Below are 57,671 nucleotides of genomic sequence, written 5' to 3'. Positions count from 1 at the left end.
CTGCCCTTTCGGAAATGAGCGGCAAGGTCTGGGAAAAGTCGGTCGCCAAAGCCGAACTGGACCGCTACAAAGCAGAGCATCAGGTCATCTCCTCCAAGCTCGTAGCCGGGCAGCCCCTCATCCACGTGTACAGCGAGGCGGCCCCGGGCGATGGCTTTGAGGCGGCTGACCCCAGCCTGGAAGACGTCTTTTTTGGAAAAATCTTTGGTGTCAACTAAAACCCCAACCCTATGCTTACCAATATGCTACAATTTGAGCTTCGCTATTGGCTGAAGCGGCCAATGGTTTGGGTGTTTTTGCTGCTGAATACCCTGCTCGTCTTCTTCGCGGTCACGAGCGACAATGTCACCATCGGGCAGTCCTACGGCAGCGTGCATAAAAATGCGCCCTTTGTGCTGCAAGGCATGTACGGCAATATGTCGATCATCATGCTGCTCATGTCTACCGCCTTTATGCAGGGCGCGGCACTGCGGGACTTCAACAACAATACGCATCAGATCATCTTTTCCACGCCTTTGCGCAAGTTCCCTTACCTGATGGGGCGCTATCTTGGCGCTTGTATCATTGCACTGATCCCATTATTGGGCGTGACCCTGGCTGGCATCCTGGGTAGCTTTGCCCCCTGGGTAGCCCCCGAACAGCTCGGCCCCCTAAACCTGAGCGGCGACCTCTGGGGCATGCTGCTTTTCGGCATCCCCAACACCTTGCTCATCGGAGCGATTATCTTTGGTATTGCCACGCTGACCCGGAGCACTATCGGCTCTTTCATTGGAGCTTTGGGTGTGCTGGTGGGGTATGGCGTCGCCGTCTCTCAAACTTCCGATCTGGATAGCGAGTACATTGCCATGCTTGTAGACCCCTTCGGCCTGAGCACTTTTCAAATCATAACAAAATACTGGACCGTAGCCGAAAAGAACACCATGACCCTGGGCGCTCACCCCATGATGCTGCTCAACCGGGCGATATGGCTGGGCGCAGGCGCCCTAATCTGGTTCCTGACTTACACCCGTTTCTCTTTCACGCTGCGCAATAAGAAAAAGAAAAAGCAGGCGGATACTGCGGAGGAAGTAGCCTCTACCACATCGGTAGCGCTTCCAAAAGTGGCCTTGCAGCAGGGCTTTGGGGTATACTTCCGTCAAATGCTGAGCCAGGCCCGCCTCGACTTTATGGGTGTGATCAAAGGAGCGCCTTTTCTGGTGATCCTGCTGTTCGGTATTCTGAATATGGCGCCTGGCATCGCCTCGGTCAATGGTAGTTACGGACTAGACCTATATCCCGTTACCTACCGAATCATCGACAATATCCGGGGCTCCATGTATTTGTCGGTTATTGCCATCCTGATTTTCTACTCCGGCGCACTGATCTGGAAGGAGCGGGACGCCAAGGCAGATGAAATCTACGGTAGCCTGCCTTACCCGAACTGGGTGCCGGTGATTTCCAAAATACTGGCCATGACGGGCATTATTGCCGCCCTGCAGCTGATTTCTATCCTTACCGGAGTAGTCGCACAGACCATCAAGGGCTATACCAACTTCGAATTGGGGGTCTACTTCAAAGAGCTGATGGTGCTGGACCTGCTGGGCTTCTTTTTTGTAGCCGTGTTGTCCATGCTTTTCCATACGCTGATCAACAATAAGTACCTGGCGTACTTTGCCGTGGTGGCTTTTCTGATTGTGAATGCCTTCATCTGGCTGCCGCTGGATGTTTTCAGCAATATGCTCAGCTTTGGGGCTACACCCAACTACACGTACTCCGACATGAATGGCTTTGGGCCTTTTATCCCCGGGCTTGTCTGGTTCAACCTGTACTGGTTCCTGTTCAGCCTGCTGCTGATCGGTGGGACGGTCTTCTTCTGGGTGCGCGGAAAGGATACCGTTTGGAAAAATCGCCGGCAGGCTGCTGCTGCAGGCTTCCGCCAAAGCCGGTGGCCAATGATTGGCTTACTCGGGCTTTGGGTCCTAACTGCGGGCTTTGTTTTCTACAATACCCAAATGCTGAACGATTACGATACGCCGAAGGCTTCCAGAAAGCTAAGTGCGGCATACGAAAAGACTTTTTCCTACCTGGAAAAACAGCCGCAGCCGCACATCGTGGATGCGAAGTACGAAATCGACCTCTACCCTGAAGCGCGCGACCTGGACGTGAAAGCCCAACTGCACCTTACCAACAACTCCAGCCAGCCGATTGACACAATGGTCGTGAACCTCATTGATGACTTTGAAACCGAAATTACCATTGAAGGAGCCCGGCTCGTGCGGGAAGAAGCCGACTTCCAAATGCAGTTCTATGCTTTTGAGCCTGCCCTGCAACCCGGCGACACCATCAGCATGCAGTACACCGGCAAGATCGACCACCGGGGCTTTGAGAATGAAGTCAGCAATACCTCCATCGTACCGAACGGTTCCTTTTTCAACAATACCGAAATCACTCCCAGCTTTGGCTATCAGAAGAGCCGGGAAATTTCGGAAAAGCGGTACCGCAAAAAGTACGATCTGCCGGAGCAGGAAGCCATGCCATCCCTACAGCGCGAGTGTGCCGATGCCTACGTCTGCCGCCATCACTACCTCGGGCTTCATGCCGACTGGGTAACCGCGGAAACCACGATCAGCACTGCCAAAGGGCAGACGGCAGTCGCACCGGGCTCCCTGGTGCGCAAGTGGGAAGAAGGCGACCGGGCTTACTTCCAATACAAGCTTGACCACCCGTCTATGAATTTTTATTCCTTCATTTCTGCCGACTATGAAGTGGAACGGGAAAAGTGGCAGGACGTGGATGTGGAAGTCTACTATCAGGAAGGGCACGAGTACAATGTGGAAAACATGGCCAGCAGTATCCGCAATTCTCTGGCATACTATTCCAAAAACTTCTCGCCCTACCGCCACAAGCAGGCCCGGATCATTGAGTTCCCGCGCTATGCCAGTTTTGCGCAGGCTTTCCCGGGCACGATGCCTTACTCTGAAGGCATTGGCTTTATCGCGGAAATCGAAGAAGACCAAAAAGATGTGGACATGGTCTATTACGTCGTAGCGCACGAGATGGCGCACCAATGGTGGGCGCATCAGGTTATCGGTTCGGGCATGCAGGGTGCTACTCTGCTTTCTGAAACCCTCGCGCAGTACTCCGCCCTGATGGTGATGGAGGAAACCTACGGGCAGGAGCGTATCCACAAATTCCTAAAGTACGAGGTGGACAGCTACCTGCGGGGGCGTGGCCGGGAAACGGAACGGGAAAAGCCCCTCCTCGAAGTCTACGCCAATCAGGGCTACATCCACTACCGGAAAGGCAGTGCGGTGATGTACTACCTCAAGGAGATGATTGGGGAAGACCGGGTGAATGCAGCGTTGCGCAGCGTCATCGACTCCTTTGCCTACCGGCAGCCGCCCTACCCCAATGCCCATCACTTGGTGGATGCCTTCAGGGCGCAAACACCAGACTCCCTGCAATACCTGATCACCGATATGTTTGAGACCATCACCTTGTTTGACAACCGGGTGCAGGAACCTGCCTACCGGAAGCTGGACAATGGAAAGTACGAGGTTAACTTCACGGCCTACGCCACCAAGTTCCGGGCAGACTCTCTGGGCACAGAAACGGAAATCCCAATCCGCGACTACATAGATGTGGCTGTATTTGCGGAGCCCGAAGAGGACGAAGAGCGTGGCAGGGTGCTGCATCAGGAGCGCCTGCTGATACAGAAAAAGGAAACACCAGTCAAAATTGTGGTGGATGAACGGCCCTACGAGGTGGGCTTCGACCCCAACTATTACCTCATTGACCGGATGCCGGATGATAATGTACAGCGGGTGAAATCGGAATAAACAGCCCGTTATGAATAAACAAGGGGCAGAGGGGTAGCCCAGGTGGGCATACCCCTCTTGCTGTTTCATAGCTGACCAAAAATACGTTCAATTGTATTTTCTTTTTTTGTACTTTTGTAATGGCTGATACCCTTACTCCATTCATTCTCCCTATCCATAACCCTGATGAGCCCCTGCTTGTAGCTCAATGAACTGCGTTGCGGTAATCATCCCGCATCCCCTGTTAAGAAATAGCAAATACTGCAATGAGAACACTTTTACTGCCTTCCTTTCTACTGATGGCACTTGCAATTTATGGACAGATCCCCTGCAATGGAGAATTCCTGCTTTCGGGCACTGCTGTACAGCAGGGCGACTGCATTCAGCTGACAGCAAGTACCACCGCCCAACAAGGCTGTGCATGGCTCAATACGCCCGTAGACTTCAGCCAACCATTCACCCACAATATGTCTGCCAATTTCGGAGTCGTGGACGGCAGCGGGGCAGATGGCATTTGCCTGATCTACCAAACAGGTGGCCCGACCATTTGCGGAATATCAGGAGGTGGCATGGGGGCACAGGGCATCGCCAACTCATTTATCGTAGAGTTTGACACCTGGGACAATGGTTCACTTCAATCAGATATTGCGCCCGACCACTCTGCCATTTCCATCAATGGTGATCTCAACAATCAGCAGAACGGGCCGGTAGCCTTGCCCAACATAGAAGACGGGCAAAATCATACTATTACCTTTTCGTGGAACCCGGTTGGCAATCAGTATACGGTAGTCTTCGACGGGAATACCATCATGTCAGGCTCTTTTGACATCATCAATCAGTGTTTTGGCGGCAACACCCTGGCTTACTGGGGTTATACGGCCTCTACCGGAGCGGCTTTCAACACTCAGTCGGTTTGCCCAATCCTCCCTCCCCCTATTCCCACTGATGCAGGAGCGGATGTCATCGTGCCCTGTGCCTCTGCGCAAATCACACTGGATGGCACCGGCACCGCTGTAGGGCCCTACACCTACTCCTGGTCTTCGCCAAACGGCGGCACCATTATTTCCGGGGGCAATACACTCACCCCAACGGTGATGGGCGCGGGCACTTACATCCTCACCCTCACCGACCCCAACGGCGGCTGCCAGGAAACAGACGAGGTCGTGGTCAATATCGACCCTTTGGAGGTAAATATCAATGCACCGGCTTTCGCTCCCTGCGCCGGGGGTGAAGTTTTGCTGGATGGGAGTGCCTCCTCTTCCGGCGGATTCATCACCTATCAGTGGTCTACGCCGAACGGGCTTTTGCTTTCTGCTCCCAATCAGCCCACCGTACTGGCAGGCGCACCGGGCACCTACACACTTACAATTACCTACAATGACGGGCAGGTTGTTTGTACCGAACAGGAAAGTGTAACCCTGCAGCCTAACATCGATATCCCGGTTGCCACAGCCACAGGCGGTGATATTACCTGTAACAACCCGGTCGTTGCGCTCAATGGCTTAGGTCCTTATATCGGGCCTCAGTTTTCCTACCAATGGATCACTAGCGACGGCCTCATCGTTAGCGGTGCCCAAACCCTGACCCCGGTCGTAAGCCAACCTGGGCTGTACACGCTCACAGTCGTCAATACCAACACCAACTGCATGTCTCAGGTCACCGTAGAAGTAGAGGATGAAACCGACCCGCCGGTAGCAGCCGCCAGTGCAATTGGGGAGCTGGGTTGCAATACCAGCCAGGTCACCCTGACCGGCGCTGGCTCAGCTACCGGACAGCAAATCGAGTACAGCTGGCAAACCAATGACGGAAATATCGTCTCCGGGGCTAATACCCTGACGCCCACAGTGGATGCCCCCGGGAACTATGTGCTTCTCGTTACGAATGAGGAGACAGGTTGCTTTAGCATAGCTGATGTTACCGTTGCAGCCAGCGCGCCCGGCCCTGCGGTTGATATCATTGTCACGGATACCCTAAACTGCGCCATCGAATCCGTCACGCTGGATGCCAGCGGTTCTGAGCAATCAACTGACTTCATCTATGACTGGACGACTACTGATGGGCTGCTACTGTCCGGAGCGGATACGCTAGTGGCTACCGCCGGAGCGCCTGGCACCTATTATTTTTCGGTTTCAGATACGCTTACCAATTGCATCACCACCGACTCTGTAGTGGTCATTCAGCAACTGAGCATGCCGGTAGCCGATGCTGGCCCTGATCAAAGCCTGGATTGCGGTACCACCTCCGTTAGCCTGGATGGATCGGGCACCGGCCTCCCGGCGGGTTATGTCCCTATATGGTCCACTCCAAACGGCAGCCTGCTGAACGGTGGGCAAACCCTGACACCAACGGCCGGAGGTCCCGGCCTATACATACTGACAGTGCTTGATACCATCACCCAATGTTCAGGTACAGATACCGTCCTGATTGTCAATGATGGGAATGTACCCTCCGTAAGCATCGCCATGCCAGATACCCTTGACTGTGCAACCTCAAGCATTGACCTTATTGGGAACGGGGCGACAGCAGGAGGTAATGGCTTTACTGTCGCCTGGAGCAGCACTGATGGGCACCCAATCACCAATGCCAGCCAGCTGACCGCTACGGTTACGGAGCCGGGCACCTATACGCTGGAAATTCTGGATACCCTCAACGACTGCTCGGCAATTGCCTCCGTCCTTGTTTTACAGGACACACTCCTCCCCATCGCTTCAATTGAGGACACCGATACGCTTACCTGCACAAACACCATGCTGGCGCTGGACGGTACGGGAAGCAGCTCAGGCCAGATTTTTGACCTGCAATGGAACACCAGCGACGGCCATATCATTACCGGTTCAGAAACCTATACTCCTGTCGTAAATGAGCCGGGCACCTACGTACTTGAAGTGCTAAATTTACAGAACCAGTGCTCCTCCACCGCCAGCATTACCGTGGCGCAGGATACTACCGCGCCTGTGGCCAATATCATTCCGCCCTCAACGATCACCTGTGCTTTGCCTGCCGTGATGCTTTCTGCCCAGGGCACCAGCACAGGCCCAAATATAGCATACAACTGGTCCACCACGGATGGAGTGATCCTAAGTGGCACACAATCCTTAAGCCCGGAGGTCAATGCAAGCGGCACCTACACCTTACAGGTTGCTAACAGCCTAAATGGTTGCAGCAGCACCGCCACGGTCTTTGTGCCGGCCGACACCCTGCCTCCTGTCGCTGCTGCAGGCCCGGATGACACCCTCAACTGTTATCAGCCTGCTCTGCAACTGGGCAGCAGCAACACCTCAGCCGGCAGCCGCTTCACCTATGACTGGTCCGGCAGCAGCCCAATTACCGGGGACACTACCACGCCTATGCCGTTAGTAGAAACAGGTGGCACCTTCCAGCTCGTTGTTACAGATACTGTGAATGGCTGCCAGGCTTCCGACAGCGTGACGCTTACCGAAGACTTCGAGGCTCCTGTGGCCACACTTGCTATGCCTGACACGCTCAACTGCGTAGACAGCCTCGTCACCTTAAATGGCAGTGGCTCTAGTACCAACGGCAACTTCAGGTACGAGTGGACGGCTCTCAACAGTGGCGTCATGTTTGTTTCTAACAACCCCACCGCAGAAGTTACGGCAGCAGGCCCCTACGTGCTGGAAGTCGGGAATCTGGACAACGGCTGTACGGCAACTGATACCGTCGAGGTGTTCCAGGATACCAACCTGCCCGTTGCGGCGATTGAGCTGGCCGATACCCTGACCTGCGCTCAGTCACAGGTTACCCTGAATGCTGCTCTGAGCAATTCCAATAACAACCTTAGCCTGCAATGGTCCACAATGAACGGGAATATCCTGTCCGGACAAAACGGATTACAGCCTGTCGTCGATGCACCTGGCGTGTACGACCTTGTGGTTACCGACCTCAACAACGACTGTACCGTAAATGCCAGCGTTGCAGTAGCCATAGACACCGTATCACCGGCTTTAGCGCTAAGTCCGACCGGGGTACTCAACTGCCGGGATACCATACTGACCCTAAATGGCAGCACTCCGGCTCCTGCTGCTCAGTGGACCTGGAGTACCACAGACGGCAACCTCCTTAGTGGTGCGGACACCCCCACGCCGGCGATTGATGCGCCCGGTACCTATCAGGCCACAGTGGTTAATCCGGCCAATGGCTGTACCAACTCTATCTTCCGTACCGTACTGCAAGACATCGCCTTGCCCAACATCACCATTGCGCCAGCTGCCGTGCTCACCTGTACCCGAACCTCCGTCCTGCTTAACGGCTCCGCCTCTGACCAGGCTCCCGGATGGGAAATCACCTGGCAGGCACCCGATGGCAATAGCATCAATGACACCTTGCTCGCTGAAGTGGACATGCCAGGGACCTACACGCTCGAAATTCTAAACACGGACAACTTCTGCCGGAACATGGCCGCCATATCGGTTGTCCAGGACACCCTGCAGCCCACAGTGGCCCTGCTACCTGCGGACACCCTGGATTGCGCCACCCCAACCATTGCCCTCAGCAGTAATGTCAGCACCACCGCCGCCCCAGCCTACCAGTGGACTTCTGTCGATGGGCAAATCCTTTCCGGTGCCAACAGCCTGAACGCCACGGCAGGAACTCCGGGCTGGTACTACTTCACCGCAACCAATGAGAATAACGGCTGTCAGACCGTCGACAGCCTGCTCGTATTGCAAGACACGATTGCCCCTGCCCTCGCCACCCTTGCACCTGCGCCACTGACCTGCACAGCCCCTCAAACCTGGCTGAATGCAGCAACCGGCAGCAACCCTACCTGGACTTACAGCTGGACTGCTGCCAACGGGGGGCTCCTCAACAGCCCGGCAGACAGCAATGCCGTTGAAGTGACGGCCGCCGGTACCTACCAGGTGTTGGTCAACAACCCGGAAAATGCCTGCACGGCCACCCAGAGCTATACCGTAACGATGGATACCCTATCGCCCATAGTCAGCATAGCCCAGCCGGATACTCTGAACTGCGCAGTCAGTAGCGTCCCCCTGGCCGGCAATGGGTCAGATTCAGGGAACGGCTTTAGTTTGAGCTGGAACACAGATGATGGCCAATTGAGCGGACAAACCAATCAGCCTGATGCTACGGCAAATGCGCCCGGTACCTACACCCTGTTCATTGAGAACCTGATCAATGGCTGCACCGCCAACCAAAGCGTTGTCGTTCCTCAGGATACGCTTGCACCCATCGCCCAGATTGCTGTAGCCGACACCCTTAACTGCAATAGCAGCAGCATCCTTCTTGACGCTACCGGAAGCAGCACTGGCAATACCTTTGCCTACGCCTGGACCACGGGCACCGGACTGCTGCTGAGCGGCGCAGATGGACTACAGCCGGAAGCCGGAGCCGCCGGGGAATACACATTGGAAGTCACGAACCTGCAGAACTTTTGCAGCACCACCAGCAGCGTTACCGTACCCATAGATACCCTTTCGCCAACCGTTTCCCTGGCACCGCCCGCTGTACTGAACTGTGATCAGAACAGCGTCCCGCTCAGCGGGGATGTCAGCAACGCCGGCACCGGGTATGACCTGATTTGGAATGGGCCTGCAGGCGGGTTTTTATCCGGGCAGGATGGGCTCGAACCGGTGGTAGCTCAACCTGGTACTTACAGCCTGACTATTACCAACCCGAATAACGGGTGTTCTTCAGCTGCCAGCGTAGCAGTTACGCAGGATATAACGCCACCAACAGCCGCCGCAGGCACCGACTTTATCATCCCCTGCTTCCCGGAGCTCCGCCAACTGGATGGCAGCAATTCCTCTACCGGGCCCACATTCAGCTATAGCTGGAGCAGTACCGATGGGGCAATTCTGGATGATAGCACTACGCTCAATCCTGCCATCGATGCACCGGGCACCTACACCTTGCTGGTTACGAATACAGAAAACGGGTGCACGGCCACCGATGCCGTAGAAGTCAGTCAGGATATACCGGAAGCGACCTCTACTACCATTCAACCATTGTGTTTTGGAGATTCCGGCCAAATCAGCTTTGAAAATATATCCGGTGGAGCGCCGCCCTATGTGTACTCTATCAATGGCGGAGACACTTATGAAAATACACCAAGCTTCCAGGTACAGGCGCCCGGCACCTACACCCTCATCGTTCAGGATGTCAACGGGTGCGAAGCGGTACTTACCACGTCAATCGTACAGCCGGATTCCCTGGTGGTATTGATGGCTCCGGAAACTGCAGAAATCAATTACGGCGAAAGCCAGACGATCCAACTTCAGTCCAACTACCCGCTGGGTGAGCTGACGAACATCACCTGGTCCCCTAATCCCGGGCTAGACTGTTACGACTGCCTAAGCCCGGTAGCAAGCCCGAGGCTTTCCACGGTGTATCAGGTAACCGCCACCAACGCTAATGGCTGCCGGGATCAGGCAAGTATCCGTATTATCGTCAAAAAAGACATCCCGGTTTATATCCCGACGGCCTTTTCCCCAAATGGCGATGGCAACAACGACTGGTTTACGGTTTATGCCGGGCAGGGCACCATCACCAATATCCGCTCCATGCAGATTTTTAACCGGTGGGGCGAGCAGGTCTTCCAAAACCATAACTTCCAGCCCAATGTACCAGCAGAAGGCTGGGACGGGCTCTTCCGCAATCAATACCTAAATCCAGGCGTGTTTGCCTATGTGGTAGAGGTGGAATACTTTGATGGCACCACTGATTTGCTAAAAGGGGACGTCACCCTGGCCCGGTAAGGGAAAACAGGTCTCCTGGCAGGCATTTTGGCAGAATACGTGCGGTTATTGGCTGCCCGGTGCTACATTTGATTTTAATTTTTCAACTCATAAACCTCAGCTTCATGAAGTAATTTTTTACCCTTTTTACCCTTTGCCTCAGCTTTCAGCTGGCTTTTGCCCAGGTGTCCATCACGGAAGCGCCTGATTTCACCCTCACGGATATCCACGGAGAGGAACACCATTTATACGATTTGCTGGACGATGGCAAATATGTCATGATCAAGCTTTACGCCTACTGGTGCGGCCCTTGCTGTTCTACTGCTCCGGCAGTGAAAGAGGTCTACGAAAACTTTGGCTGCAACTCCGGCAACCTCGTTGTCATAGGGCTGGAAGCCGATGGTACCCTGGCACAGACTGAAGCCTTTGAGAATGACTGCGGCGCTGCCGGCGGTTTCCCGGTGGTCAGTGGGCTGGACGGAGGCGCCAGCGCTGTTGTTGACCAATTCAATCCTTTGGCTTTCCCTACCGTCATCCTCATTGCCCCTGACCGTACGATCGTGGAGCAAGACATCTGGCCTTTCGAAGTCGACGGTGCTACAGCCCTTGTGGAAGGCTACGGCCCCGCACAACAGGAATGCGCACCGGTCAGCACGGCTGACGCAGCACTGATTGCGGGTTTCGAAGCCAAAGCGCAGCCCAATCCATTTGCAGAGATGCTAAGCATTACCGGCCATACCGATACCCCGGCGCGTATACAGGTTGAAGTCCTGAACGCACTTGGGCAGATTGTACTACAGCATGATGCCGGGCAGTGGACAGCCGGTGAACACACCACTAGCATCCCTGCACAACAGCTTCCTAAAGGACAGTATTTCGTGCATCTCCGTGCGGATGGTGTGCCTGCTGCAACGCTTAATGTGCAGAAACAATAACTAATATGATACCCTGCGCCAGGCTTTGAACTGGCGCAGGATAATCTCACTCCCCCCGATACCCTGCGTGTATTTACAATTCCTGCCTCGTTTCCACAGTGTTCCGACAACTACCGCTTTTTACAATTTATTTTTCCTTACATTTGAAAAGCGAAGCTTCACCCTGAGGCTTCCCAAAGCGGCACCATACAAACACTAAAACCCTGCATGCGGTACAGCCCTGAAGAAATCGAAGGTTTCGAGGGCCAGCTGGATTTGCTGGTCCGGAAGCTCAACTTCATGAAAAGTGAGCTGGGGCGTACTATTGACCCAAACGCAAAGTTTGCCATAACGGAAGAAATTGCCCAGATGGAAGGGCAAATCTCTGATCTCAAGGGCAAACTCAGCGCTGCTCATGGCCTGCCCGTTGCAAATCAAAAGGAACGGCTTGCCGAGGCTATCCGGCAGCTCAATATGGATGAGGAAGAGGAAATCGGGCTGCTCCACCTCGTGAATTGCGACCGCCACCAGATGGTAGACAAATTCTGGAACGCCTTTGATGAGAAGGAAGAAGAGCACTTTCAGTTTTACTTCATTACCGGCTGCCCCACGCAGATGCCGCCCAGTTTTGCAGAGCGTATGGTGTACGAGCTTTTAGTCGAAGAGCTGGATGGGGAAAGCGATGCCCTCCACATTCTCACTCAGGAAGACAATGGCCGCCTTCGCATTCAGGACCTTCCACTGGGTAGAAATACCCGCAAAAGCCAGCAACGCTTCAAAGCTTACGTACAGGAACGCTTTCGCTTTGCAGACACCCAGTCGTTTGATACTTTCATTGAGACTGGCGTGCCCAATCTGCCCTACGACTACGTGGCCGTCGTTTTCGAACTGCACGAACGCAAATGGAGCAGTTTCCTGCCCGAATACCTGGAGTGGATGATTGAGACCTTCAAAAATCCGAATAAACAGGTCCCTAAATTCTTATTCTTCTTCGTGTTTTATGTCGATGGGCAGCATCTGGGCGGACTTAAAAGTGAACAGAAGTCCATACTCACCGCCCTGAGCGAGCTGACCGTCCGCCATGAGACGACCCTGCTCACGCCTCTGCTACCCGTAGAAGACGGTGACCTGAGAGCCTGGCTGATGGACCTGGGGGAGCGCAACCCGAATCAGGTACAATCGGTGATCGATGCGATGGTGACCGGGCTGCGGGAAGAAGACCAGCTGCTGTTTCGTGACAAGCAGCAGTTCAACATGAAAGATATCGAAGAGCTTCAGGCTCTGATTTATAACATTGCAAATGAATAGGCTATGAGTTTCCATCTTTACGGTGCGGAAGGGCAACAGGCATTGCCGCCCATCACCCTGAACGAACGGATCAACGACCCGGCATTATACCTGCCTGCACCCGGCCTGGTGAGTGCAGTCAATGTGGCGCTCAACCTCGGGCTGCCGCTCTTGCTCACGGGAGAGCCCGGCACTGGTAAGACCCAGCTGGCTTATCATATCGCACATTATTTTTCATTGAGTGATGTGCTGGTGTTCAATGCACAGACCACCTCATCGGCCAAAGATTTGTTCTACCGGTACGATGCACTGGGCCACTTCCAGCACAGCCAAACCCAGCCGGATGCGCTAAGTACCGAAGAGATCGAGCGCCGATACATCCGTTACCAGGCGCTGGGCGAAGCCATCCGGAGCGAACAACGCCGCCTCGTGCTGATCGACGAAGTGGACAAAGCGCCCCGCGACCTGCCCAACGACATCCTCGCGGCCCTGGAACGCCTGGAGTTCGATGTGCCGGAGATCGATAAAAGCTATGCCACAAGCAAAGACAACCGCCCTATCATCATCATGACCTCCAACTCGGAGAAAAACCTGCCGGAACCCTTCCTGCGCCGGGTTGCCTTTTACCATATTGACTTTCCTACAGCCCAGGATCTCCTCCACATTCTACAGCGAAAAGTCGAAGGGTATCAGGGCACGGAGGGTGAAGTCAAGCTACAGGCCATCATCGACCACTTTGAGCATATCCGCTCCCGGACCTCCGTCAAGTTACGGAAAGACCCCGCTACAGCAGAACTCATACAATGGGCCGCCCTACTGCATAAGCTCGGCTTTGGGGTCCGGCAGCTCAGCGATCCGGGAAGCCTGTCAGAAAAAGCCCGTGCCGATCTGAAGCTTTCTTACTGTGTGCTGGCCAAAAACAAGGATGACCTTGACCAATTGTACCGCATGATTGACCAAGCTTAAGGATGGAAAGGGGATTCACATATCGCCTCGTAGCCGACCTGATACAGACCCTGGAAACAGAAGGGTACCAAATCGGGACCGGACAATACCTTCGGGTGCAGGAATTGCTGCGTCAGTTGCCCGATGGTATGCCCGCTGAGGAGTTGATGTACGCCCTCGGCCCACTCTTTGTGCAAACCCCACAGCAACAAGATCAATTTTACCGGCTGTTCCAACAGGCCCGGGACCGGACGGAGGCTTATTTCCGTGCGATTGACCAAGCTCAGAATACAACGGAGGAGATCCCCCTACTCCAACGCCGCCCCCGGAAGCTGCAGTGGCTTCTTGTGGCATTGGCCCTACTGTTAGTTGTGCCCCCTGTTATCGTTATCGGACTTTACTACCTGAAGGAGAGCACGCGCCCGTATGAGCGTATTTTTACCGTCAATGCAGGGGCATCTGCCAGCAGCTGTATACCGGACTCTGTTCTTCAGGAACACATAGGCAGCATTGACACCTTTGAGGTCGTCTACGCAGGCCGGAAGGGGCAGGCACTGGGCAGCTTCATGCTCGACCGCAACTGCCTGGAATATATCGCCCGCGACTCAGTGAGCGGACAAGACTCTATTCTTATCCGCTACCTAAACGGTGACCGCGAACTACTGGTCAATTTCCGGCCGGTCATCGAAGGCTATGCCGTTTCGCCACCAACTCCTGATAATAAAGAGCCTAAAAAACCTACTAATCCCAAATCAGGGCCCGCTACTACTGTCGCCCGCTCGGGGTGGAGCACCATCAGCCCTCCTTTTGACCATGACCTGTTTGCCTACAGCATAGAAGCCCCAAGCAAGCTACAGCAGTTGCTGGCACGCTACGAAGACCTTATTCGACTGGGGGGTTATATCCTGGCTTATGCCTTTCTGATAGCACTCTTGCTCTACCGGTTCAGACGACGGCAAAGCGAGCAAATAGCACTGGACAGTGACAAGCCGCCCTATGTATGGCATATTCGCATCCCTGAAGTAGAACACCTCCAATTTGGGCCAGCATTTCAGCGGCTCCTGAACCGCCTGCGGCAGCGGACACGGGGCGGTGTCTATCAGCTCGATGTGCCCGGTACGATTCGGGCGACCATTCAGAAAGCCGGCATGGCAGACTTTCAATACCGGCAGCAAACCCGGCAGCCAGAGTATTTACTGCTTATTGACCAGCAGTCTGCCCGCAATCACAGAGCCCGGTTATTCGACTATATCTTCCGCACCTTCCGGGCAAACGAGGTTCTGGCCGAACGATTCTTCTACGATGGTGACCCCAGGATATGCTACAACAAGCAATACCCCGATGGGATCACGCTCACCGACCTGCAACAGCAATTTGGATATGCGCGGCTCTTCATCATTGGGCAGGGGCAGTCGATGCTCAACAAAATGACGGGTAAGCTTGCTGCCTGGACGACGGTACTGGAAGGATGGAAAAGCCGCGCCTTGTTTACTCCAAAACCCTACGATAACTGGGGCAGAAAGGAACGTCGCCTGAGTCAGCGCTTCATCGTACTCCCACTGGAACTGGAAAGCCTGGAGATTTTACTCGAAGCTTCAGAAAACGACGAAGCCCCCACAGCTGAGGCTTGGCAAAACCGGCTGGCAGGGCAGCTGCGCCCTCCGGTTCAAATGGAAGGGCCCCTGCTGGATACGCTAAAGCGCCATTATCCTCAGCCGATGCTCGAATGGATTGCTGCCTGTGCCCTCTTCCCAACTTTACACTGGCATCTGACGCTTTACCTTGGCCGCTACCTGTCTACTGCAGAAGCCCCATTGCTTACCTACACCAACATACAGGAACTCTGCCGGCTACCCTGGTTCGTAGAAGGGAGCATCCCGGACAACGCCCGGCTGCAACTCACGCAGTGGCTGCAAACGGAGCACCCTGCCCTGCTACGCGCACTAAGGACCGAACTCAATGATGTACTCCGCCGCTATGCGCCACCGGCCGGCAGTGCAGCATTTGAAGAACATCAGTTGCACACTGCACTCAACGAATACCTTTCCCTGGGGCGCTCCGCCCGCAGGGACCAGCTTAGCCAGGAAATCGCTACCCTGATGGAAGCCGGCAACCCACTGGACGAAGTGGCTGCAGCACAGCTTAAGGCCCGACAGCCCAAATGGTCTGCCAAACTTTCAGATAAATGGAAAGAACGGCTGTATTGGCAGGGGTTGCCAGCATTGGGACTGAAGCACCTTTGGCGGGAAATGCGCTGGTTTATACCTGCCTTGTTTTTTGTGGCCGGCTTATCCCAAATGCCCTGGAATTTAAGCCTCAGCCCCTGCGAGGGTGCACTTGTTGCACTAAAATCTAAAGAGGCCAGTGACTTCGTATGTCTGAATGAGCGTACCGCCTGGCAGCTTTTCCTGGAAACACGTGCCCGGCAGCAGATTCAGACCACCCAGGATCCCATTTCCGCTATTTCCGCTGTTAGCCGTTCCCTGAGTTGCAGCCGCGGCCTTTCGGTGCTTGAGGTAGCCCGGGAAGACCAAACCAGTACCGCCCATAGTTGGGAATGGTACTTCCCAGAGCCCGGTGCTTCCCTTAACAGCAGCTGGGGCAGAGTCTCGACTTTCAGAGACTCCTTAATGATCACCCTTGATGCAGCCCCTGGTATTGACACACTGGACCAGGAACTTCGCGCCAACCTAGCCGTTTTGCTCTATAATAAAGGTGCTGAAATAGCCCGGCAAATGCCTGACAGCCTTTCGGGAGATGGCTCAGCCTGTACCTATTTTGCCGCAGCGCTGGCTATAGATAGCGTCCACTTACCCAGGGAGATCATGCAACAGTGGTGCGAAGGACAAGCTGGGTTTAGCCCGGAATGCCGAATCCTGGGCAAAAACATCGCTTTCCGCTCCCGCCCTGTCAGTGATGCCAAGCTGGAGGAAATCATGAGGCGGTTTCAAAACAATCAGGGAGATACGGAGCTCAATACCGATTGGGCACTCTTTCAGGTACCGGCTGGCACAAGGGCTACCCTACTGGAAGAGCGGGCACTGGGTTACTGGGCTGTCATTCGGGGCATTCCCGGCTATCTGCCGAAGTTTCCGGAAGAGGACAGCCTCCTGATCCCCTGTGAGACCCGCTACCGGTACGTTCAGGGGCAGGTCCTCGACGGCACAAAACAGAGCGCAGCTCCACTTAGTGGTGTAATGGTACTTACAGATCAGTATACTGCCATTACCGATGGGGAGGGCAATTTTACACTGGAAATCCCTAACAGGCTGGCAAAGCCCGGCCAGCTGGTCTTCTACCAGAAGGTTGGATACCAGCCCGACACCATCACTTCTGATCTTTCTCTGGAGCGCATCCCCAGTGTGCAACTTTATCCCGATGCTGATTATCTGGATACCAGTGCAGTGTACTCTGTTTCCTTTGTACTTCAAAATCTTTCAGATGGCAGCCCATTGAGTGATGTTGCCGTGCGGCTTATACAGCCAGACACCTTGGTGGGGCTGACTGGCCCAAACGGCAGATTAGACCTCTATGTGCCGAGGCCCGCCCTGGCCCGGAATGAGCGTGTAGCTTTTCAGTTTCAAAAAGAGGGCTTCCAGAGCAATCAGACCACCCTTAGCTTCCAGGAACTGGAAAAGGAAGCGGTGTTCCAAAAAATCGTAGTCCTAAAGCCCGAAGGGAATATTCCTGTGCAGCAGGATATTCCTCAGCAAACCGTAGAAGCCAGCACAGGCTCAAGATACCTGTGGTGCCTCAACCGAATCAGCCAGGACTACTACTCTCCCACCTTTGATGATGGCCGCACCCGTTTGGACGGACAGGAGATCATCACGGACCTGCTCAACCGGATCAAAGCTGGCCTCGAACAAAACAACATTTCTTATTTTGAGGTCAATCCTATCGGCAAACGACCTACGGAAGGCGAGCAGGTACAGCGGATCAATGCCCAGCCAGGGAATAAACTGGTGTTGACCTTTAGCTTTGGTTTCACCGGATCAGTCAGCAACCCAGCCTCGGCTACTCAGGACTTTGACTTCACTGGTGCAGGCTCTGGACTGGGCTTCGTCCTCAACCCAGCCTGGGCTACTCAGGACAAGGGCGGCATCAGTGCCCGTATCAACAGCAGCGAAAGCAGTGCTCGTCTGGCGGCCATTTTCATGGAGGCTATCATGCGGCAAACCAGCCTGCGCAATGCCAACCTGGCCACCGCCCCGGAGTCGCCTTCCCCGCTTTTGAATGGGCTGCAGGTACCTGTAGCGATCTTTCAAAATGGCTTTCTGACTAACCGGGAAAATGCCACTTTGCTGGTTCAGCCGGCTTTCAGGCAGGAACTGGCCAATGCCTATCTCAGTGCTATATACGCTATCGAGAGCAGCGGTTTGGCCAAAACCCCTGCCCCCTATATCGAAAACCGGGATGCAGACGACGATGGCATTGAAAACCGGCTTGACCGTTGCCCCTTCGAGCCTGGCGAAGGTACAAGCGATGGCTGCCCGGTAGAAAAAACAGACCAGGAAGCACTCGAAGCCGCACTGAGAAAGGCAACAGGTGTCTGGGAGGAACGGAAAAATACACCACAGAATTTCAACACTACCGGTACTATTTTCCCTGAGATTGGGGTACGGGGGCGATACGGCATTCTCAAAACACTCATTAACCCCGCTGCACTTGAGACGCTTATCGGCGAGCCTGTTTACCTGAGCGGCCCACATAACGGAGCCGATATTAACTTCAACGCTGAAGATGCTTTTGGATACTACAATCCGGCTTTCCTGACCAAACTCACGGACTACCTGAACATGGCTGCCCAAAACCAGGCTCTCCAACGGCAACTTCAACCGCTTTACAACCAGGAATTCAGACAAGTCATGCGTACCTTTTACCAGATGCACCAATTCGGTACGAGTCAGCAACAGCTGCAACGCCCGTTCCTGGAATTGCTGCGCAGTGTAACCAAAGAGCGCAAAAGTATAGCCGTCAATCGTTTTTTCCTGGACAATTTCCGCAACCTGCCGGGTGACGGAGACTCTCTTGAAAAAATGATGGCCGCCCGTTTTTGGTTCCGCCGTTCCATTGATGGTACGGATGAGGAATTCTATAATCTGATGCTGCTGACGCTGCAAACTTTTGATCCGGATTTTCTCTACAGACAGACGAATTAATCATACCCCTGCGCCTGCAGGTGGAAAAGCTCTGCGTACTTGCCATCCTTTGCAATCAGCTCCTCGTGGCTGCCAAGCTCCAGCAATTGGCCGTGCTCCAGAAAAAGGATACGGTCGGCCATGCGGACGGTAGAGAAACGGTGGGAGATAATGACCGCCGCTTTACCTTCTATCAGTTCGGAAAAGCGTTGGAAAACCTCGTGCTCCGCCCGCGCATCAAGGGCAGCAGTGGGCTCGTCGAGAATAAGCAATTGCGCATCCCGCATGTAGGCGCGTGCCAGGGCGATCTTTTGCCACTGCCCGCCACTGAGGTCAACTCCTTTCGCAAAGCGCTTGCCCAGAATTTGGTCGTACCGCTCGGGAAGGGTATCCACAACCGTATCTGCCAGGCTTTTCTGCGCGGCCTCTTCAATAGCCAGGCTATCCTCTAAGGCGCCAATATTGCCGATGGCGATGTTCTCGCCCGCTTTGAGCTGAAACCGGATGTAGTCCTGAAAAATGATGCCGATGTTATTGCGCAACTCCGTCAGGCTGTACGCCCGCAGGTCCACACCATCAATCAAAATACGCCCCTCCGTGGGCTCATAAAGCCGGGCCAATAGCTTTACCAGAGTAGTCTTTCCTGCGCCATTCTCCCCCACCAAAGCCAGCTTCTCCCCTGGCCGGAGCTGAAAAGAGAGGTTCCGAATGGCCCAGTGCTCACTATTCGGGTACTTAAAACTGACATGCTCAAACACAAAGCCCTGCTGAATAGCCGTCGGAAATGGCAAACTATCCGGGGCGGAAGTGATGGTGGGCTCAATCTCAAAAAACTCAAACAAGTCCTGCAGGTACATTGCTCCTTCCGCAATACGGGAAAAGCGGTTCATAATGCCCTGCAGCCGGTTGCGCATCCGTTCGAAAGACCCGGCCAGGAACGTCAGCGTACCTACTGTGATGATGCCGCCTACGGCCTGCGTGATGATGAAAACGTAGGCCCCGTAATACGATAAAGTACCTATAGCCGAAAGTCCACTGCCCCAGGCGGCCCGCCGGATGGCAATCTTGCGGTTGGCGTGGTAGTACCGGTCAGACAAATCAGCAAAGCGGCGGGTGATGAAACCCGATAGGTTGAAAATTTTCACCTCCTTAGCCATTTGGTCGCTGGCACCGATGTAGCGCAGGTAGTCCAGCTCACGCCGTTCGGGTGTCCAGCTACGGGTAAGGGAATACGTGCGCTGATTGAAGTGCGTTTCCCCAAGGAAGGAAGGGATGACCGCCACGATCAGGATCAGGATCAGCCAGGCATTGAAGGCGATAAGCCCTCCGGCAAGGAACAGGACGGTAACGATATCCTGCATTTGGGTGAGCACCTGCGACATGAGCACGGTACGTCCGGTAGTCTGCCTTCGGGCCCGCTCCATTTTATCGTAAAACTCGGCCTGCTCAAACTGATAGAGATCAAGCCGTGCCGCATGCTCAATAAGCTCTACGGAAGTCCGGTTGGCAAACAAGTCGCCCAGCAGGCTGTCCAGCAGGGTAATGCCTCGGTTCATAAGGTCAGAAACGATGGCGAGGGCAAACTCCAGGCCCACCATCGTCCAGAGGTAAGTGGTATCTGTACTTTCACCATCGATCAGCAGCAAAATGGTGTCAATAATTTCTTTGCCTACGTATAGGACGAGCAGCGGCACTGCCGATTTCAGTAACCGTAGCAGTGCGTTGGCCAGTGTCATACCCGGGCTGGCTTTCCAGATCAGCCGGAAAAAGCGCGGCAAATTGCGCAATGCTTCGAATTGCTCCCGAAAACTTCGTTTTTTGTCGTCTGCCATATTTCTATGAACCCACAACACCTATATTAGTTGTACACCCAAGACTAACCACCAATCATGGCTAAAGCACTGGAAGAATTCGACCGCCTGGCAGAACTGCTGCAACTGGAAAAAGAGGAGGACCTGGAACAGTTTAAATCCCGGATTCAACGCCTGCCTCTTACCGAAAGACGCGATAATGGCTACGCCTGGTACCCGGTACAGGTGATGAAAACCGGCTACACCTACGGCGACCGGGCCTACGTGACCATCTCCAGAGAAACAGCCGAAGACACGCCTCACCATTTCCGGGCCGGCATGGTAGTCAATTTTTTCACCCAACAGGCCGGAGCCAACAAGCCGGAGCGCAGCGGCGTGGTCAACTATGTGAATAAAAACCGTATGCAGATCATCCTCAACAGCAAGGACTTTCCGGACTGGATTGGGATGGGGCTGATCGGGGTGGACCTCCTCTTTGACGACCGCACCTATAAAGAGATGGAAAAAGCCCTGAAAACGGTGCAGGAAGCAAAGAAAGGCCGGCTGCCGGAACTTCGCAATATTTTGCTGGGCATTGAACCGCCCCGCTTTGCCCCCGTCAATGAGCCATTTACCCATCCTCAACTCAACGACTCCCAAAACCGGGCTATTACTCAGATACTGGCGGCACAGGATGTAACAGTGGTGCATGGCCCTCCCGGTACAGGCAAGACCACCACACTCATACAAGCTGTAAAGCGGCTTTCCGAGCAGGAACACAACATCCTGGTGACCGCGCCCAGCAATACCGCTGTAGATCTCTTGGTGGAGCGCATCGCGGCGGAGGGGCTCAATGTTACCCGTATCGGCAACATATCGCGCGTAGACGAGGCGGTAATCCGGCACACGCTGGAAATGAAACTCGCCGACCATCCTGAGGCCAAGAACATCAAAAAGGTAAAGGTGCAGGCCGCCGAAGCCCGCCGTAACGCTCAAAAATACAAGCGACGGTTCGGGCCGGAAGAACGAGCCGAGCGCCACCAATACTATCAGGAAGCCCGGGAGCTTTCCGCCTGGGCAAGGCAACTTGAGGACCGGCTGATTGAGCAAATCCTTGATGGCTCTCAGGTCATCGCGGCCACGCTTGTAGGCACTTCTAATGACATTCTCTACAGCCGGAATTTTCGGACCGTCTTCATTGATGAAGCTGCACAGGCACTTGAGCCCGCTACCTGGATCCCTATTGCCCGGGCTTCCCGCGTGATTTTCATGGGCGACCCCTTTCAGCTACCGCCCACCGTCAAATCACAGGAAGCGGCACGAAAAGGCTTTGGGGTGACATTGATAGAAAAGCTGCTCGACCGCCTTCCCAAAGTCAACCTCCTCAACGTGCAGTACCGCATGAATGAACACATCATGGCTTTCTCCAATAAGGTCTTTTACAATGGGCAACTGCAAGCCGCCCCCGAAGTAAAGAGCCATCGGATAGACGCTGATGCCGACCATCCACTGATTTTTATTGATACGGCCGGTTGTGGGTTTGACGAAAAAACACATCCCAAATACAAAAGCCGTTACAATCCGGAAGAGTTCCTGATTCTGCGGGAACACCTTTATCAGCTCAGGGATGCCTTTCATCCGGAGGCACTACCTTCTGTCGCCATCATTTCGCCTTACCGTGAACAGGTGGTGCATATGGAGCAAATGATTGAGGAAGACCCATCGCTGGAAAACCTTGCTCTGACCATCAACACTATTGATGGATTTCAGGGTCAGGAGCGGGATGTGGTTTATATTTCGCTGGTACGCTCCAATGCTAAAGGAGAGATTGGCTTCCTAAAGGATTACCGGCGGATGAACGTAGCCATGACCCGGGCGAAAAAGCAATTAATCATCGTAGGCGACAGCGCAACCATAGGCGGAGACCGCTTTTACGCAGCTTTTTTAACCTATTGCGAGCAGCAGGGACTTTACCAAACGGCATGGGAATACATGAGAACGGCAGGTTGAATCTCAGAAAGTGGTCGGTTTTTCACAGAGAACGGTATCTTTTTTTGAGAAAGCGGTGTTTTTTTGACGTATTTCCTTGCTAAAGATAATAAAAAAATGCATATTTGCATAAGTGATACGCGTTAAACTCTTGTAAAACTGCGTGTTACAGCAGCAACTCCAACTGAGAGTGCTATCTAAACTACATACTTCAAGAAAACCTACTATGAGAAAAACAAAAGTGAGCGTACACCACGAGCGCTTGCAGGTATCATCTGAGATCCTGCGTGCCATTGCTCATCCGTTACGCATGAAAATCCTGGAATTCATTGACCGCAACACCGAGATCAACGTGAACAAAATCTACAACACGCTTGGCCTTGAGCAGTCTATTACCTCACAGCACCTCCGCATCCTCCGCCTTGCCGGGCTTGTAGATACAGAGCGGGATGGAAAGTACGTCCACTACAGCATCAACTATGAGAAAGTAGGTGGGACGGTTGAAGGCGTCAAGCGCTTTCTGGAAAAGTCCAGGGTGCTGCAAAAGTAAAGTTGGCTTCCAGGCAACAGCCCAAGACCAAATGAGACCACGCAATTGTTGTGTGGTCTTATTTTTTTGCCCGTATGCCTTATACCGGAGATGAGCCCTCAGCCTGCTGCGGATGATCACGGTCAACATCCTTGGTTGCAGCTTCCTCGTCCTGCATATCAGAGGCTACTTCCGCGCCGGACCCGGACTGTTCTTCAGACATTTCCTGAAAGAAGCTCCGCTGAAAAATCAGAATATTGATCACACCTAGTGTGATCGCCGTATCCGCAATATTAAAAACCGGCTTAAAAAACATCACTCTTTCTCCGCCCCAAAAAGGCACCCACTCAGGAAGCACACCATTGACAAGCGGGAAGTAAAGCATATCCACCACTTTGCCGTGCAGGAACCCGGCGTATCCGCCTCCTTCCGGAAATAGTTCAGCTACCCCTCCGTGAAAATGACTGGCAGAAAAGATTAGCCCGTAGAAAGCACTATCGAGGATATTGCCCAATGCCCCGGCTAAGATAAGGGCAAAACTAACCATTAGCCCGAGAGAAGCACCGGATTTAACCAGTAAGCGCAGGTAATAGACCAGAAAGGCTACAGCCAGAATACGAAAGAGGCTTAAAGCCAGCTTTCCATATTCACCGCCCAGGGAAAGCCCGAAAGCCATGCCATTATTCTCTACAAAGTGGATACGAGCCCAGTCGAGCCCGAACATTGCGAATTCCTCTCCGTACTCCATATGGGTTTTGATCCAAATCTTCAGCGACTGATCGATAACAAGGACCAGGAGTACGACAAAAACAATAACGGCTGATTTCTTCAAGGTACTGCTGTTTCAGTTTGTTCTGCAAATATACCAAAGGTGAACACAGGTTGTACAAAACCTGCACGCTACCAGACAAACCTGTCACCGTTTTGGCATGGGCGGGGCTTAAAATTTCAGTCCAATCGGATTAATAACGCCCGTATAGATTTTTAGGTTTGCAGTAAATTGTAAAAAAGCCCTCTTCTGCATTATTGCAAAAGAGGACTTTTCGGGGCGTGGAGCGCAAGAGGTAAATTACCGGCTCTTTTTCGCATCTATACTAAGTGTGGCATGAGGTACAGCCCGGAGCCGCTCTTTTGAGATCAGCTTACCGGTTTCGCGGCAAACGCCGTATACTTTATTTTGAATGCGGATCAGTGCATTATCCAAATGCTGAATGAGTTTGCGCTGCCGCGATGCCATGCTGGTAAGCCGTTCGTTTTCAGCAGTGCCGATGCCATCGTCAAGCCCTTTGACTTTTGCATCCGGGTTATCCGCCATTTCAGATAGCTGATCGAGATAGAAGTCCAGTTCCTTTCTGGCTTTATCCAGTTTTCCCTGGATAAGCACGCGAAATTCTTCCAGCTCTTCATCCGAATAGCGTGTTTTTTCTGCGTTTTGATTCATAGCAAGTTGCAGTTTAATATGAAGCACATTAATACCCGGCTGAGCCTTACTTCTGCCTACATTGAGGGACAGCCAGAACAATTATTTCTCTAAAATACGGTGCAAAAGTACGAATAATTAAATTAAATTTCCACGCTAACATATTATTTGCCCTACCCGGAAAAGTCCGGCTCATACCCCGTCAGGCAATCAATAATGGTCTTTAAGCTCACAAAGAGGGCTTCCTGCCCCTCCCGGGAAACCAGGGCCAGAGCATCTTCTTCGTCCTGAGTCAGCGCATCTTCTGCAAAAGCCAGCAGGTCCTCCTGAGGGTAGCCCTCGAAGAAGGGGTCAAGGCGGGACCGGAAGTTTCCGCCTTTGTTGCCATGCATTACAGCCCAGTTGGCTTCCTCCACTTCGCTGATGTGCTTTTCGTCAATAACAGGCGGGAGCGCCTCTTTTCGGACGGCATGCCAAACCACCAGCATCAGAAACAGAAAGTACTCACGCTCTTCCGCTGTGAACGCCTCGAAGTTTTCTGTAAAAGGGTAGGCAAACAATACGGGCTGCTCCTGCTGCATGGCCTCCAGCCCCTGCGCGTAGGCATCAGACTTTCCCTCCAGTTCGGCTACCGCCTGATCAATCGCGTCTTCAGGTATAAACTGCATACAAGGTTGGTTTTAGCGTGCCCACATGGGCACCCTTTCAATTTTTGCCAATGATACGTATTTCGAGACGTTCGGAAAAGGCCGGGTTGGGTTTTGGGAAAGCTTTTCCATAACCCTTACCGTGCAGGCGCGTGGCATCAATGCCATTCCCAACTAAAAAACTTACCACTACCTGAGCCCGCTGCCGGGTCAGTTCAAGTGCTTTGGCATAGGAATGAGGCTCGCCAATATGCGCGCCAACCTCTGCTATGAGATCCGGATGCTGATTGAGAAAAGACAGCAAACGGTTGAGTTCGGGATAAGCCCCCGGCTTCAGACGATCTGTACCAGTCTCAAAATGCACGCTGTTAAGTGCAATATTCTGGCCTATTTCTGCCGGGATTAAGGTGAGGTTTTGGCTGACCTCCTGATAGGCTGCAGGAGCCGATGATGAAACCGGTACAAGAGCAGGCACTGCATCAGGATCGTCATTAACGGGCGGCACGGGTTCTGTGGATAGTTGCTGTGCCACTTTGCGGTCGAGCTTTTGCTGCACCATTGCCCGTTCCAGTTTTTTGACCTGATACCGTCCGTCTATTTCAACCAGCCCTTCCACTTTTTCTTCCAGATGCGGGGCCAGAGCTTCTGCCACTTCATCTTCCATTGCAGCTTTCAACCCTTCCAGTACCTGAGCCTCCCATGCTTCTGGTTCTTGTCCAGCAGGCTGAAATGCACCTTTGGCTGTCCAGTCCGGGGGTAAGGCATCGGCAGAAGTCAGCCCTTCCTTAATTTGAGCTTGCAGCTGCCGGGCCTTTTGCTCCAGCGAGGCACGCTCCGATTCCGTCAAAGCCGGGCTGGGCTCCACCTTAACAGGTATTTCCATTTCCTGTATCAGCCGCTTTTCCACTTCAGGGATCAATTCCTGTTCCAGCTCTGCTTTGGCCTGATCCTGAAGCTCTTCGAAGGTCGGTTGGTCTTCCCAAAGGTGGCGTTCTCCTTCGGCTGTTTCCTGTTCCGCCTCCTGCAGGGACTTCTCATGCACGTAAAATCGCTTAAACCGTGCTTGCATATCTTCCAGCTCCCGTTCGGCAGCAGCAGCCTCATCGTAGCCATCGTCCGGTAAGGTATCCTGATGCGCCACAACTTCTGTAAAATACCGGTACCGGTGACGCAGGGCCTCAATTTCGGGGTCCGAAGGCGGAGGCAAATCCAGTCCGTATTGCTGAGCCCGGACTTCAGCCAGTGCCTCCTGCCGCATCCGTTTAAGCTCCAGCAACTCATTATCCAGCTTATCCAGGTGCAGGTGAAGGCCCCGGATATCTGCCTCTTCCTCTGACATTACAACGGCAGAACCATTCGATACCATAGCGTTGGCAGACAAGTCTTCTCCAAGAGCTTCTATCGGCTGCGCCACGGGGAAATAGCCGGGTAATTCCGCAAAAACCACTCCTTTTTCAGTGGCAGGAAGCAGGAGGCTGTAGGTCCCGTCTGCATCAACTTCTGCAACCTGTACTATCTTCCCGGCTTTTGTATCCTCAAGGCGCACCTCCACTTCTCCTGCCAAACTGAAGCGGTCAACCTGCACCTCGCCTTTGATCAGGCGCAATGCTTCAGGCCGGAGTGGTTCAGGCAGCGTCATTTGAAAAATATCCATATCTCTGCCTACGGGGCGGCGTGCAATAAAAGCCTCTGTTCCGGAAGCCGGAACGCTGATGAACAACTCATCAGCTTTGGTATTGATTTCCTGGCCAAGGTTGACCGGTTCCGTCCAATTATTCCAACCACCTCCTTTTCGCCTGGTCATATACAGATCGTAGCCGCCTTTGCCGCCAGCGCGATTGGAGGAAAAATAAAGGGTCCGGTTGTCCGGAGCGAGATAGGCACTCTGCTCATCTGCAGAGCTGTTGATGGTCTTCGGCAGCACTATGGGAGCGCTCCAGGCAGCGGCATCCGTCCGGGTACTCAGGCAAAGGTCTTTATGGGCAGGGTGCCCCTTTTGCGGCAGCACGCAGATCATATGGTGATTGTCCTGAGCGATCTGAAAAAAAGCTTCCGGTACACTTGCGTGGCCGCCCTCAAGGTGGTGCGTATCTGACAGGCTCCAAAGCCGGCCAGCCTCCCGGTACCGGCGCAGCTGACCTTTTCCGGCAGCATAAACCAACAGCTGCCTTGCGGAAGTATTCAGGCTCAGAGGCCACTCGGCTCCTCTGGTGTTGACAGGAGCGCCAACGTTCACCGGTTTGGACCAGATGCCGCTACCTGAACGGTAGGTGACCCAAACGTCGCTGGCGTTTTGCTCGCCCCGGTTCCTCGGGTGCCCAAAGCGGGCGAAGTACAGGGCATCGCCCTGCATATTAACGACCGGGTAAAGTTCGTCGTAAGTGGTATTAACAACCTCCTGCAGCGTACGCTGTGCGGTGGCAGGAATCACACAGCGGCCCATAAGAAGCAGGAATAGCAGTGGCAGGAAGGGCTTTCTCATAATTTAGTGTATAAGCAGAACTTAAAAGAAATCGGCCGAAAACGACTTGTACACTCCTTATGACGATAAAACACACAAAAGTAATGCCCGGTTTCAAAGCATTTCCTCCGCTTCGCCAAAAGCCGAGGGTGGCGGCCCCTGAAGTTGAATAATCCGACTACTGTCCAGAACGGAAAGGGCCCGGAGCGATTCGCCTGTCCATTCTCCAAAAACGGTAACCTCCTGATGCCCTCCTACGGCCAAAAGTACCCACTCATGGGCCTCCTCTGCCTGCACTGGTATTTCCATGCCCCGGGCGTCAAGCAGTACCACCTTCCCTGATTGCCAAACCGCCCGGATCTGCCCCAGCAATACCGGAAAGCCGGAAAGCCATGGGTTCTTAGACAGTGCCTGCGCATAGGCTTCCAGCATTTCCTGCCCATGCTCTGTTATGGGGATTGCATCCATAGGCTGCCGGTAGGGCTGTACCCTTTTCAATAAAGCCCGCAACGGATAGGTACCCGGATAGTAAACGAGCTCCCCCTGCAGGGCACTGCCCAAGACCCAATGCCCCTCAAAACGTTCGTTTCCCCACGCAAAGTCCAAAATAAGTGCAAACCGGCCGGTCTGCTCCCCTACCAGCCAGGTACGGCGGTAACGAAGCTTTTCTTCCTCTCCCTCCACCAGTCCGATCACCAGCCATCGGTCTGAGACAGCCGGCCCTTCCAGTACCTCTTCCTTTTTCAAATTGACGCCTCCGTAGGACAGCAGTTCTACCTGCATGGCCTGGGGCAGCCCCTCTAACTGACGGAAGCTTTGCACGAACAGATAAAGCTCAGACAAAGCGCCTAGTAATTTACCATGCCACTGTTCTTCTTCCATCAGCTTTGGGAAGCTGCGAATGCGGCGGGCGACACTCCCTAGTTTAGCGTCCACCATACGGGCTGCTATGCGTTCCCAGAAATCTGGCCCTGCCCCTTCAAGGCTGGAAAGCCCCTGCCGGATGACATCACGAAGCCATTGATCCAGCTCTTCCACGCCTGACTTCATCTCCACAATACGCTTGTGCAGGCGGGCTTCGCGTTCGCTGGTATCTGCTACGGCAGACTTTCGGGCCTCCGGCTGCCGGATCGCATCGCGAACCCAGCCCGGGCGCTCATCGGCGGGTGTGATCTGATCATTTTTGCGAAGGAAGAAAAGCAACAGGGAAAGTACGTGCTGACAGGGGCGGTACCGGTTTTTGCAGGTACAATGGAAGGCTTTCCCGTCGAGAGTTACCATGACCGGGTAGGTGAGCTCACCTGTAGACTTGCAAATGCCCCAAAGGGCATCGCCATCGGAAGCTACGTTTTCCCACTTTCGCCCGTAGAAGAGTGCCCGTGCCCGGTTCAGGACGAGGGTATTCGGTGCGTACGCTTGCAGGGTGGCGTAGGTCCAGCTCACATTGTAACAGATTAGTCCTCTGTATCGAGGATGCCCATAGAGTGCATGGCTTTTTCAGAAGCGGTTTGTTCGGCGCTTTTCTTGTTGAAGTCGTCGGCGGTGGCTATTTTCTTGCCATTCACCATGACTGCAACTTTGAAGCGGTCCCGCTTTTCGAACTTATACCGTGCCAGGAGCTTGTAAGTAACGGTTTGGCCGTTTTTCTGGCACCATTCCAGCAGCTGGCTCTTGTAGTTGTCATCCACGGTTTCCAGCTCGTGTACGTCCACGTAGTTGCGTAGGATTTTATTGACTACGAAGCGCTTAGTGCCTTTGTAACCCTTTTCCAGATAAACTGCGCCAACGAGTGCCTCCACCGCATTTCCCAGCATAGAGCGGCTCAGGCGGGTCTGATTGTACTCAGAGAGCAGCATATCCAGCCCCATCTTATCGCCGATCAGGTTGAGGGATTTGCGCTTGACGATCTTCGAGCGCATTTTGGTGAGGAAGCCCTCGTCGCTGTTAGGGTATTTCTTAAAGAGATACTCTGCTACGATAGTACCGAGCACAGCGTCGCCCAGGTATTCCAGGCGTTCGTTGTTCTGCACTGCGTAGGGTTTCTCCGAAGAGGAAGACTTGTGGGAAAAAGCCAGCCTGAAAATAGCCATATTGGCAGGGGTAAACCCAATGAGCTGCCTCAAACGGCGGGCCAGTTCCTTATCCTCAGATAAAAAATGGTTATAAAACCTAAATACGAGCCGCAACAAAACCTTAGTGTTTTGTGAAAAGATATTGTTATCTAAGGAGTAAGGCGGTAACAGGCTTGATGCGCGCTGCCGCTCTACTCTTTTAAAACCAACGGGAGAATCCGGTATACCAAGCCCGCTCAAATAAATGCGGCGGCCCCATACCAGCCTCCCTAAAAGACGGCTCGCCTGCGATTGGGGAATCCAATTCCCCAGGCGCAGAAGTGCCTAATCTTCGTACTTCTTAAATACGACAGAGGAATTGTGCCCTCCGAAGCCAAAAGTGTTGCTGAGAATCGCTCTGACTTCCCGCTCCTGCGCTTCGTTAAAGGTCAGGTTCAGTTTAGCATCCAGCTCCGGATCATCCGTGAAGTGGTTGATCGTAGGCGGGATAAAACCATGCTGAATGGCCAGGATGCCTGCAATCGACTCCACTGCTCCGGCGGCGCCAAGCAAATGCCCGGTCATGGATTTCGTGGAACTGATATTCAGATTGTAGGCATGCTCGCCAAAGACCTGCTGAATGGCTTTCACCTCTGCAATATCCCCAAGTGGGGTAGACGTGCCGTGCACGTTGATGTAATCAATATCTTCCGGATTGAGCCCGGCATCTGCCAATGCGATCCGCATAACGTTGCCTGCACCCAGTCCCTCGGGATGTGGCGCAGTGATGTGGTGGGCGTCTGCGGTGGCGCCTGCACCAACGATTTCGGCATAGATGGTCGCACCACGCTTTTTAGCGTGCTCCAGTTCTTCGAGCACGATTGCACCTGCGCCCTCGCCAAGGACGAAGCCATCACGGTCCGCGTCAAACGGACGGGAGGCGGTTTTGTAATCATCGTTGCGGGTAGAGAGTGCTTTCATCGCATTGAAGCCGCCTACTCCAGCCTTTGTCACTGTAGCTTCTGAGCCACCGGTAATGACAACATCCTGCCGGCCCAGGCGGATTTGATCAAAAGCAGTGCCAATCGCATGAGAAGAAGAAGCACAGGCAGAAACGGTCGCAAAATTCGCGCCCCGGAAACCATACCTGATGGAGATCAGCCCGGCAGCAATATCGGAGATCATCTTAGGGATCATGAAAGGGTTGTAGCGAGGTGTGCCATTTCCCGTGATATGATCTTCGATTTCCTTTTCCAGTGTAGCCAGTCCGCCAATCCCGGAGCCCCAGATAACCCCTGCACGGTCGACGTTAATCTTTTCAACATCGATGCCCGAATTTTCCATGGCCTCCGCAACGCTATACATCGCATAGATGGTAAAATTATCCATGCGGCGCATTTCGCGGCGGTCTACTTTTTCTTCAGGTTGGAAATTCTTGAGTTCGCAGGCAAACTGAGTCTTGAATTGGGAAGCATCAAAATGAGTGATAGGATTAGCACCACTGAGGCCATTCTGTAAACCTTCCAGGTATTCGCTAATTGAGTTTCCGATGGGGGTTACTGCTCCTAGTCCTGTTACGACAACCCTTTTCATTGGCTTAATTTGATTTGGTTCCAGCCTCCTGTTGCAACGGCTAAGTTATGCCCGTGTAATTGTTTGGTTGGAAATTTGCGCCTTGTATTTGGTAGAGAATGTAGCCGGGAGGTTCAAAATGCAATTTTAAAGAAGGCGCGGAGATACAAATCAGAGACTTTCCTCAGAAAGCCTCTAATTTGCATACGTTAAATCCGGAAACAGCAAACGCTGTTACGCTTCTTTAACCTGTGACTCCAGATAAGAAACAGCCTGGCCTACCGTTTGGATAGCTTCAGCCTGTTCGTCCGGAATAGCGATATCGAACTCCTTTTCGAACTCCATGATGAGCTCCACGGTGTCCAGAGAGTCGGCCCCCAGATCGTTCGTGAAGTTTGCATCCGGGTTCACCTCTGATTCGTCGACACCTAATTTGTCGACGATGATCTTATTAACTCTTTCTGCAATGCTAGACATAAGTGAATTCGCTTTATTGGTTTACAATTGCGATGCAAAGAAACGTAGAAGAACCTTGACTACCAAAGTTTTTCAAAAAAAAGTTACCCCCCTGAACCTCTGAAATACCCTGCTATTGCTGAATCCCAGCCGATTCAGGGTTCCGTTTCAGCCTGGTTTTTTTCTTTTAAAGTGGCTGCTGCCTGTTCGGAAATCAGCCCCTCAAATGCCGCCGTACCAGTATTTGTTCACAGGTTTTTAACCATAGGCCGTTTGTATATTATTAGGATTAGCGTACTTTTACAGTTAGGATTATTGTAAATTTTACACTTAGTCTGTTGCAAACACAAAATTACACCCAATTAAAAAATTACCAGACGCATGAAAGTCGTTGACCATCAAAATACTAAAATTGTGGCAACCGTAGGTCCTGCCTGCAATAGTTACAATCAATTGCTGGAATTGGTCAAAACGGGTGTGGACGTATTCCGCCTTAACTTTTCCCACGGCACCCATCAGGATCACCAACAGGTCATTGATCACGTCACTTACATCAACGAAAAGTATAACCTGCACATTAGTATTCTTGCTGACTTGCAGGGCCCTAAGCTCCGTGTAGGCAAAATCAAGGATAACGCCCTTGAGCTTAAAGAAGGGGATGTGATCACCCTCGTCAACGAAAAGTGCGTGGGTACCATGGAGAAAATCTATATGAGCTACGAAAGTTTTGCCCGGGATGTTAAGGTGGGCGAGCGCGTGCTCGTAGATGACGGCAAACTCGTATTTGAAGTCCTTGAAACCAATAAAGAGGATACGGTCAGGCTCAAGACCCTCTTCGGCGGCACCCTTTCCTCCAATAAAGGTGTCAACCTGCCCAATACCAAAATTTCTCTGCCTTCCCTTACGGAGAAAGACCTGGTCGACCTGGAGTTCATCCTCACGCAGCCGGTCAACTGGATTGCCCTCTCCTTCGTACGGCACCCCAAAGACCTCAAAGATTTACGCAGACGCATCGAAGCGAAAAACCACCCTGCCAAAATCATCTCCAAAATCGAGAAGCCGGAAGCGGTAGAGCGGATTGACAAAATCATCAAGCACTCCAATGCGATCATGGTAGCCCGGGGCGACCTGGGCATCGAAGTGGCTATGGAGCGCCTGCCGCTTATTCAGAAGGACATCATCGCTAAGTGTATTCAGCGGGCCCGACCAGTGATTGTAGCCACGCAGATGATGGATAGCATGATCACCAATCCAAGCCCGACCCGTGCAGAGATCACCGACGTAGCCAACGCCGTACTCGATGGCGCGGATGCGGTAATGCTAAGTGGTGAAACCTCCGTGGGTAAGCATCCCGTGAAGGTGGTGGAAGCCATGAATAAAATCATTGAGGAGGCAGAGACGCACTACGACTTCAAGGACCGCCGCCCGATCGCAACCTCAAAAACCCGGACGTTCCACTCGGATGTCATTTGCTTTAATGCCGCACAGACCGCTATGCAGGTCAATGCCAAAGCAATTATCGGTATGACAAGCTCGGGCTACACCGCATTCAAAGTTTCGAGCTACCGGCCGAAGACCGATATCTACATCTTCTCCGACCGTATGCACATGCTCGCCACCCTTAACCTTGTTTGGGGCGTGCGCTGCTTCTACTACGACCGGTTCACCACCACTGATGAGACCATCGCGGATGTAACGGAAATCCTGAAGCGCGAAGGGCGCGTCAAACCCGGTGATGTCATCATCAATACGGGTAGTATGCCGCTGCACCGCCGCCACCGGACCAACATGATGAAAATCACGCCGGTCGAGTAATTAATAGCCTGTAAAGCCAGATGCGGATAAAGCCCGGGCAAGTTCAGCCGCCGGCTCCAGCGCATCTGGCTTTCCCACATCCAGCCACTGCGAATGCTCGTGCCGAAAGCCAGCTATCTTTGCACTGCGGGCTGCATTCAGATAAACGTCTATGATTGAAAAGGCTTCCTGCTCTGGCATGTAATCGAACAGCCGCGGGTGGAGATACTGTATCCCGCTAAAGGCCAATGCTGTGGTGGAAGGCACCGCTCTGCTGATTTTTTCTTCTCCCGTTTTGGCATTTTTCCAGCCACTGAGCAACCCTGCTTCATCAAACAGGAGATAGCGCGAAGTCTTACGGTCCCGCACGGCAAGGGTGGCAAGCGCCCCGCTGGCTTCATGGGCGCGCCGCAGAGCGTGTAGGTCAAGGTCGGTGAGAATGTCCGCATTGTGCACCAAAAAGGAATCTCCGCCCTGTAGCCACTTTGCAGCCTTGCGCAAGCCGCCTCCTGTGTCCAGCAATTGCTTCCTTTCATCGGAAATATGAATGACCGCCCCGAAATTATTATTCCTTTGCAGAAAATCTTCGATCTGATCGGCGAAGTGGTGTACGTTAACAACCACTTCCTCATACCCGAAAGCCAGAAGGCGGCGCAAGGCGATTTCCAGCAACGGGTACCCCCCCACTTCCACAAGCGCTTTCGGGCGGTCATTGGTTAAAGGGCGGAGTCGGGTGCCAAGGCCGGCAGCGAAGATCATAGCTTTCATGATAATTCTGTTATTTTAGCCGCTATGATACAAAAACAACTTGTACAGATTCTACTCGCCCCCTTTTCTTTGCTGTACGGCATCGGTGTCAGTGTGCGGGACTTCCTGTACAAGCAGGGGCTGCTCAAGGGGGTGGAGTTCAATCTTCCGGTTATCTCTGTTGGTAATTTATCGGTTGGGGGTGCAGGCAAAAGCCCGCATATTGAGTACCTCATCCGATTGTTGAAGGACTACATCGACATCGCTACCTTAAGCCGGGGCTATGGCCGCAAGACCAAGGGCTACCTGGAAGTCCACGCCGATATGACTGCCGAGCAGGCCGGTGATGAGCCACTGCAGTTTAAGCGCAAGTTCCCGGAAATCATGGTCACGGTTTGCGAAAGCCGCACCTTTGCCATTCCCAAAATCATGATGGCCCGGCCCGAGACTAAAGCCATACTGCTGGACGATGCCTTTCAGCACCGGTCGGTGAAGCCCGGGATGAATATCCTGCTCACCGAATACAGCCATCCCTTTACCAGGGACTACCTTTTACCTGCAGGCCGGCTCCGGGAATGGCGTTCGGCCTATGAGCGGGCGGATATCATTATTGTCAGTAAGTGCCCGCCGCAGCTATCGGAGGAGGAACGGCAGGCCTTTACAGCCGAAATCTCCCCCCTACCCCATCAGAAATTGTACTTTTCTTATTACGATTACGGGCAGCCTTACTTCATTCTGAACCCGCGCTACCGGCTGGAGTTTACGCCGGAACTGGAGGTACTGCTGATTTCTGCTATTGCCCGGACGGACTACCTGCAGGCTTACCTGGAGGAGCAGGTTGAACACATCAAAGCGATGGAATACGAAGACCACCACTACTTTACCAAATATGATGTGGGGCAGCTCAAAGCGAACTTTGACCGCATGGAGACCAACCGAAAGGTGATTCTCACCACAGAGAAGGACGCCATGCGCCTGCAGTTGCACCATCAATATATAAAGGAGCACCAACTGCCTGTTTTTGCCCTGCCGGTTCAGGTGCGCTTCCACTTCGGTCAGGCTGCCGATTTTGACGAAACCATCCAACAATACCTCTTAAATTTTCAGGTGTAGATGAACCCCATCCTTTACCTTATATATCAGTTCCTGAAGCTGCTTACCAAGATTTCCTTCCGGGTTTACTACCCTAATGCCACTAGGATGAACCTGGACCGGTTGCGCTACCGGGGCGGCAGTATTTTGGTATCCAACCACCCCAATACCCTGCTCGACCCCCTCAATGCCGCCTGCCGGGTACCCAAGGTGGTGCATTTTCTGGCTAATGCCAGTCTTTTTCAGACGCCGTTTACCAACTGGTTTTTCAATACCTTCTATTGCATTCCGGTGGAGCGCCCCCAGGACACCAAGGGCAAGCCGATCAATAATGCCAACGCTTTCCGAAAGAGCCAGCAATTCATCAACAAAGGGGGGTGCCTTTTCATTGCCCCTGAGGGCGGAAGTGATATGGAACGGCGGGTGCGGCCTTTCAAAACCGGCACGGCGCGGATTTTGCTCGGGGCAGCTGCCATGAACGATTTCGAAACTGATTTGCGGATTTTACCCGTGGGCCTTACTTATGACCACCCCCATCGTTTCCGGTCCCGCATGACGGTCAATGCAGCGCCTCCGATTCTTGCGCGGGATTATGCTGAAGCCTACCGGACAGACAAGGTACAGGCCGCCCGGCAGCTTACGCAAGATCTGGAGCAGGCTATCCGCGATCATACGATCGACACGAAAGACGAAGCCGAGGATACCATCATATTACGGGCAGAAGAACTACTAAGAAATAGCCCCCCGCTGAAAGGCTCCGATCATTTCAGGCGCACGAAAAACTGGATTGAAGGTTTGCGGAAGCAGGCAGAGCAGTCTCCCGAGGGTTACAAGGCTTACGTACAACAACAGGAAGCCTATTGGGAAAAGCTCACTGCTGCCCGGACCACCGATGAGGCTGTAGCCAAACGCCCCGGCACGGCTACTTTGATTTTCCTGATACTTGGGGCACCTTTTGCGCTGTACGGCTTGACCAACAACTTTTTGGCAGGCTACCTGCCAAAACTGGTTTCCAAAAAGCTCGACCTTTACATCGGCTACACCGCTTCGGTACAAATTCTGTGCGGATTGCTGGCCTTTCCTGTTATTTACGCCTTGCAATCCTGGGCGGTAGGCGCCTGGCTGGGAAGCACAGCAGGATGGCTCTACCTGTTGAGCCTTCCGCTCACCGGCTGGCTGTACCTGAAATGGCAACCGGTGGCCACGCGATTCAAAAACCGGCAAAAGGCCAAAAGCATGAAGCACCTTGATGAAGCAAAGGCTGAGCGGGCCACCCTGCTGAAGGCTACCCTTCAATACCTTAACCCCTGAGCCTATGGGTTACCCCGAAGCCATGGAACCTATCCTGCTGGGCCTGTTTCTGGCTGCCACCTTTGTACAGCTTTTGTACTGGCTGGGGTTGTTTTCAAGGCTTGCGCTGTACCGGCAGCCACCGCCGCCCAAAGTGCCTCCGGAGCCCGTATCTATTATCATTTGCGCTCATAACGAGGCGGAGAACCTCCGTCAGAACCTCCCCTTTTTCCTTGCTCAGGATTACCCCGATTTCGAGGTCTTGGTTGTGAATGATGCTTCTTCGGATAATTCTTTGGAAATTCTTTTGGAATTTAAAAGAAAAAACCCCAACTTGCGCATAGCTAATCTTACAACCAAAGTAAGTCGTGGGAAAAAAGCAGCCTTAAGCAAGGGCATTAAAGCTGCAAAACATAGCATTCTTCTACTTTCCGACGCTGATTGTCGACCCGTTAGCTCCAAATGGCTGGAGCACATGCAAGCATTCATACGGGATAGGGTCGAAATAGGCTTAGGATACAGCCCTTACATTCGTGAGAAAGGCATATTAAATGCCACCATCCGCTTTGAGACGGTTTATTCTGCTGTCCAATATTCTTCATTCGCATTCGTTGGGATGCCCTACATGGGAGTAGGGCGAAATTTAATTTATCGCAAACACTTGTATCGTGAGGCAGGTGGTTTCGATGATCACATGGACGTGACTTCCGGTGACGATGATTTGTTCATCAACGCGGTGGCTACGCCATACAATACCCGGGTGATCCTTTCGCCCGAAGCATTCGTCTTTTCTAAAGCCAAGAGTAGTTGGAGAGGCTACTATCGCCAGAAATCGAGGCATTTATCAACCGGTACCCGGTACCGCCCGGTGCATCAGCTTTTGCTGGGCGCACTGTCAGCGAGCCACTTTGGGCACTATGTTTTTGGTCTTGCCTTGATCCTATTTCACAATTTGGAAACCATCGTATTCATTAACTATCTGGTACGGATAGTGGTGGTTACGGCGATGTACGGCCTCATTACGAGAAAGCTTCGAGACCCCTCACTAGTGTTTTGGGTTCCCTTGTTCGATGCGTTGTTCATCCTGTACTACCTGATATTCGCGCCAGCCCTTTTCAAAAAAAAGGAACCATGGACATAGCAGTACAAAACCCAACCCAAAAGCAGACGACAATCTCTTCCACAAACGACGACTACAGCATCGTCAAGGCAGCCATCCGCGGCAATCAGCGCGCTTACGAAACGCTGATGAACCGCTATCGTACGCCGATTTACCACATGATGCTGAAGATGGTCAACAACCGCGAAGATGCCGACGATTTGACGATCGAAGCCTTCGAAAAGGCTTTCTCCAAACTTTCCAGCTACGTGCCCCGCTACGCATTCAGCACCTGGCTGTTCCGTATTGCCATTAATAATGGTATTGATCACATTCGCCGCAAGCGCCTGCAAATCCTTTCCATCGACGAACCGATGGACGGCGACAACAGCAGCGATTACTCCAGCAACATCCCGTCCTACACCCTGGACCCGGAGCAGGAGATCATCCGCAATCAGCGCCTGAGCCTGATGCGGGAGCTGCTCGGCCACCTCAGCCAGAAGTACCGCCTGATGATCGAACTGCGCTACTTTGAGGAAATGAGCTACGAAGAAATCAGCACCGAGCTCGATATTCCGCTCGGAACGGTGAAAGCCCAGCTTTTCCGTGCCAAGGAAGTCCTGAGCAACCTACTCAACCAACCCGGCGCCAGCGCCTACATCGACCAGGTGCGTCAGCGCGCCTAAGCAGGGGATTGCCCCCTGTTCGCGAAGATCCCCTGCCGTGCAGCGACCTTGCTGCGCGGCAGGAAATTTCCCAATTTCTTCGCCCCTTCTCATTCTATAAGGTCGTATCTTCAAGGCATAACGCCTAAAGTATGACCGCATTCAAGACAATACTAAGTCAGGTTTTATTGGAAGTGCCCGCCGTGGTGCTGGCTGTTTTTCTGGCCCTCGCTGTCAACAACTGCAATGAGGAGCGTAAACAGGAGGCCGCTGCCGCAAAAACGATGGAGGCCATCCTTCTTGAAGTAAAACAAAACCGATCGGCCCTCGAAAACAACCTTAAAGATAACCGCTTGAGAAGCCAACAGCTTTCTGCCGCCAAGGACACCATCAAACTGAAGGGCACCGCAGATGGCATCGATCTGGAACTAGGCTACGACCAAACCTTTTTGAGCCGGGCCGCCTGGGAAATGGCTCAGATTACCGGAGCGACCCAACATTTTGACCCCGAACTGGTGCAGCAGCTTTCCCTGCTTTATGATTTGCAAAACATGTACCTGGAGCAGGGCAATCAATTCCTTCAGCAAATTGCTACCGTAGACTTTTATCAGGCTGCAGACCACCCTCAGGCCCAGTTGGATGCCACATTAGGCCTCATTCACCTGGCTGAAGCTATTGGGCAGTCTACCCTTGAGCAATACAACACTTTCCTAAAGGCTTACCAGTAGCCCAGCTTGGTTTTTTTCCACATCTTTTCTCCAGTTACCAACAGGGGCTCTTAGCAATAAGTGAAAGGGGTTCACCTCGTTTGTGCACAGAATGCCTTAGCTTTGTAAGCTGCAAAAAAACAGCACAGCAAAATATGGCGGGCGACAAATATCAGGACGGCAATAAGCCAGCCTACCGAAAAGGCGGGCGGCAGAAAAAGGAAGACCTTTCCAACTTCGTGTTCGGAAAGGTGCAGCCACAGGCCGTGCCCCTGGAGGAAGCCGTACTTGGCGCCATTATGCTGGATAAGGAAGCCCTCACGGTAGTCCTTGATATTTTACGGGCTGAAAGTTTCTACCTGGATGCCCATCAGCTGATTTATAAGGCTATGATGCGGTTGTTTGAGAAATCGCAGCCTGTCGATCTGCTCACGGTCACGGAAGAACTGAAGAAAACCAGCGACCTGGAAGCTGCCGGCGGCCCTTACTACCTCATAGAACTGACCAATAAAGTCGCTTCCGCCGCCAATATCGAATACCACGCCCGTATCATTGCTCAGAAATTTGTGCAGCGGGAGCTCATCACCGTATCCACCAAAATCATCACCGACGCCTACGAAGACTCCACAGATGTTTTTGAACTACTGGATGATGCCGAGCAGGGGCTTTTTTCCATTGCTCAGCAGAATATGAGCCGTGGCGTGGAAAGCATGTCTTCCCTTGCCGCCAAGGCCCAAAAGCAAATGGAGGAGCTGCGCAAGAAGGAAGATGGCCTGACCGGAGTACCTTCCGGCTTTACCGACCTGGACCGCCTGACTTCAGGCCTGCAGCGGTCAGATTTGATCATTTTGGCAGCGCGTCCGGGCATGGGAAAATGCCTGGGCAAAGGTACTAAGGTGCTAATGTACGATGGCAGCCTAAAGAAAGTAGAGGACGTGGTGCCCGGCGACCTGCTCATGGGTGACGATTCTACCCCGAGGCGCGTCCTGACGATTGCCAGAGGCCGGGAACAGATGTACTGGATCCGGCAAAACAAGGGTAAGGATTACCGGGTGAACGAAAGCCATATCCTTTCCCTGAAGAAGAGCCGTCAGGAAGGTAAAGGGGAGCATGGCAGCATTCTTGATATTTCGGTAAGAGACTACCTGGCAATGTCTGCTAAATTCCAGAGTAATTACAAAGGCTATAAAGTTGCGGTCGACTTTCCGGAACAGGCGGTTCCACTCCCCCCCTACTTTCTCGGATTATGGTTGGGTGATGGGTCTTCCTACAAAAGTAACATTATCAATCAGGATGAGGAGGTGGTTGCCTATCTGGAGGAACTGGCTCAGGCTAAAGGGCTGGAGCTGGTCACTTACAAGCAGGAAGGAAAATGCCCGGAACACCGGATCAGCAACCGGGCAGAGGGCCGGCATGGGTACAGTATTCAGGGCGTACTCCGGGAAATGGAGCTCCTGCAAAATAAACATATTCCACAAGCCTACCTTATCAATAGCCGTCAAAAGCGGCTGGAGTTGCTTGCCGGGCTGATTGACAGCGACGGGCACTATCTTGTGCAGTCCAATGGGTATGAAATCACCCAAAAGAACGAAGCGCTGGCCCGCCAAATCAAATTCCTCTGCGACAGCCTTGGCTACCGGGTCAGCTTCAAGCCCAAGCAGGCGGTCATCAGCAGCATCGGCTATGAATCTACCGTTTACCGGCTCCGGATTTATGGCAATCTGGATGAAGTGCCGGTCAAAGTGAAACGCAAACAAGCCAATCCATGGAAGAGCCTGATCAACTGGCAAGTAACCGGTATTCAGGTGGAGTACGATAAAGTAGACGATTACTACGGGTTTGAGATTGACGGCAACCGGCGCTTCCTACTGGAAGACATGACCGTTACGCATAATACCGCCTTCACCCTCTCTCTGGCCCGTAACGCCGCCATGACCTTCAAAAAAGCAGTCGCCTTTTTTTCCCTTGAGATGTCTGCCCTGCAGCTCGCTCAGCGTATCATTGCGATGGAAGCGGAGATCTCCGGTATGAAAATGCGTAACGGGCAGTTGGAGGACTACGAGTGGGAACAGCTCAATGCCGCCCTGGAGCGAGTGAGCGAAGTCCCCATCTACATTGACGATACGCCGGGCATCAACGTCTTCGAGCTGCGGGCCAAATGCCGCCGCCTGAAGATGCAGCACGACATCGACCTGATCGTGATCGACTACCTGCAGCTGATGAGTGGTGGCGGGGACAATCAGCGCGGCAACCGGGAACAGGAGGTCAGTGCCATCTCTCGTGCCCTCAAAGGCCTGGCAAAAGAACTTAATGTGCCGGTCATCGCCCTTTCCCAGCTAAGCCGGGCGGTGGAGACCCGCGGGGGCAGCAAACGGCCGCAGCTGTCGGATTTGAGGGAATCGGGATGTTTAACAGGAGATACCATTCTACAGGATGCCGACACGGGTCGCCTCATGACCATAAAAGAATTGGCTGAACGAAAGGAACAATCTCCAGTTAAAGTTCTGGCGATGAGCGACGATTATAAAATTGGAGCGCATACGCTTACTAGGGCCTTCTACTCAGGCAGAAAAATGACCTACGAACTGACAACACGTAGTGGCAGGACTATAAAAGCTAGCGCAAACCACCCTTTCCGGAAACTGGAAGGCTGGACTGCATTGGAAGACCTGAACCCGGGAGACCGGATTGCAGTCACTTGGAGTTATCTTGATATTTTCTGGGATGAAATAAAATCAATCACTCCCCTTAAAGAAGAAGATGTATATGATGCTACCATAGAAGGGGTACACAACTTTGTGGCTAACGACATCATTGTCCACAACTCTATAGAGCAAGATGCTGACATCGTCGCATTTATATATAGGCCAGAATACTATGATATTCTCGAAGACGAGGAAGGCATGTCCCTCAAAAACGTAGCCGAGCTGATTGTCGCCAAGCACCGGCATGGTGCCCTGGAAACCGTCCGCATGCGCTTTGAAGCCGAGTTCGCGCGCTTTTCCGACCTCGATGACCCTGACTTTGGCGACCTGCCCGGGGATACCTTTGGGGACCCACAGGCGCCCAACATCATCACCCGGCCTTCTAAGATGAATGATGATGAGGACATTCCGTTTTAGTGACGGTTAAAACAACAAGGGTTAATATAGGAACAGAGGGCGCTGGCGTTTGAACAGGTAAAGCCCCGTCATCATGTCTATTCGCTACTTTCTTACCTGTCTGCTCGTTCTCCTTTCGGGTTGTATGGCTCTTGCCCAAAACCACTTGCCCGTTTCAGTGTCAGACGCAACATCCGGTGCACCACTGGCCTTCGCCCACTGCTATTTGCAAGAAAGCAAGACCGGGACAACCACTGATTTGGAAGGAAAAGCCCTGCTCCATTTTCCGAAAGGAGGGCCCATCAGGGATCAGTTGACTCTTTCTTATGTAGGGTACCGGGATACCATCATTCAGGTGCAACCCTCAGATCAGGAACTGCGCATTGGGCTACAGCCCAAACCCGTACTGCTGGAAGCCGCTGAAATCAAAGGGCAGGCGGAAAATCTGAGCGCAGAGGAAATCGTCCGCAACGCTATCAAGTCCATTCGTAAAAATTACAGCCGGGATGCGGTTCAGCTCCATACGTTTTACCGGGAGTCCTTTTCGGAAGGCGGGCAACTGGCTACCGTAGATGAAGCCATAGCCGATATTTACTACACCCCCTACCCCCGCCGCTGGTTTACCAGGCGCTCCTTCCGGCACTACTACGATGGCGCCTACGAGGGGCGGGCCGACAACCGCTTTGCCAACCACTTTGTGCTGCTTTCCAACCCCATGTATTTCAAATACTACAACACGGTGAAGGATCAATGCAAAATGCTGGGCGTCCGGTTAAGTGACAACAGCAGTACCGAAGATTTGCACCCACATGTACAAGGTGGGCCCCTTGCGCTGCTTTCTCAGGACAAAGTGAAGTACCGGTCCGATTTCATGGATCCTACTATGCGCGACAAATATGCCTACGCTAAATCAAGTGCGGTAATGTTCAACGGCCACCCCTGCTATGCCATTACATTCAAGCCTTTACCTGGTGAAGATCCTATTTTTCAAGGCTGGCATCAGCGTATGAAAGACCCGATCTTTTCAGGAATCATCTATGTCGACATTGAAAGCTTTGCCGTGGTCGCTATCCGATGTCAGCTTTCTCCCCTGGCCCGGTTTGACAACTATAAACGACACCGCGCCTGGCAGGTCTTTCCCGACCGCAGTACGCTCGCCATTGATTACCAGAAGCAAAATGGGCGCTGGTTTCTCAAAAACATCAAGACGGAGCAGCACATCAGCCGCGCGGAGTTCCTCAGTCCGGGGCAGCCTGTCTTCCAACGCCTGAGCCACAATTACCGGCTTACCCGGCAGCTTTGGGTACAAGGTATTGAACCCGATGCATCCCCATTCGATGAGGCAGATGACCAACTGCTGCATGATCAGCGCGATGCACGCCTGGCCACCTTCCCTTTCGAATACAAAGACTCCCTTTGGCAGGCGTTTGAACAGACCGCGCGGTACCCTGAGTTAAGTGCCGGGGATGTGCAGTCGCTTGAACGGAAAGGGCCGTTGCATCAGCAGTGGAGCAGGTGGTTCGTCAAAGAGGAAATGCTCCCGCCTGTGGCCAATGCACAAGCCGATACGCTTTTGCTGCCCGATGGCAGGCTTATCGCTGATCCCTACCGGTGGATGGAGAGACGGGACAACCAAACCCAGGCCTACATCAATACCGAAAACTGCTACTTTTTCAATGAATACATCCCATGGAAGCGGCAGCAGTTTTCCGCTTTCCGCAAAATGCTAATGACGCTGGGGCGCTGCGATACCAATTCCACACCACCCAGGCATCCATATGTCTACCGGGATAACCGGGGCCTGTTCCTGACCGATAGCACCGGGAGTGAGCCCAGAATGCTCCTCAGCTTTACCACTGACCTGCCTGATGGCAAAAGCTTACGCTCCTACCAGCCCAGTCCGGAGTATGGGAGTCTTGCATTTACCCTGAGCAACGGTGATGCCTATGCCAGAGCCGGCAGGGTGAAAACCTTTGCCTCCAACCGGGTAGACTCCCTTTCTGACCAGCTGTACGAAATGGAATGGCTTAGTGAAAATACGCTGGTCTATACTGTTGTGAACGAAAGCAAGCGCGCCTATGCCTGCTATGCTTACCAGCCTCAGCACGGTGACAGGCGGCTGCTGTTTGAGGCGACTGACCCTGAGTTTGAATTAGAGCTATATGAAGTGCAGGGCACCCTGCTGCTCAGTTGTTTGAACAGCAATGGCAATGAATTATTCAGGATCAAAGAGGGTACCGCAGGTGTAGAACTCCTCCGCCTGCACGGCACAGACTGGTACAGCACCGATTTCTATTTCGACGAGGATTTGTACTACCTGGCAGCAAGGGATACCGCATTCCAATCCTGCATTCTAAAAACAGATGGCCATTCGGACCAAATACTCTGGACAGCCCCTCCTACAGTAGCCCTTGACGAAGTGCGTGCCACAGCGGACTACCTTCTGGTCAAAGCGATTGACCGGGCCAAAGTCAAATTGTATTTGTTATCCAAAAATGGGGCATTGCAGGACAGCCTCTCCCTGCCGGAACTTCATGGGTCCGTGCAATTGGACAAAGTTACCGACTACGCTTCCAACACCTGCCAGTACTACTTTGAATCGCCCAATCAGCCCTTCACTCAGTATACTATTAATCTGACTACCCGGCAGCTCACGGAACAACCAATTGATTGCCTGCGCAACCCACCGGAAGCCGCTTATGAAACCACCCTCTATAAGGTTCCGGCAGAGGATGGAGAATGGGTACCCCTGCGGCTCAGCTACCGGAGCGACTTCAAAAACGTGAAGGCCACCAAAGGCGTACTGTTATCCGTATACGGTGCCTACGGTGCCTTCAGCGAGGCTAACTTTGACGAGTACGAGCGCCTGCTGATGGACGAGGGCTATGTGGTGGCGCAGGCCAGCGTACGGGGCAGCCGTGCTAAAGGCTGGCAGTGGTACCGGGCGGGCCGGGGAGCCAATAAAACTGTGGGTATTTCAGATTATCTGGCCTGCGCCACGTACGTCCGAGAGGAGCTTCAACTTTCCAAAACCTTCGCCTACGGGCAGAGCGCCGGAGGACTGATCGCCGCCGCCACCCTTAATGAGCACCCTCAGCTGTTTGACGCTGCTATTCTGGACTACCCCTTTCTCGATGCCCTCGGTATTTCCCTGGACAGCCTCCTCCCGCTTACCAGCCTGGAATACCCGGAATGGGGCTACCCCGACCGCCCGGCAGAACTTCAGGCGCTGCAGGCTTACTCGCCCTACCAAAACATCAAAGTACAGGCTTATCCGCCCATCCTGATGCTGGGCGGCCTCTACGATTTGCAAACGCCCTACTGGCAAATCATGAAAGCAGCCGCCCGGTACCGCGCCCTGCAGACCAACGATGCTCCGGTGCTATTGCATTTGGGCAGAAATTATCATCCGGGCAATATCCCCTACCGGACGCGGATCCGGGAGATGACATATCAGTATTTATTTCTTGAGCATGTGCTATCTCACGAACAGTAAATGCTCAGAAGCGGACTTTAAAAATATAGCTCCACCGCTTCCCATTCCACAATACGCCGCTCGGCTGAAGAGAAATTGATACCTACAGCAATTTTTTGCCGGGGTGAGTCCGCGTAGGGCTCAAGGTATCCTTTATCCTGAATTTGCTGAAGCGCTTCTCCCGCACTTTTATCCAATTTGAACTCAAGCGCATAAACACGATCAGCCGTTTCCACCAGCGCATCGCAGCGGCCGCGGGAAGAGTGTACTTCTGAGCGAATGTAGGTCCCTAACAATGAAAAAATCAAAGCTACTACAGCGTGGTAAAAATGCTCCGTTTGCCCTTTCCAATGATCGTAAGGAATTTCTGAAAAAGCCGAATTGATAATCTGAAAAGCTTCCTCTAAATGACCGGAGCGCATTGCCTCCCGCAGCCGCAATACTTTTGGTACCGGATTCTCAGACGGATAATCGAGGTACTCTTTCAAAAGCACTTCCTGAAGGGAATGCCGGACTTCCTGGTTGGGGTAATCCAGGGTATAAACCAAGTCTGCCGGCTCATAGTGCTTAATGGTGAGGTATCCCGTTTGAAAAAGGATGGGGATGGGCTGTAAATTACGCAGGTCGAAACTATTGAGGTCATGCTGGGTGGCAAGCGTATCCCTCAGGTTGAAGTAGCTGCGCTTCTTCATTTCTTTTACGAGAAAGGTCGGTGTACCGGTCTCGAACCAAAAATTTCGGTACTCTCCCCCACCCCGGAAAAAACTAAGAATAGAGAAGGGATTATACACTCTCTCTGTGCCGCCCCAGGAATAACCATTATACCAACGACGGACCTCCTCTTTATCCACGGTTTTCAAGGGCTGCGCAAAATAGTGCTCCAGCTCTTCCTGCGTGATGCCGAGCAAGGTTCGGGCCGGGGCTACGAGAGAAAGGTTATACAGGTTGTTGAGGTCAGAAAAGATGCTGACTTTACTGAAGGCCGAAACGCCGGTTACGAAAACGAGCTCCAGATAGGGGTCGCTATCCTTTAAAACCGAATAAAACCATTTTAGCGTATCCCGGTTAGCTTCTGCCTTTTCAGGTTCGTCAAGGTAGTCAATGATCGGCTTGTCGTACTCGTCGATGAGCAATACCACTTTCTGACCAAAGTGATGATACGCTTTTTGAATGAGCTGTTGAAGTGGGTGCGTAAGTTCACGATTATCCAATTCAATCCCCAAGCTTTCGGCGGCTTCCTCCACGCCCTCCCAAATGGCCGCTTTGAGCTCGTTATCTTTGTAGTTGAAGGAAGCAAACCGCAACCAAATTACAGGCCGGTACTCCCCTTCCCAATCCCAGTGGTTTTCAATCCAAAGCCCCTGAAATAACTCCTTGCTGCCTCTATACAGCTCATTTATGATGGAAAGTAACAGGCTTTTGCCAAAGCGGCGTGGCCGGGAGAGAAAGAAGTAACTCCCACCCTCCAGAATACGATATAAGTTCATGGTCTTGTCCACATAAACATAACCGCCTTCCCTAAGCTTTCGAAAATCCTGTATGCCAATTGGATACTTCATACGTTCAAAGATAAGAAATTAATGCCGCTACTACCCGAGATTTACCTCCCAACTCCTCCCTCACTTCCATCAGGGCAAACCCTGGTGAAGTTACCCCTTTTTCTACCGGCCAGGAGGACAAAAAAGTTCCCGGCAGTACGGAATTCGCCGGGGCTTACTTTACAGGTACTCTACAATTTTTCCGTATTTTTAGAGCAGAAACCCACACTATTATGAAAAAACTACATCTCCCATTACTGATACTCGCCTTTCTGTCCGTGCTCTCTTACCGAAGTTTATTGGCTCAGATCACCATTATTGGGCAGATGCCCGCCGACTATCCCTTTCAAAACATTCTCTACACCAATGCAGGCGAATTCGAGCTGCCCCGAGCTTACGATACGCTGTTGTTAAAAAAGCAGTCCTTCCGACTGAGCCTTCCGGCTGAAAAGATGCGGGCGGTAACTATCGGGCTGCCGCAGGAGTACGCCCCCCAACCCAGGCAGTACCACACCTTTTACCTGTATCCCGGCGATAGCGTTCAGCTGGATTTTCAGTACCTCTCTGGTAGTCGGGAACTTGAATTGCACGTACAGGGCCCTAATGCAGCTGGCTACGAAGCCCGGGCTGTTTTCGACCGGCAATACTCCCCTCCTATCCGGTTTTTGCAGCAGTTTTATGACCTCCAGCCCACGCTGCCAAACCTGCCAGATACCATCATTGCTAAAATTGAATCCATCCTTCACCCTTACGACAGTTTGCTGCACAGGGATGAGATTGATACCGCTTTTCACGCGATTGTAAGCGCGCACTTCCGGGAGTACATCTGTCAGAGCCTCATCAATAGCCTGTACCATGACCGGTGGGGGAAATCTGACGAGGCGCTTACTACAGAGAAAAAAATTAACCTTTCGGAACAGCTCCTCCGATATGGGAAGCCCGCAGCAGCTTCTCCTTTTCGGGACGCAGCATATGCGTTTCGCCGTATCGATTGGCTTCGCTACGAATGGCTCCGGGAACTGAAAGCTGAACGATACGCAAACCTGCCCGATACTACAGTGGAAGTTAATGGGCAACTCTTTTACATCCCTGCGAAATATGCACCTGCTATTTTGGAACCCAATGATACACTACGTGAATTTTTGCTGGCCCGCTACCTGCATTTTTCCTACTCCTCACTGATTGGCCCGGAATTTGACCGTACGCGGGAGCCTGTGCTGGCTTACTTCAAGACTATCTACCCGTCGAGCCGCTACTTGCAGCCCTTATCTGCTGCCCGCAATAAGAACCCGGTTCGCTACGCCGAAATCGTTCAGGAATCAGAACCGCAACCGCCTCCGCCCCACGATCAGCCCTGGCGTACAGGCATCATAGACGATATTGGCAGGATGACGGATTTCACTTTTGTGAATCAGGGAGTTAACCTGAAAATTAGACAAGTACTACATCGACCTCTGGGCCACCTGGTGCAAGCCTTGTCCGCAAGGTTTTGCCAATAACAAAGCTGCCGATAGCCTACTCAATGCCAACGGGTACAACCGATTGTATATTTCAATTGATGATCCGGATTATCATTATTCGCGATGGGTGGAAACGATTGAACGCTATCAGCTTAACGGGCGCCATGTGTTGGCGGGGACGGTATTGCGAAAATGGATTGCTGAACAGTTTTATGGAGGTGGCCCAATTGTCCTCCCCCGGCACCTACTGCTGATCGATGGGCAGGTTGTGGAGCCCTATGTCCCCGGGCCGGCGGACTTGAGAGGGCTGGAGGAGAAACTGCGATCGTATTGAAATTCCTTTTCCTGTCGGTGCTGGCTAAAAGGTAGGTTTTAAATTATTTCGAACCGGAAGCGATAAAACTCCGGGAGCGTTTATGATCTAAAACCTTAAGCAAGCTAACGCAAGGTTAACCCTTGCTCTGATTTCTTCCCACATGACGGAAGACCGTATTTTCGGTCAAATCATCAACTGAATCATTGTTATGAAAACATATACTATATGCTTACTATCTGTCTTTGTGCTCCAAAGCTGCAGCCGCAGCCTCGTCTACAGCCCTGCGGTCAGCCTACCTTTCCGACCGCTTTCAGAAAACCAGATCGACTTGCAGGGCAGTGCTGAGCTTTTACCCGAAACCCGACCTTCCCACAGTGAAGGTTTAGCTGCTCCTGGCATTAGCGGACAACTGACTTATGGATTCTCAGATCGTCTGGCCATTGGTCTACGCGGCTGGGCAGCTACCCGGAACTGGAACAGCAATCTACGCACCGGCTATAGCCTGCATGCACAATACCGATGGCAACGCGCTTCAAACCAGAGTTTATATCTCATCCCGCGGGTCGGTATGGCACTAAATGGCAACTGGATAGAGGGATTGGGGCTTAGCCACTCAATAATCTGGAAGCATCAGCCCCTCGAAAAACTAAGTTATTATTTTGGCTTTGGCGCTGCTTTCGGGCATACTGCATTTAATGGTCAGGATATCCGCATTACGGTTAACCGAAATCCAATGGGTTTTGCAGGACTCGCTCATCTTGGCATACAATGGGCTTTCGCTGAAAAGGCATATCTCAACCTGGAGGCGAACCCCATTTTATTCTTCAATACTTATGACCAGGAAAACGGATTGTTACTATCGCCACAATTGAGCATTGGATACACCCTGGGGCCACATTAACCTGAACGATTGCTTACCCTAAGCTGATTCATAAATTCCTGAGGATCTGTTTTACAGAGACCTTCGCTGATGCCCGTATGCTCACCTAGTGTGCCCTCTGTGCTCTTTTCCGGCCGAACCTGCTGACCAAAGAATTTGGCATAAAGCAGTATCCCCCCAATTTCCGTACCTTTGCCCCTCAAACAAAGCCAAGCCATCCGTATATGCCGCCACCCAAAAAGCACGACCGCAACCGCAAGAATAACAGCCGCAAAAAGCCCAACCGTTCTTTTTCACAAAATCCACGCCCTGCAAAGCCTGCTAAACCAGGACCGGTCCATGAAAAGCCGGAAGTAGAGGGCATGCGCCTCAACAAATACGTGGCACACTCTGGCATCTGTTCCCGCCGGCAAGCTGCCGACCACGTCAAAAACGGGCTGGTCACGGTGAATGGAGAGGTAGAACGTTCACCAGGCTATCAGGTACAGGAAGGGGATGAAATCCGCTTTAAAGGTGAACTGATCCAACCGGAAGAACGCAAGGTGTACCTGCTGCTCAATAAGCCCCGGGGCTATATTACCACCACAAGTGATGACCGGGGGCGCAAAACGGTACTCGACCTGGTAAGCGATAAAGTCCCGGAACGCATTTTCCCCGTAGGCCGCCTCGACCGGGAAACTACCGGGCTGCTGCTGTTGACCAACGATGGCGACCTCGCGAAAAAACTGGCCCACCCCAGCCATGAGATTAAGAAATTCTATCAGGTCACCCTCGACAAAAATGTTACCCCGGAGCATATTGAAGCCATCCGGCAGGGGCTTGAGCTGGAAGACGGCCCTACTCCGGTAGACGGCGTGGACTACCTGCGTGGCGGCAAAAAAAATGAAGTCGGCATCGAAATCCACATTGGGCGCAACCGGATTGTGCGCCGTATCTTTGAGCACCTGGGTTATGAGGTCAAACGGCTCGACCGTTCTTACTACGCCGGGCTCACCAAAAAGGACCTGCCCAGAGGCTTCTCCCGCCACCTCACCGAGCGGGAAATCATTATGCTAAAGCACTTCATCTGATATGTATAGCAAAGAAGAACAGCAATCGCTTTACAGCCTGTCAAAGGAATTCCTGAATGCGGGCAGTGCCTTGCACCAGCAATCACCGGATGAGCAAATCAATGAGCTCCGGCAGCTGATTGTCTATCATGAATACCGGTACTACATCCTCAATGATCCGGTCGTGAGCGATTATGAATACGATCAGCTCTATAAGTTGCTGGAAAAACTGGAGGCGGACCATCCTGACCTGGTTACCCCGGACTCTCCCACGCAACGTGTTTCCAGCGATCTGATTGAGGACTTCCCGTCGGTGGAGCACCTCACGCCCATGCTGTCCCTGGCCAATTCTTACAATGAGGAAGATCTGGTGGAATTTGATAAGCAGATCAAGCGCTACGCCAATATCCCGGAGGAGCAGGACATCGAATACGCTGTGGAGCCCAAATTCGACGGGGGCAGCATAGCGGTGGTGTATGAGAATGACCAACTGGTCCGCGGCGCTACCCGGGGCAACGGGCAAATGGGCGAAGAAATGACCGCCAATGCCCGTGTGATCCGGTCTGTACCGCTGAAAGCCGCCTTTTCTAAATACGGTATTCAAAAAGCAGAGCTTAGAGGCGAAGTGCTCATCCGGAAGGATGTATTCGAGGAGATCAATGCCACCCGCCAAAAGGAGGGGCTGACTTTGTTTGCCAATGCCCGGAACACCGCCACCGGTGCCCTGCGCATGAAGGACCCTAAGGAAGTGGCCCGGCGCGGGCTGGAAGCGTTCATTTACACGCTTGGATTTGCTACCGGCGAAAACGGTGAAAGCGTGCTGAGCAACTTCAACTCCCATAAGGAGAGCCTGGATATGCTGCATCAGCTGGGCTTTAAGGTACCGGCGGAAGGCGATGAGCGAAAGGTTTGCAAAAACATCAGGGAGGTGGTGGATTTTTGCCTGAAGTGGCAGGAAAAGCGGGAGGAATACCCCTACGAAATAGACGGCATGGTGGTCAAAGTGAACGACCGGGAACTGCAGGAGCGGACCGGGTATACGAGCCATCATCCCCGTTGGTCTATCGCCTTCAAATTCAAAGCCAAACAAGCGACCACCAAGTTGTTGAATGTAGAGTATCAGGTAGGCAAAATCGGATCCATCACTCCGGTGGCTAAGGTAGAGCCGGTGCAACTGGCGGGCGTAACGGTCGCTTCCGTTTCCCTGCACAATGAAGACTTCATCACCGGCAAAGACCTGCACCTTGGAGATACGGTGCTGGTTGAGCGTGCCGGTGACGTCATCCCCTACATCGTCAAAGCAATGGACGAGCTCCGGGACGGTTCCGAACAACCGATCAAATTCCCGCGGACCTGCCCGGTGAATGATACGGATGAGCCGGTGGAGCTGGTCCGGGCAGAGGGGGAAGCCGCATGGCGCTGCCCTACCTGTGTGTGCGGAGCGCAAAACCTGCAGCAGATTATCTTCCACGTCTCCAAAAACGCTATGGACATCGACGGCATGGGCAAGTCCATCATCGAGCGGTTCTATGAGCTTGGGTGGTTGCGCACGATTGCTGATGTCTACCGCCTGGACTACGACCAAATTGCCCAACTGGAAGGCTTCGGGCAAAAGTCAGCCGACAACCTAAAAGTCTCCATTGAGAAGGCCAAACAAAACCCTATTCACCGGTTGCTGCACAGCCTCGCCATTCATCACCTGGGGCGCAAGGTCTCTAAAATTATCGCAGCGGAGATCCAGCATGTGCTGGACCTGCGGGAATGGACCACTGAGGATTTCACCAATATCAAGGATGTCGGGCCGGTAGTCGCGGAGAACATTGCCCACTACTTTCACGACGAGCACAACATCAAAATGCTGGAGGAGATGGAAGCCCTTGGCGTCAATCTGAAGCAAACCGAAGATGATATCCCCAAAGCGGCTTCCGGTGACGGGCCCTTTGTCGGCAAAACCATTCTCTTTACCGGCTCCCTTCAAACAATGAGCCGAAAGGAAGCACAGGCCAAAGCGGAAGCAGCCGGTGCCAAAAATATCAGCGCCGTAAGTGGCAATCTGGATGTGCTGGTGGTGGGTGAGAAAGCCGGGTCTAAGCTCAAAAAAGCACAGGCGCTGGGCACTGTTCAGGTGTTAACGGAGGAGGAGTTTCTGGCGCAGCTGAGTTGATTTCGCAGCCTGACTATTTGTGATACCGTTTTTAAGCCTCACACTGCTGACGGACTACCAGGATGACCTTATAGGATTGAGGTCCTTCAGTCAATATTGGATGGGCAAAAAAAATGTTGGATACTCCGCTTTGGAGCATCCAACATTTAAAGTATCGTAAACAGCTTTAGACCTTACGATTCATCATCAATGATTTGCTGGATTTCTTCCTGAGTCAGCGCCCTGTTGAAAATCCGCAATTCATCCAGTTGACTTACGTCAGAGTTATGGTTCCAGTGTGTGAAGTTTGGTGCGCCAGACATGATTGACATGATTTCAACGCCTTCCCAGCTTGGACCAGCAAAATCGCCCGTTCTCACCACGTTTCCGTTGATGTAGACGGTATTCCCTTCCGGGGAAATGGTGAAAGCAAGGTGCTGCCAATCTGTATCCACTGCCGGATTCAGGCTGGCATCCTGACCACCATCAAACCAGCTATTCCCTTCACCAGTGCCGACATTCAGCTTGAATATCTGATTGTCTCCTCCAGCTTCTCTGAAGAATTTAAATCCATTGTTCAAGGTAGCAGGGGGAGCATCCTCTCCTTCGGGGCCCATAACAAGAACACCGGCACGGTTGGGCTCAGCGTTCAACTTATACCACATCACAGCCGAAAACTCCTCATTGACCAGCCCTGCTGCCGGGAATGTGAGGTACGCGCCTTCTGCACCAGCATAGGCGCCGGTTCCGACTTTGGCATCTGAAGTAAACCCTGGACTACCTACCCTTTCGGCAGAAGTTAAAGTGAGCAACTCCAGATACTCATTGTCAAAAGGCATGTAGAATACCTCACCGTCATACTTTGCGGTGTAAGGCTCGGTTTTTTCGAAGTCTACTGAAGCGGAGCCTGTTTTGCCCTCTCCATCCACTGCCGTAATAGTCAGGGTGTGCGGGCCATTGGTCAAGTCTTCATAGACCACCTCTTCGACTACCCTGCGGAAATCTTTGAAGTTTGACAAGGTGGCAAAAGTAGTACCATCCAGTTGCAGCGTAACTTGTTCCAGGAAAATGTCATCAGTCACTTCGAAACTAACTGTAATGTCGGTCAGGTCCTCTACTACCCGGATCAAGGTCCCGTTTGCAGGGAAGTTGATTTTCACCTCCGGGTTTTCCGTATCGGAACCAGTCTCTACGGGAGTAATATCATCGATGTAGCCTTCGTCACAACCAAAAGCCAGTGCGATGACAAAAAGCCAAATATATTTTGAGAATTTCATATCAAATTGTTGTAATTATTCATTGTTGTTGTGGTCCTTCAATTGCGGCAGCAGGTCTAACTGTAAGAGTGGGTACGGTAAATACCGCTCGTCCCGCTGGTAGCTCACCTGCTCACCATTGATTTCATGGTCGAGCTCCTCAATGCGGTCATGCCGCACCAGGTCATAGAACCGGTGGCCCCATTCCATTGCCAATTCCGCATACTTTTCATCCAAAACAGCATCGAGGTCTACAGAAGTCAAAGTAGGCATTCCTGCTCTTTCTCTTACCATATTGACCGCCTCATCAGCACTCATCACACTACTTGATGCTCCGGAGACCAGTGCTTCAGCATGCATAAGCAATATCTCTGCATACCGGATTACCCGGAAATTGTTGTTTTCTCCAAAGGTTGTTCTTCCGGGGGTATACTGATTAGAAGGCATGTAGTGCTTTGCGCTTTGAAAGTTATACCTTGGGTGATTGTTGAAAATGTCACCATCAGGTGAAACATTGGTAATAAAATCAGGTAGCGGGCTGTATTGAGGATCGCTTTCAAGGCTTGCTATCCCGTCAGGCGTAAAGTTCACACTGCCAATAAGGCGCGTTTCTTCACCCCGGTCAAGCATAAACTTGATAAACTTCTCATTAGGCTCCCAGAAGCCCCAGCCTCCACCGATACCTTCTACGGCTGGTGAGTAGCTTGAAGGCCCGAAGAAGTTCCACAGATAACGGGTATTGGTACCTGAGCTTTGCCCGAAATCTGAGTACTGCAGTTCCAAAATGCTTTCGTTGCTGTTTTTGCCTGGAATATTAAAGGCGTCATAAAAGTCCGGATACAACTCAAAAAGCCCTGAACTGATGATCTCATCGGTTGCGTTAACCGTTTCCTGCCAGTTCTTCAATTCCAGGTTGGCATAGGCTTTCAGGGCCAATGCTGCATATCTGGTTATGCCATTTTGAATATCCGTGCGTTGGTTTGGACGGGCATCTGGCAAGTCAGGAATCGCCAAATCCATCTGGTCTGAAATATGTTGCATGACCTCTTCAAACTCAGCTATTTCCATATCAACCAGCGTAGTAGGATCGCTTGACTCGAAGATGAACAAATCGCCCCATAGACGGGCGGCCTGCAGGTAGGCAAAGGCTCTCATCACACGGATTTCCGCGATATACTGATCTGCAAGTTGAGCGTCAGCTCCATTCTCCTTAAATCTGTTGACCCCCTCAATCAAACCATTGGAGTTGATAATATCTCCGTAAAGGTTGAGCCAGGCGGAATTGTACATCCAAAAGCTCCTATCGTAGCGGAACGCATCCGTTTCTATGAGCGGGAATTGGTCGCCAGCGGCGTTCACATCATCTCCTCTGACGCTTATCAGGGGGAAAGTTTCCCACTGCAGAAAGTTAAATTCGCCATAAGCGCCCTGAATGAGGAGAACCATATCCTCAGACCTTGTGTAGTCTACCCCCTCGGCAGGTTGCACATTTTGCAATGGTTCGTCAACAATATCCTGGCATGAGGGCAGTATTACCGCTGAAAGCAGTAATACTATTGTAACTCTAAATAATATTTTTATAGTCTTCATCATTTCAAAAATTTAAAATTTCACATTCAATCCCAGTGTGTAGACTGCTGCTACAGGATAGACCTGACGATCGATTCCGTTAGGTACTTCCGGATTAAATCCATTATAATCAAACACAGTAAGTGGTCTTTCAGCTGTTGCATATACCCGAATTGTCGGCATATTGGCATTTGGGGAGCGTTCATTGCCAAAAGTGTAGCCAAGCTGAATATTCTGTATGCGCCAAAAGTCTCCATCCTCAATGTAATACTCGCTACTATTTTGGTTCCAGCCTTTTCTCAGGCCGGCTGCGGAAGGATAGCGGTCAGATGTTCCATTGCCCCGCCACAGATTGTTAAACAACTCGGCATCAATATTGGTATCGTTGGTGAAAATAATTTCTCCCCGCTTACGGTTGAGGATTTGATGCCCCATCTGCCCCTGTAACAACATGCTGAAGTCAAGGTTTTTCCAGGAAAATCCTAAGTTAGCTCCGAATGTCAAATCAGGCAGGAAGCTGCCCAACGCTACCCGGTCCTCATCATTGATCTCACCGTCTCCATTTTGATCCCTGAAGAAGAAGTCTCCGGGAGCCAGATTGGCATTCGCCAGGAACTCTTCTGTATATCCGCTATTATCAATATCTGCCTGGCTCTGGAACACGCCATTGATCTCGTATCCAAAGAAGGCCAGGTAGGAACCGCCTACGATGGAGCGCTGCAGAAACTCTCCTCCCGTCTGCTGGAAATCTGCGCCGCCAAGGCTAAGCACCTGGTTGTTGAGCGTTGCAAAATTACCCCCAATATTGTAGCGGAAATCTCCGGTGCCTCCTGTCCAGTTGGCTGTAACCTCAAGCCCTTCATTTCTAATCTCGCCGAGGCTCCTTCTCACAGCACCTCTAATCAAAGGCTGCTCAATAAAGATGGCCAGGTTTCTGGTATCACGAATAAAGTAATCTGCAGTAACCGACAGTCTTTCATTGAAGAACCGTGCGTCTACTCCAAAGTTGGTTTCAACTGTAGTTTCCGGACGGTCGATAAGGTCGAAAGTGGGGTCAAAAACCCGGCCTTCCACTGGTGCTCCGTTGAAGACAGTCAATCTACCCGGGTTTAGGGTTGGCGTTCCGACGGCAGGGCTGATGGCATCATTACCCAATTGCCCCCAGCTGGCACGTAGCTTCAGAAAGTCGACCCCGGATACGTTAAAAAACGATTCTCCGGATACAATCCAACCCGCTCCTACCGTAGCGAAATCATTCCACCTCGTTTGGAATTTGTTGTTGCCATCGGTTCTGTATGTACCATAAAGCAGGTATCTGTCGTCAAAATTGTAGGAAAGCCGGCCAAAATAGGACATGAAGAACAAATTCGAGCCAAAATCACCAATTCCATCCTGCTCAAAATTGAGGGCCCGATCCAGATACCAAAGCTCCTCATTGTCCCGGGTAGGGTTAGGGTCGAGCTCCGTACCCCGAGCAAACAGGCCTTCCACAGATTCACTTCGGTAAGACTGACCAGCTGTTACCTGCAAATTGTGTTTCCCAAAATTGTCGGTATAAGTCAGGAAGTTATCCCAAACCTGGTCGAAGCGTGTCTGCTGGCTTCTCCGGAGGCTGGAAACACGATCCGTTACCCCATCATTAAAGGCAAAGCTGACCGACCGGTTGTTGATACTTCCAAAGTTGTAATTGTATTGAGTTTTGAAAGATAACTTTTCGGGGATAATTTGCGCCTGAGCATAAAAATTACCAACCACATTGATAATTTTGTTCTGGTTGTCAT

General features: G+C 52.4%; 36 protein-coding genes (2 of these 36 cut by a window edge). 22 read left to right on the top strand and 14 right to left on the bottom strand.

The window, feature by feature from the left end; genetic code table 11:
* The 7 genes from IX84_RS12775 to IX84_RS12745 form a co-directional block, all read left to right on the top strand.
* Positions 1–218, top strand: partial view of an ABC transporter ATP-binding protein gene (locus IX84_RS12775; protein WP_044221146.1) — the 3' portion only. Its footprint begins 655 nt before the window's first position; the window shows 218 of its 873 coding nt (coding positions 656–873); its start codon lies beyond the left edge, outside the window; its stop codon occupies positions 216–218.
* 12 nt (positions 219–230) lie between these two features.
* Positions 231–3,818 carry an ABC transporter permease/M1 family aminopeptidase gene (locus tag IX84_RS12770; protein ID WP_044221143.1) on the top strand — a complete coding sequence of 1,196 codons (3,588 nt, stop codon included), beginning with the start codon at positions 231–233 and terminating at the stop codon, positions 3,816–3,818.
* Positions 3,819–4,063: 245 nt separating this feature from the next.
* A complete protein-coding gene (locus IX84_RS12765) occupies positions 4,064–10,528 on the top strand; it encodes a lectin-like domain-containing protein (protein ID WP_044221141.1) in 6,465 nt (2,154 codons plus the stop codon).
* Positions 10,529–10,692: 164 nt separating this feature from the next.
* Entirely contained in the window at positions 10,693–11,442 is a 750-nt protein-coding gene (locus IX84_RS12760; protein ID WP_072013657.1) for a redoxin domain-containing protein, read from the top strand.
* Between the two features lie 207 nt (positions 11,443–11,649).
* Positions 11,650–12,729 carry a hypothetical protein gene (locus IX84_RS12755; RefSeq protein ID WP_044221135.1) on the top strand — a complete coding sequence of 360 codons (1,080 nt, stop codon included), beginning with the start codon at positions 11,650–11,652 and terminating at the stop codon, positions 12,727–12,729.
* Between the two features lie 3 nt (positions 12,730–12,732).
* Positions 12,733–13,674 carry an AAA family ATPase gene (locus IX84_RS12750; RefSeq protein WP_044221132.1) on the top strand — a complete coding sequence of 314 codons (942 nt, stop codon included), beginning with the start codon at positions 12,733–12,735 and terminating at the stop codon, positions 13,672–13,674.
* 2 nt (positions 13,675–13,676) lie between these two features.
* A complete protein-coding gene (locus IX84_RS12745) occupies positions 13,677–18,815 on the top strand; it encodes an N-acetylmuramoyl-L-alanine amidase (protein WP_044221129.1) in 5,139 nt (1,712 codons plus the stop codon).
* Here the strand turns inward: IX84_RS12745 and IX84_RS12740 are convergent.
* A complete protein-coding gene (locus tag IX84_RS12740) occupies positions 18,812–20,626 on the bottom strand; it encodes an ABC transporter ATP-binding protein (protein WP_044221126.1) in 1,815 nt (604 codons plus the stop codon). The two genes, IX84_RS12745 and IX84_RS12740, sit on opposite strands and share 4 nt — an antisense overlap.
* Before the next feature lie 57 nt (positions 20,627–20,683).
* On the opposite strand from IX84_RS12740, the gene IX84_RS12735 reads away from it, so the two are divergent.
* Together IX84_RS12735 and IX84_RS12730 are read left to right on the top strand one after the other, a co-directional pair.
* Positions 20,684–22,594, top strand: a complete 1,911-nt coding sequence (locus IX84_RS12735; RefSeq protein WP_044221123.1) for an AAA domain-containing protein — start codon at positions 20,684–20,686, stop codon at positions 22,592–22,594.
* A 205-nt stretch (positions 22,595–22,799) separates the two neighbouring features.
* Positions 22,800–23,123 (top strand): ArsR/SmtB family transcription factor, encoded by a 324-nt coding sequence (locus IX84_RS12730; RefSeq protein ID WP_044221119.1) that lies wholly within the window; start codon positions 22,800–22,802, stop codon positions 23,121–23,123.
* Between the two features lie 79 nt (positions 23,124–23,202).
* On the opposite strand, the gene IX84_RS12725 is transcribed toward IX84_RS12730, so the two are convergent.
* The 8 genes from IX84_RS12725 to IX84_RS12690 form a co-directional block, all read right to left on the bottom strand.
* Positions 23,203–23,934: a lipoprotein signal peptidase gene (locus IX84_RS12725; RefSeq protein WP_044221117.1), complete on the bottom strand. Its 732-nt coding sequence runs from the start codon at positions 23,932–23,934 to the stop codon at positions 23,203–23,205.
* A gap of 237 nt (positions 23,935–24,171) precedes the next feature.
* Positions 24,172–24,543, bottom strand: a complete 372-nt coding sequence (locus IX84_RS12720; RefSeq protein ID WP_044221187.1) for a TraR/DksA family transcriptional regulator — start codon at positions 24,541–24,543, stop codon at positions 24,172–24,174.
* Positions 24,544–24,695: 152 nt separating this feature from the next.
* Positions 24,696–25,190 (bottom strand): hypothetical protein, encoded by a 495-nt coding sequence (locus tag IX84_RS12715; RefSeq protein ID WP_044221114.1) that lies wholly within the window; start codon positions 25,188–25,190, stop codon positions 24,696–24,698.
* Positions 25,191–25,227: 37 nt separating this feature from the next.
* Positions 25,228–27,651: an OmpA family protein gene (locus IX84_RS12710; protein ID WP_044221111.1), complete on the bottom strand. Its 2,424-nt coding sequence runs from the start codon at positions 27,649–27,651 to the stop codon at positions 25,228–25,230.
* 93 nt (positions 27,652–27,744) lie between these two features.
* The gene (locus IX84_RS12705; protein ID WP_044221108.1) at positions 27,745–29,073 is read right to left on the bottom strand and encodes a hypothetical protein; all 1,329 of its coding nucleotides are present in this window, start codon (positions 29,071–29,073) and stop codon (positions 27,745–27,747) included.
* A gap of 11 nt (positions 29,074–29,084) precedes the next feature.
* The gene (rnc, locus tag IX84_RS12700; RefSeq protein ID WP_238578271.1) at positions 29,085–29,819 is read right to left on the bottom strand and encodes a ribonuclease III; all 735 of its coding nucleotides are present in this window, start codon (positions 29,817–29,819) and stop codon (positions 29,085–29,087) included.
* Between the two features lie 207 nt (positions 29,820–30,026).
* Positions 30,027–31,274 carry a beta-ketoacyl-ACP synthase II gene (fabF, locus tag IX84_RS12695; protein WP_044221103.1) on the bottom strand — a complete coding sequence of 416 codons (1,248 nt, stop codon included), beginning with the start codon at positions 31,272–31,274 and terminating at the stop codon, positions 30,027–30,029.
* A 213-nt stretch (positions 31,275–31,487) separates the two neighbouring features.
* Positions 31,488–31,730: an acyl carrier protein gene (locus IX84_RS12690; protein WP_044146360.1), complete on the bottom strand. Its 243-nt coding sequence runs from the start codon at positions 31,728–31,730 to the stop codon at positions 31,488–31,490.
* A gap of 360 nt (positions 31,731–32,090) precedes the next feature.
* Here IX84_RS12690 and pyk point away from each other — a divergent pair, with 360 nt between their 5' ends.
* A complete protein-coding gene (gene pyk, locus IX84_RS12685) occupies positions 32,091–33,524 on the top strand; it encodes a pyruvate kinase (RefSeq protein WP_044221100.1) in 1,434 nt (477 codons plus the stop codon).
* On the opposite strand, the gene IX84_RS12680 is transcribed toward pyk, so the two are convergent.
* Entirely contained in the window at positions 33,525–34,271 is a 747-nt protein-coding gene (locus tag IX84_RS12680) for a nucleotidyltransferase family protein (RefSeq protein ID WP_044221097.1), read from the bottom strand.
* Positions 34,272–34,295: 24 nt separating this feature from the next.
* Between IX84_RS12680 and lpxK the strand changes: the two genes are divergently transcribed.
* From lpxK to IX84_RS12640, 7 genes are all read left to right on the top strand, one after another.
* A complete protein-coding gene (lpxK, locus tag IX84_RS12675) occupies positions 34,296–35,363 on the top strand; it encodes a tetraacyldisaccharide 4'-kinase (protein ID WP_044221094.1) in 1,068 nt (355 codons plus the stop codon).
* Entirely contained in the window at positions 35,364–36,653 is a 1,290-nt protein-coding gene (locus IX84_RS12670) for a lysophospholipid acyltransferase family protein (RefSeq protein WP_044221091.1), read from the top strand.
* 4 nt (positions 36,654–36,657) lie between these two features.
* Positions 36,658–37,773, top strand: coding sequence for a glycosyltransferase (locus IX84_RS12665; RefSeq protein WP_044221089.1), 1,116 nt, complete (start codon positions 36,658–36,660; stop codon positions 37,771–37,773).
* A complete protein-coding gene (locus IX84_RS12660) occupies positions 37,764–38,417 on the top strand; it encodes an RNA polymerase sigma factor (protein WP_044221086.1) in 654 nt (217 codons plus the stop codon). Before IX84_RS12665 ends, IX84_RS12660 begins: the two co-directional genes overlap by 10 nt.
* Before the next feature lie 131 nt (positions 38,418–38,548).
* On the top strand, positions 38,549–39,124 hold the full coding sequence (locus IX84_RS12655; RefSeq protein ID WP_152605031.1) for a hypothetical protein: 576 nt from the start codon (positions 38,549–38,551) through the stop codon (positions 39,122–39,124).
* A gap of 134 nt (positions 39,125–39,258) precedes the next feature.
* Positions 39,259–42,225 carry a replicative DNA helicase gene (dnaB, locus tag IX84_RS30970; protein ID WP_081968735.1) on the top strand — a complete coding sequence of 989 codons (2,967 nt, stop codon included), beginning with the start codon at positions 39,259–39,261 and terminating at the stop codon, positions 42,223–42,225.
* A gap of 73 nt (positions 42,226–42,298) precedes the next feature.
* Positions 42,299–45,700 (top strand): prolyl oligopeptidase family serine peptidase, encoded by a 3,402-nt coding sequence (locus IX84_RS12640; protein ID WP_081968734.1) that lies wholly within the window; start codon positions 42,299–42,301, stop codon positions 45,698–45,700.
* 17 nt (positions 45,701–45,717) lie between these two features.
* On the opposite strand, the gene IX84_RS12635 is transcribed toward IX84_RS12640, so the two are convergent.
* Complete coding sequence (locus IX84_RS12635) at positions 45,718–47,238, bottom strand: ATP-binding protein (protein WP_044221077.1); 1,521 nt, start codon at positions 47,236–47,238, stop codon at positions 45,718–45,720.
* A 212-nt stretch (positions 47,239–47,450) separates the two neighbouring features.
* Here IX84_RS12635 and IX84_RS12630 point away from each other — a divergent pair, with 212 nt between their 5' ends.
* The 5 genes from IX84_RS12630 to ligA all read left to right on the top strand — a co-directional run bounded on the left by IX84_RS12630 (position 47,451) and on the right by ligA (position 53,086).
* The gene (locus IX84_RS12630) at positions 47,451–48,716 is read left to right on the top strand and encodes a hypothetical protein (protein WP_044221069.1); all 1,266 of its coding nucleotides are present in this window, start codon (positions 47,451–47,453) and stop codon (positions 48,714–48,716) included.
* Between the two features lie 43 nt (positions 48,717–48,759).
* Positions 48,760–49,011: a hypothetical protein gene (locus IX84_RS12625; RefSeq protein WP_044221065.1), complete on the top strand. Its 252-nt coding sequence runs from the start codon at positions 48,760–48,762 to the stop codon at positions 49,009–49,011.
* 190 nt (positions 49,012–49,201) lie between these two features.
* Positions 49,202–49,894 (top strand): hypothetical protein, encoded by a 693-nt coding sequence (locus IX84_RS32915; RefSeq protein WP_152605030.1) that lies wholly within the window; start codon positions 49,202–49,204, stop codon positions 49,892–49,894.
* Between the two features lie 203 nt (positions 49,895–50,097).
* On the top strand, positions 50,098–50,943 hold the full coding sequence (locus tag IX84_RS12615; RefSeq protein ID WP_044221059.1) for a pseudouridine synthase: 846 nt from the start codon (positions 50,098–50,100) through the stop codon (positions 50,941–50,943).
* A 1-nt stretch (position 50,944) separates the two neighbouring features.
* The gene (gene ligA, locus IX84_RS12610; protein WP_044221055.1) at positions 50,945–53,086 is read left to right on the top strand and encodes an NAD-dependent DNA ligase LigA; all 2,142 of its coding nucleotides are present in this window, start codon (positions 50,945–50,947) and stop codon (positions 53,084–53,086) included.
* A gap of 173 nt (positions 53,087–53,259) precedes the next feature.
* Here the strand turns inward: ligA and IX84_RS12605 are convergent, their stop codons facing one another.
* The 3 genes from IX84_RS12605 to IX84_RS12595 form a co-directional block, all read right to left on the bottom strand.
* Positions 53,260–54,342: a LamG-like jellyroll fold domain-containing protein gene (locus tag IX84_RS12605; protein ID WP_044221053.1), complete on the bottom strand. Its 1,083-nt coding sequence runs from the start codon at positions 54,340–54,342 to the stop codon at positions 53,260–53,262.
* Between the two features lie 15 nt (positions 54,343–54,357).
* Complete coding sequence (locus IX84_RS12600) at positions 54,358–55,809, bottom strand: RagB/SusD family nutrient uptake outer membrane protein (protein WP_202965246.1); 1,452 nt, start codon at positions 55,807–55,809, stop codon at positions 54,358–54,360.
* Positions 55,810–55,923: 114 nt separating this feature from the next.
* On the bottom strand, positions 55,924–57,671 hold the 3' portion of the coding sequence (locus IX84_RS12595; RefSeq protein ID WP_081968733.1) for a SusC/RagA family TonB-linked outer membrane protein. Its footprint extends 1,303 nt past the window's final position; only the last 1,748 of its 3,051 coding nucleotides appear in the window; its start codon lies beyond the right edge, outside the window; its stop codon occupies positions 55,924–55,926.

This window comes from Phaeodactylibacter xiamenensis, assembly GCF_000759025.1.
Lineage (GTDB): Bacteria > Bacteroidota > Bacteroidia > Chitinophagales > Saprospiraceae > Phaeodactylibacter > Phaeodactylibacter xiamenensis.
Note: the sequence above shows the minus strand (reverse complement) of the source record. Positions and strands in the feature narration are given on the sequence as shown.

Coding starts and splice junctions, on each gene's coding strand:
- pyk (WP_044221100.1), top strand. CDS start 32,091: ATGAAAGTCGTTGACCATCAAAATACTAAAATTGTGGCAACCGTAGGT.
- IX84_RS12690 (WP_044146360.1), bottom strand. CDS start 31,730: ATGTCTAGCATTGCAGAAAGAGTTAATAAGATCATCGTCGACAAATTA.
- IX84_RS12660 (WP_044221086.1), top strand. CDS start 37,764: ATGGACATAGCAGTACAAAACCCAACCCAAAAGCAGACGACAATCTCT.
- IX84_RS12745 (WP_044221129.1), top strand. CDS start 13,677: ATGGAAAGGGGATTCACATATCGCCTCGTAGCCGACCTGATACAGACC.
- IX84_RS12750 (WP_044221132.1), top strand. CDS start 12,733: ATGAGTTTCCATCTTTACGGTGCGGAAGGGCAACAGGCATTGCCGCCC.
- IX84_RS12655 (WP_152605031.1), top strand. CDS start 38,549: ATGACCGCATTCAAGACAATACTAAGTCAGGTTTTATTGGAAGTGCCC.
- IX84_RS12630 (WP_044221069.1), top strand. CDS start 47,451: ATGAAAAAACTACATCTCCCATTACTGATACTCGCCTTTCTGTCCGTG.
- fabF (WP_044221103.1), bottom strand. CDS start 31,274: ATGAAAAGGGTTGTCGTAACAGGACTAGGAGCAGTAACCCCCATCGGA.
- IX84_RS12765 (WP_044221141.1), top strand. CDS start 4,064: ATGAGAACACTTTTACTGCCTTCCTTTCTACTGATGGCACTTGCAATT.
- IX84_RS32915 (WP_152605030.1), top strand. CDS start 49,202: ATGAAAACATATACTATATGCTTACTATCTGTCTTTGTGCTCCAAAGC.
- IX84_RS12770 (WP_044221143.1), top strand. CDS start 231: ATGCTTACCAATATGCTACAATTTGAGCTTCGCTATTGGCTGAAGCGG.
- IX84_RS12755 (WP_044221135.1), top strand. CDS start 11,650: ATGCGGTACAGCCCTGAAGAAATCGAAGGTTTCGAGGGCCAGCTGGAT.
- IX84_RS12640 (WP_081968734.1), top strand. CDS start 42,299: ATGTCTATTCGCTACTTTCTTACCTGTCTGCTCGTTCTCCTTTCGGGT.
- IX84_RS12605 (WP_044221053.1), bottom strand. CDS start 54,342: ATGAAATTCTCAAAATATATTTGGCTTTTTGTCATCGCACTGGCTTTT.
- IX84_RS12715 (WP_044221114.1), bottom strand. CDS start 25,190: ATGCAGTTTATACCTGAAGACGCGATTGATCAGGCGGTAGCCGAACTG.
- IX84_RS12730 (WP_044221119.1), top strand. CDS start 22,800: ATGAGAAAAACAAAAGTGAGCGTACACCACGAGCGCTTGCAGGTATCA.
- IX84_RS12740 (WP_044221126.1), bottom strand. CDS start 20,626: ATGGCAGACGACAAAAAACGAAGTTTTCGGGAGCAATTCGAAGCATTG.
- IX84_RS12670 (WP_044221091.1), top strand. CDS start 35,364: ATGAACCCCATCCTTTACCTTATATATCAGTTCCTGAAGCTGCTTACC.
- IX84_RS12680 (WP_044221097.1), bottom strand. CDS start 34,271: ATGAAAGCTATGATCTTCGCTGCCGGCCTTGGCACCCGACTCCGCCCT.
- IX84_RS12615 (WP_044221059.1), top strand. CDS start 50,098: ATGCCGCCACCCAAAAAGCACGACCGCAACCGCAAGAATAACAGCCGC.
- IX84_RS12735 (WP_044221123.1), top strand. CDS start 20,684: ATGGCTAAAGCACTGGAAGAATTCGACCGCCTGGCAGAACTGCTGCAA.
- IX84_RS12635 (WP_044221077.1), bottom strand. CDS start 47,238: ATGAAGTATCCAATTGGCATACAGGATTTTCGAAAGCTTAGGGAAGGC.
- lpxK (WP_044221094.1), top strand. CDS start 34,296: ATGATACAAAAACAACTTGTACAGATTCTACTCGCCCCCTTTTCTTTG.
- IX84_RS12720 (WP_044221187.1), bottom strand. CDS start 24,543: ATGAATCAAAACGCAGAAAAAACACGCTATTCGGATGAAGAGCTGGAA.
- dnaB (WP_081968735.1), top strand. CDS start 39,259: ATGGCGGGCGACAAATATCAGGACGGCAATAAGCCAGCCTACCGAAAA.
- ligA (WP_044221055.1), top strand. CDS start 50,945: ATGTATAGCAAAGAAGAACAGCAATCGCTTTACAGCCTGTCAAAGGAA.
- IX84_RS12710 (WP_044221111.1), bottom strand. CDS start 27,651: ATGAGAAAGCCCTTCCTGCCACTGCTATTCCTGCTTCTTATGGGCCGC.
- IX84_RS12665 (WP_044221089.1), top strand. CDS start 36,658: ATGGGTTACCCCGAAGCCATGGAACCTATCCTGCTGGGCCTGTTTCTG.